A 57,671-nucleotide genomic window follows, 5' to 3' on the forward strand; every position below is an offset into this window, starting at 1 on the left:
GCGACGGGCCCGAGGACGGGGACGTTCGGGACCGTCACACCCGGCACGACAACGGGCGGCGTGCTGATCGACGGGCCGGGGACGACCACGCCGGGCGGACCTCCGGGCTCTCCAGGACCGGGACCGCCGGGCCCACCCGGCGCACCCGGCGCACCCGACTGTCCCGGTTGACCTGGTTGACCTGGCTGCCCGGGGCCACCGGTGCCGGGCGGGCCCGATCCGGGCGGTGTGGATCCCGGTGGTGTCGTCCCTGGTGTCGATCCGGGAGGTGTTGATCCTGGCGGGGGCGTACCCGGCTGGGCCGCCGGCGGCGGGGTCCCCGGCGTGACGGCGGGCGGGGGCGCGCTCGCGCCGCCGAGAACCGCCGGTGGCGTGAAGAACCCGGCCCCCGCGGCGCCCGACGGCAGGCCGGCCGGGCCGATCGCCGCCGATGCAGCCGCGAAGCCCACCGGCTGCAGCACGACGGTGGCCGGGTCGACGAAGGCGAGCCCGAGCTCCCCGTCGTCCTGCCCGGCCCTGCTCAGGTTCCCCTTCGGTGTGCCGCCGCCGACGATGATCCCGTGCGCGCCCGCCTCGGCGTCGGCGTGCGGGAGGCTCGAATCGTGGATCATCGACGGCCCGAAGACCGCGCCGATCGCGAACAGGGCGCAGGCCGCCGTCGAGGCCTTGCGGACGCTGTGTCGGGGCGGCGGCGGGGCCGGTCGCAGCATGGGCATCAGCGGTGGCAGCGCACGATGCTTGCGGGGCTTCAACCGGCCGGCGGCGGCGTGCGGCCCACGACCTTCCCGGCGCAGGATCGCCGCGACCGACACCGCGACCTCGTTCTCCACGAGCTCGGAGACCTCGGGGGGCAGCTCCGCGCTGCGCGCGAGGAGGATCGCGACCGGGACGGGGTTCGAGGAGCCATGACGGCGGGACGGCGGCGGGTACACGGTCGGACCTTTCCGGCGACGAGCGTCGCAAGAGGGGTGCTGCTCTCGGGGGACACCGATTCCTACGCCCGCGGAAACCCGGCCGCCATAGGCCGTTCGGTATGCGCCGATGCCGTTCCTGACGTTCCTGGAATACCACTCGACGTGCCCGCTCGACCGCTCACCGTCACAAGGGTCCTGCGGTGCGCCGTTGGCCGGCGGTCCACCGCCCGATCGGCCTACGCGTTCGAGTGCAGCGCGTGGTGACGCAGGGCTACCGCGCTGCTACCCCGTGCACGCTCAATCGCCGAGCGGCACGTCGGCCGCGCCATCGGTCCCGTAACCGGTGCTGTCAACGCCCGGACCTGCGGTTGAGGGCGCCGCACCGCCCTCGCGCTCGACCTCTTCCCAGAACGCCACCACCGTGCGCTCGAACCGCAGCCCCAGCTCGAGCGTCGAGGCAGGCGGTGATCCCGGTTCGAGCCCGGCTGTGGTGCGCAGCGCCTCGAACGTGGCGAGCCGTTCGCGGTGCGCCGCGACCTGCTCGGCCGCGAGCCTGCGCACGGCATCGGCCTGATCGTCGTCGTGGAAGAACAGGCGCAGCAGCCCGTCGTCGCGGATCTCGGTGGGTCCGGACGACGGGCTGATGAGCCATTGCCGAAATGCCGCCCGTCCAGCCTTCGTGATCGACAGGAGCCGGCGCCGCCGCCCGGCCTCCTCACGCTGCTCGACGACCAGCCCGTTGCGGACGAGCCGCGCCGCCTCCGCGTAGAGCTGCGAGCGGGGAAAGACCCAGAAGTTGCCGATGCTCTGCCGGATGGTGCTGTCGAGCTTGTAGGGCGTGGACGGGCCGTACCGGTCGAGCAGGCCGAGCACGACGTACGAGCTGGCGGAGAGCGTCGGCATCGGCAACCCCTGGTCTGGACGGTCTGAACCTCGCCGTTGCGGGCGAGCAGCGGTTGCGGGCACCGTCAACGGTACAAGTTGCACCGTTCAATCTGACGTTGGGAGCCGTCCGGTGACCGCCACCGCTGCCCGCAACCCGTACTTCCGCGAGAACTTCCTTCCCGTTAACGACGAGGTCAGCGCCGTCGACCTGCCCGTGACCGGTGAACTGCCGCGTGAGCTTTCCGGCCGGTACCTGCGCATCGGCCCGAATCCGGTCGGCAACGTCGACGCCGCGAGCCACCACTGGTTCATGGGCGAGGGCATGGTGCACGGCGTTCGACTGCGTGATGGCCGCGCCGAGTGGTACCGCAACCGGTTCGTGCGCGGCGACTCCGGCGAGTCGCCCAACACCAATGTCCTCGCTCACGCGGGCCGCATCATGGCGCTCGTCGAGGCCGGCGGGCTGCCGGTGACGATCGCCCCGGATCTGAACAAGATGGCGACGTGGGACTGCGACGGCCTGCTGAAGAGCGGCTACGCGGCCCATCCCAAGATCGACCCGATCACCGGTGAGCTGCACGCGATCACCTACAACGTGCTGTCCCCGTCGCTGCGCTACGTCGTGCTCGACGCGACGGGCGCGGCGAAGCACGTCACCGACATCGCGGCGCCGGGCAGGCCGATGGTGCACGACATGGCGTTGACGCAGAGCCGGGTCGTGGTGCTCGACCTCCCGGTCACGGTCTCCATGGACATGATGAGCAGCTGGGCAGCGGCCGGCAGCGTGGGCTACCCGCCGCTGCCGATGCGGTGGGACGACGCCCACACCTCGCGGATCGGCTTGCTGCCGCGCGGCGCGACGGGCGACGCGGTGCGCTGGTTCGAGGCGCCGCGCTGCTACGTCTTCCACGTCCTCAACGGCTTCGACAACCCCGACGGCTCCGTCACCGTCGACGTCGTCCGCTACGACTCGGTCTTCCGCGACGAGCTGCGCGGCCCGAGCGACTCGCTGCCGGTGCTCGCCCGCTGGACGGTCGACCCCGCCCGCGGCACCGTCACCGAGCAGATCGTCTCCGATCGCAGCGTCGAGTTCCCGCGCGTCGGCCCCGCGCTGGTCGGGCAGCCGCACCGGTACGGATGGTTCGCCGGCGTCGGGGCCGACGGGCTCGTGCTCTCCGACGACGTCGACCGGTCGTCCGACAGCGGGTTCGAGACCGGACCGCTGGTGAAGATCGACACTGCGACGGGCGGGACGGAGCTGCACCACTACGGGCCGGGCCGGGTCACGATGGAGCCCGCGTTCGTCGCGCGGCCGGGTGCCACCGGGGAGGACGACGGATGGATCCTCTCGGTCGTGCACGACGCCACCACCGACCGCGGCGAGCTGGTCGTGCTCGACGCGGGCGACATCACCGCGGCCCCCGTCGCGCGGGTGCACCTTCCACGTCGGGTGCCGTTCGGCTTCCACGGGAACTGGATCAGCGACGACGAGCTCACCTGAGCTTTCGACCCAGAACCGTCGACAACGACGATTCGGCTGTTCCGAGGCCCCGGGAACCGCCATAACGTCGTTGTCGACGGGCGCCCGTTGGGTAAGTCTGGTCCGGTGACCTACCACCGCGAGACCAGAGCCGTCCGGATGCCGGCGCCGGACCACGTCGAGGGCCGCCCGGTCGGGGTGCCGATCTACCAGACCGCCAACTACGCATTCGATGATCCGACGGCGGTCGCGTCGGCCATCGCGGGACCGGGCGGACCGTACTTCTACAGCGGCTACTCGAACCCCACCGTCGGGGTGTTCGAGAAGGCGCTGACCGACCTGGAGGGCGGCGCCGCAGCGCTGGCCACCTCGAGCGGCACGGCCGCGATGAGCGCGGTGCTGCACGCCGTGCTTCGCCCCGGCGACCACGTCGTGGCGCAGAAGGCCCTCTACGGCGGCACCACGGCGGTGATCGGCGACCTCACGCGGAACTGGGGTGTCGAGTCCGACTTCATCACCGCCGACGACGCGGCCGAGCTCGCCGCGGTCCTGCGGCCTACCACGAAGGTGCTGGTGCTGGAGCCGATCGCGAACCCGACGAGCTTCGTGCCCGACATCGCGGGCCTGCTGGCCGCGGCCCGCGCGGCGGGCGTCACCACCGTCGTCGACAACACGTTCGCCACGCCGATGCTCTTCCGCCCGATCGAGCACGGCGCCGACGTCGTCGTGCACTCGGCGACCAAGTACCTCGGTGGCCACCACGACGTCGTCGGTGGGATCGCCGTCTTCGCGGACGCCGATCGCCACCGCGAGGCCTGGCAGCAGGCGCTGCGGTTCGGTTCGATCATGGACCCGTTCTCGGCGTGGCTGGTGGTGCGCGGGCTGAAGACGCTGCCGCTGCGGTTCGAACGCCAGTGCGCGAACGCGCAGTACCTCGCCGAGCGGCTCGCCGGCCACAGCGGGGTCGACGCCGTGCACTACCCCGGGTTGCCCGAGCACCCCAGCCACAAGCGGGCCACCACGCTGATCGGCGGCTACGGCGGCACGCTCGCCGTCGAGGTCGCCGGCGGCCGCGAAGGGGCGCTGCGTTTCATCGGCGGCCTGCGGCTGGTGCTCGACGCCGGCTCGCTCGGGGGCACCGAGACCGTCGCGATGCACCCCGCGACGACGTCGCACCGCAGCATGGACGACGCCGCGCTGGAGGCGGCAGGAATCGGTCAGGGAATGGTCAGAATCGCGTGCGGACTCGAGCATCCAGAGGACCTCTGGGCAGACCTCGCCGCTGCGTTGAATTGATCGTCCACGAATCGATTCCGGGCAAGCTTCCATCTTGTTCGGCAGACTCTGGTCACAGAACGTTGACGGCGCTAGGCTCCGAACGTTCACCGGGCGGTCGACATCGGACCGTCGGCGGACCGGTATAGGGGGCGGGGGATCGTGGAACGTTCTATCGGCGTGGTCCGAATCTGACTCCTGGTGAGTATGCAGTGCCGTCACGTGGTGTGACGGCTCCGGCGGCGTGGGGTCGGGTACGCGAACACGCGTGGTCACGCTGCCGGTTCCATGAGGGAGGGAAATAGCTGTGCCGTATCTGGTAGCCGGGGTGATCCTGGTTGGTCTGCTCGTTGTGCTGGACCTGTTGCTGACCTTCGGCGTGATCCGCCGGCTGCGTGAGCACACCGAGCTGTTGTCGCAGCGGCCGTCGATGCCGGACATCATTGCCGCCCCTGGCACGACGATCAGCTCGTTTGCTGCAACCACTGTGGAAGGTGACGTGATCGCCGACGCCGACCTGGTCGGCGGCACGATGGTCGGGTTCTTCTCGCCCGGCTGCGGCGCGTGCACGGAGCAGATGCCGGCGTTCCTGACGGCGGCGAAGTCGCACCCCGGTGGGCAGGAGCGGGTGCTCGCGGTCGTGACCGGTCGCGATGAGGACAGCGTCGAGCAGGTGCAGACGCTGTCGCCGGTGGCGCGAGTGGTGGTCGTCGAGCACGGACACGACGTCGAGAAGGCGTTCGCCGTCTCGGGCTACCCGGCGTTCGCGTTGATGGGCGACGGCGGCGCGGTCGCGGTCTCCGGTTCGCTGACGACGGTGGCCGCGGCCAGCGCAACCGCGTAGGGCACGCGTGTCGAGATCTACTGTGCAGGGCTCTACCTTGCCCGCCGGGCCGGGGATGGCGCGTTCCGCGCTGGCCGGAGCTCGGATGGCGTTCACGGCGGCGCCGGTGAAGCTGGTCGTCCAGATCGTGCTCTCGGTCGGGACGGCCACGCTTCCGGTGTTGGTGGCGTGGTTGACGAAGCTGGTCGTCGACACGCTGACCGACCGCCCACCCACGATCGAGCCGTTGTTGTGGCTGGCCGGCGGCCTGATGGGGGCCGGTCTGCTGCTGGCCCTGCTGCCGCGGATCGGCGGGTTCCTCGACCTGGAGACCGGCCGGGCGATCGCGATGATGACGCAGGAGCGTCTTTACACCGCGGTCGGTCGGATGCAGGGCATGGCCCGGTTCGAGGACCCGGCGTTCCGCGACCGCTTGCGGATGGCGCAGCAGGGCGGCGGGCAGTCGCCGGGGGAGATGCTCTCGTCGAGCATGTCGATCGCGAGCGGGGTCGTCACCGCGGTCGGGTTCCTCGGATCGCTGCTGATCATCAGCCCGATGATGGCGGGGATCGTGACGGCCGCGGCGGTGCCGGCGTTGATCGCGCAGCTGCGGTTGTCGCGGCGGCGGATGGGCATGATGTGGACGATCGGCCCGGCTGAGCGGCGGGAGTTCTTCTTCGGGATCCTGCTGGCCGATCAGCAGGCGGCGAAGGAGATCCGGCTGTTCGGGGCGGCACGATTCCTGCGCGACAAGATGCTCGCCGCGCGCCGCTCCGCCGACGCCGAGCGGCGCAAGATGGACATCCGCGACCTGCTCACCCAAGGCGGGTTGAGCACCTTGTCGGCTGCGGTGTCCGGTGGCGGGCTGGTGTGGGCGGTGATGCTCGCCTACGCCGGCTCGATCACCGCCGGCGACGTGCTGATGCTGGTCGCCGCGGTGACGGGCGTGCAGGGCGCGCTGTCCACGTTGACGATGGCGGTCTCGGGGCTGCACCACCAGCTGCTGCTCTTCGGGCACTACCTCGCGGTGGTGTGGAGCGAGCCGGACCTGCCGGTGGCCGCGAAGCCGCTGCCGGTGGCGGAGCTGCGCAAGGGCATCGAGCTGCGTGACGTCTGGTTCCGCTACTCCGACGACCAGCCGTGGGTGCTCGCCGGGGTCGACCTGTTCATCCCCGCCGGGCAGGCGGTCGCGCTGGTCGGACGCAACGGCGCCGGCAAGAGCACACTCGTGAAGCTGCTGTGCCGGTTCTACGACCCGACCCGCGGCCAGATCCTCTGGGACGGGGTCGATCTCAAGGAGATGGAGCTCACCGCGCTGCGCGATCGGATCGGGGCGGTGTTCCAGGACTTCATGGAGTACGACCTCACGGTCGCGGAGAACATCGCGATCGGCGACATCGATGCGCTCGAGGACCGGCCGCGGATCGTCGCGGCCGCCGAGCGTGGCGGGATCGCGGAGAAGATCGACACGTTCCCGAGCGGGTACGACTCGATGCTGAGCCGGATCTTCACCAGCGAGGCGGAGCGGGACGACCCCGAGAACGGGGTGTTGCTCAGCGGTGGGCAGTGGCAGCGGCTCGCGCTGGCGCGGGCGTTCCTGCGTGACCGCCGCGACCTGCTGATCCTCGACGAGCCGAGCTCCGGGTTGGACGCGGTCGCCGAGCACGAGGTGCACACGAGCCTGCGCGAGCACCGGCACGGCTGGACGAGCGTGTTGATCTCGCACCGGCTCGGTGCGGTGCGGGCGGCCGACCAGCTGATCGTGCTCTCGGACGGGGTGATCGTCGAGCAGGGCACGCACGACGAGCTGATGGCGAGCGGTGGCACGTACGCCGAGCTGTTCCGGCTGCAGGCCGCCGGCTACCAGGACGATTCCGGCGATGATGCCGGCGACGCTTCCGGTGCCCTGGGCGATCTCGGCGAGCCGGCCGACCCCGGTGTGCTGCTGGAGATCGAGGCAAGGGACATGGGTGTGCTTAAGGTGGAGCGATGAGCGTGGTCGGGATCGGGTGCAGCTGGCTGCTGGCCGCGGTGTTCGCCGTGTCGTCGGTCGGGAAGCTGCGCTCGGGCGCGGCGCTGCGTTCGTTCACGCGCTCGGTGAAGGACATGGACGTGCTGCCCGCAGGCGCGGTCGGCGCCGTGGGTGTTGCCGTGCCGGTGCTCGAAGCCGTCGCCGCCGTGGCACTGGTGGTGCCGGCCACGGCGGTGGCGGGAGCGGTGCTGGCGCTGGGCCTGCTGGCGGCGTTCACGGTCGGCGTGGCCGCGGTGCTGCGGCGCGGGACGGCGGCGTCGTGCCTGTGCTTCGGGGTGACCGAGCGTCCCTTCGGGCCACGTCACCTCGTCCGCAACGGGTTCCTCATCGCGGTCGCGTTGCTCGCCGCCGTGGCGTCGGCCGTGGGCGGCGGAGCGGTCGAGGCCGCTGGGGTGCTGCTCGCCGTCGGGGTGGGCCTGATCGTCGCCGTGCTGATCGTCATGTTCGACGAGCTGGTGGACCTGTTCGGCCCGTCGGCGCCGCGTCCCGTCCGCTGACCAGCACCATGTCCGCATGACGGACGAGCTGTTCCACGAGCTGCTGGCGCTGGACCACTCGCGGCGTCCGCCGTGGGGGCCGTTGCACGGCGTCGTGGTGGCCTGCCACCTCCTGCAGACGGCTCCGGGGCAGGTCAGGTCCGACGATCCGCGGCTCGTGCTGCTGCGCGACTTCGTCGACGGTGGGCTGCAGGCGGTCGCGGAACGGGCAGCGGCGTCGCGGCGAGGCAACTCGCACCGGTCGCGGTCGGCGTGGCCACCGGAGCCGTCGGGCCCGGAGCTGGCCGAGCCGGGCGGGTTCGCCGTCACGATCGCCGACGTCGCGGTCGAGGGGACGTTCCCCGCCGACGGCTACGAGGAGCGGGTGGCGCGCTGGGCGGCGGCGACCCTGGGCGCGTGGACGGGGACGCCCTGACCGAGCCCTGACCCCTGCGTACCGCAGCGGGCGTACGGGATCGCCCTGAGGCGTACGCCCGCGCCGGTAGCGAAGGTGTCCGTGCTCGACGGACGACCGGAGGGGGTCCTGGGCCGGAGTCTTGTCCTCGTTCGCAGGAGAGACAGACACCCAGTCCAGGAGGACGCCGTGCAGACCGTGACCCGCCCCCGCCCGTACCTGACCGAGCAGGCCCGCCCCGTCGCGATCGACGACCGCGTGATCGCCGGCCTGCGCGTCTGGGCGCCGACGTTGATGCGCTGGGCGCTGGGGCTCGTGTTCGTGTGGTTCGGAGTACTGAAGATCGTCAACCTGACGCCGGTGGCCGGGTTGGTCGCCGACACGCTCGCGTTCGTCCCGATCCCGTCGGCGGTGATCCTGCCGGCGCTGGGCGCGTTCGAGGTGGTCGTCGGCATCGCGCTGATGGCAGGCCGGGTCCTCCGTCCGGTGCTGGCCGTGATGGTCGGGCACCTGGCAGGGACGTTCCTGGTGCTGGTGACGCAGTTCAACGTGGCCTTCCAGGACGGCAACCCGCTGCTGCTGACCACCGAGGGCGAGTTCGTGATCAAGAACCTGGTGCTGATCGCGGGAGCCCTGTGCGTGGCCGCGGCGCTGCCGATGCGCCGGCGGGGCTGATGGGCGCCCTGCCGGGAGGCGGGGGCGTGCGTACCGAAGTTCCCCACCGTTTTGGGCACATGCGCGCTGAAATGGCGCGCATCCACCCAAAACGGTGGGGAAGTCGGCGGTTGGGGCGCGGATCTTTGCACCCACCTCGCCCGTGATGGGCCCCTACAGCCACCCGCTCCGCCGGAACACGCGGTAGAGCACGACGCACAGCGCGACCATCACCACCATCACGACCGGGAAGCCGAAGGGCGAGTGCAGGCCGGGGATCGCGTCGAAGTTCATGCCGTAGATCCCGGCGACCATGGTCGGGACGGCGATGATCGCGACCCACGCGGAGATCTTGCGCATGTCCGCGTTCTGCCGGGTGGCGATGTGGGTCTGCTCCAGCGCCAGCCGGGCCTGCTGCATCGCGACCTGCGCGCTGTTCGCGTCGAGCATGCTGCTGAGCAGCGAGCTGACGCGCTCGACGTCCTCGGCGACCCTGACCAGCCGGTCCTCGACACCGCCGTAGTAGGTGCGGACGCTCTGCGGCACCATCGGGAACCGGCCGGCGGCGAGGTGCATCATCAGGCTGGTCAGCGGCGCGCTCGCCCGCTGGAATTCCAGCACCTCGCGCTTGAGCCGGTAGATCCGCTCAGCGTGCTCGGCGACCTCGGGGGAGAAGACGGCCTGCTCGACCTCGCGCAGCGAGTCGTCGAGACCTCCGAGGACGGGGATGTAGTCGTCGATGATCCGGTCGACGGCCGCGTAGACCACAGTGCAGGGCCCGTTGCACAGCAGTTCGGGCTTGGCTTCGAGGTCCTTGCGGGTGCTGGCGAGCTCGCTCGACGCGCCGTAGCGCAAGGTGATCACGAACGTGGGGCCGGCGACGACCACGATCCGCCCGAGCTCGACCCGCTCGTCCTCCGGGACGTAGAGAGCGGTCTTGAACACCGCGTAGAGGACCTCGCCGTCGACCGCCACCTCCGGCCGGTTGCGATAGCGGATCGCTTCGGCGAACGCCTCGGGGTCGAGCCCGAACTCCGCTCGCACCGCGGCCACCTCGTCGGCGGAGGGGTCGTGCAGCCCCACCCAGACGAACGTGTCGTCCTCGACGCAGACCGCAGCGGCCCGGTCGAGGTCGAGCGTGCCCTCGACACGCCGACCTGCCCGGTACGCGGCGCAGTCGGTGATCACGCCTTCAGCGTAGCTGCGACCTCAGCACTCGACGACGTTCAGCGCGAGACCCCCGCGCGCGGTCTCCTTGTACTTGTCCTTCATGTCCGCGCCGGTCTCGCGCATCGTCTTGATCGCCTTGTCGAGGGTGACGTGGTGCCGCCCGTCGCCGCGCACGGCCATGCGCGCCGCGGCGATCGCCTTGATCGAGCCGATCGCGTTGCGTTCGATGCACGGGATCTGGACGAGCCCGCCCACCGGGTCGCAGGTGAGGCCGAGGTTGTGCTCGATGCCGATCTCCGCGGCGTTCTCCACCTGCTCGGGCGTGCCGCCCAGCACCTCGGCGAGCCCGCCGGCCGCCATCGAGCACGCCGAGCCGACCTCGCCCTGGCAGCCGACCTCCGCCCCGGAGATGGAGGCGTTCTCCTTGAACAGGAGCCCGATCGCGCCCGCGGTCAGCAGGAACTGCACCACGCCGTCGTCGCTGAACGACCGCACGAACTGCCGGTAGTAGTGCAGGACCGCGGGGATGATCCCGGCTGCGCCGTTGGTGGGCGCGGTGACGACGCGCCCGCCGCCGGCGTTCTCCTCGTTGACGGCCAGCGCGTACATCGTGACCCACTCCATCGCGCGCAGCGGGTCGTCCTCGTCGCCGCCGGATTCGAGCTTCTCGCGCAGCGTCGCTGCCCGCCTGCGCACCTTCAGGCCGCCCGGCAGCACGCCGGGGGTGTGCGCGCCGCGCTCGACGCACTCCTGCATGACCGCCCAGATGTGCAGCAGGCCCTCGCGGACCTCCGCCTCCGTGCGCCACGCCAGCTCGTTGGCCAGCATCAGCTCGCTGATGCTCCGGCCGGTGTCGGTCGTCAGCTTCAGCAGCTCGTCGCCGGTCGAGAACGGGTACGGCACCGGGGTCGGGTCGGCGACGAGCACCGGGTTGCCCGCGGCGTCCTCGTCGACGACGAACCCGCCGCCCACCGAGTAGAACTCCCTGGCGAAGAGCACCTCGCCGGCAGCGTCGAGCGCCCGGAACAGCATCCCGTTGGTGTGGAACGGCAGCCGCTTGCGCCGGTGCAGCACGACGTCGTCGTCGACCGCGAACGGCACCTCGTGGGTGCCGCCCAGCCGCAACCGTCCCGTCGCGCGCACGGTGTCGACCCGCTCCTGCGCGCCGGCGGGGTCGACGAGGTCGGGCTGCTCACCCTCCAGCCCGAGCACCACCGCCTTGACGCTGCCGTGCCCGTGACCCGTCGCCCCGAGCGAGCCGAACAGCTCCACCCGGACGCCCGCGACGCGGTCGAGGAACCGGTCGTCGCGCAGCCGCTCGACGAACAGGTACGCCGCGCGCATAGGGCCGACCGTGTGCGAGCTGGACGGCCCGATCCCGACCTTGAACAGGTCGAACACGCTGATGGTCACGAGTGCTCCTGCGCGGCGTCGAGCAGCCAGCTCGCCAGGTACCGCGCGAACGTCGAGCGGACGAGCAGGCGGTAGTCGCTCGCGGAGTCGTCCAGCGCGAGCAGCACGATCCCTGCCATCCCCACCGTGGTCTGCGCCGCGGAACCGGTCGCGAACACGCTCGGGTGCAGGTCGACGGCGCAGCCCGAGGCGAGCACGTCGGCGGCGTGCGCACCGCGCAGCCGCAGCGTGGTGCGCTGCGCCGAGACGTCGACGACGGCGCCGTCCGCCCCCACCGCCTCCCGCAGGCCGGCCTCCAGCGCCTCCGGGCTGGCGAACGGGCTCGTCACCAGCCACTCGTCCGGTCCCAGCCAGATCACGGTGGCCGTGTCGCCCTGCACCCAGGTGTTCGGCGCCTCGGGCAGGGCGACGCCCAGGTACGCCGCGACGTCGGCACCGGCCGGCCCGGCGGGATCGAGACGCAGGTCGACCTGCGCGACGAACTGCTCCGTGAGCACCTGCACCGAGTCGGGCAGCGTCGCGAACAGCCCGCCCCACTGGTGCAAGGGTCCGATGCGGGCGAGGTCAGCCGTCACGGCGGGCTCCTTCGGGGTCGACGAGCACGGGGCCGGTGACCTCGACGGGCACCAGCTCACCGCCGATCGGCACGTGCAGGGTCGAGCCGATCCGCGCCCGCCCGGCCTTGACCAGCGCGAGCGCGAACGGCCGACCCAGCTCGGCGCTGCGGTAGCTCGACGTGACGTGTCCGAGCATCGGCACCGGCGGCTCGGGCAGCGTGGCGTGCTCGACGATCTGCGAGCCCTCCGGCAGCAGCGTCGTGCCGTCGACGGGCAGCAGCCCGACCAGCTGCTTGCGGTCGGGGTTGTGGTTCTCGGCGCGGTCGAACGAGCGCTTCCCGACGAAGTCGGGCTTCTTCTTCGACACCGCCCACGCCATGCCGAGGTCGTGCGGGGTGACGGTGCCGTCGGTGTCCTGCCCGATGATCGGGTAGCCCTTCTCGGCGCGCAGCACGTGCATCGTCTCGGTGCCGTACGGGGTGATCCCGTGCGGGCGGCCGGCCTCGATCAGCAGGTCCCACACCGCTTGCGCGCGCCACGAGTCGACGTTCACCTCGAACGCGAGCTCGCCGGAGAAGCTGATCCGCGCGACCCTGACCGGCACGTCCGCGATCCGGACGTCGCGCCAGGTCATGAACGGGAACCCGGCCGCGGAGACGTCCAGGTCGGGCAGCACCGCGGCGATCACGTCGCGCGAGCGCGGCCCGACGACCGGGAACGTCGCCCAGTGGTCGGTCACCGACGTGAGGTGCACCCGCAGCTCCGGCCACTCCGTCTGCAGCCACTCCTCCATCCAGTCGAGTATCCGCGCGGCGCCGCCGGTCGTGGTGATCACCAGGAAACGGTCGTCGGCGAGGCGCAGCACCGTGCCGTCGTCGATCACCATGCCGTCGACGCCGCACATCACGCCGTAGCGCACGGAACCGACCTTGAGGCTGCTCATGAGGTTCGTGTAGATCCGGTCGAGCAGCACCGCGGCGTCGGGCCCCTGCACGTCGATCTTGCCGAGGGTCGAGCCGTCGATGATCCCGACACCGGTGCGGGTGGCCGCGCACTCGCGCAGCACGGCGGCTTCCATGTCCTCGCCGGGATGCGGGTAGAAGCGCGGCCGCTTCCACTGCCCGACGTCCTCGAACACCGCGCCTTGCGCGACGTGCCAGTCGTGCAGTGCGGTGAACCGCTCTGGGTCGAACAGCGCGCCCCGGTCGCGCCCGGCCAGCGCGGCGAACGCGACGGGCGTGTACGGCGCGCGGAACGTCGTCGTGCCCAGCTGCGCCACCGGGACGCCCAGCAGCTCCGCCGTGATGCCCGAGGCGATCACCCCGGACGTCTTGCCCTGGTCGTGCGCGGTGCCGATCGTCGTGTACCGCTTGACGTGCTCCACCGAGCGCATGCCGGCGCCGACCGCGCGCGCGATGTCGGCGCCGGTCGCGTCGCGCTGGATGTCGACGAACTGCGCCGACTCGTCGCCCGGCGTGCGCCACAGGACCAGCGGGGCAGTCCGCGGCGGTTCGTCCACGGGCCGGCCGAGGCAGCCCGCCAGGTCGAACGTGCCGCCGGCGGCGCCGACCACCGTGACGCCGGGCAGCGGCGGGCCGGGCAGGAAGGCGCCGAGCGCCTCGTCGTAGCGCAGCTCGCCGCGGACCTGGCTGAACAGGTGGACGGCCGGGTTCCAGCCACCGCTGACCAGCAGCAGGTCGCACGGGAAGCGCTCGCCGGCGTGCACCGCGGTGACGCGGCCGGTGGTGGGGTCGCCGTCGGTGCCGGTGACCAGCGTTCCGGCGTGCACGGGGATGCCGCGGCGCTCGCACTCGCCGAGCCAGTGCGCGGGCGGCGCGGGCCTGGCGTCGAGCACCGCGCGGACGGTCGCGCCCGCGTCGGCGAGGTCGACGGCAGCGGCGTAGGCGGCGTCGTCGGTGGTGAAGACGACGACCTCGCGGCCGGCGAGCACGCCGTAGCGGTGCAGGAACGTTCGCGCGCCGGCGGCGAGCATGATCCCCGGCCGGTCGTTGTCGGCGAAGACCACCGGGCGCTCGTGCGCCCCGGTCGCGATGACGATCTCCCGCGCCCGGATCCGCCAGACGCGCTGCCGGGAGCGGTGCGCTGCGCCTCCGACGACCGCGCTACCAACGACTGGGCGGCGCTCGACGGCGAGCACGAACCCGTCGTCGTAGTGCCCGAACGCGGTGGTGCGCTGCAGGAGCCGCACGTCGGGGTGCGCGGCCAGCTCGGCCGTCACCGCGGCGACCCAGTCGAGCGCAGGCCGGCCGTCGATGAGGTCGGCGGTGCCGAGCAGCGCGCCGCCCGGCTCGGTCTGCTCGTCGACCAGCACCACCCGGCGTCCCGCCCGGGCCGCCGCCAGCGCGGCGGTGAGCCCGGCCGGGCCGGCGCCGACGACGAGGACGTCCGCGTGGGCGTGCATCGCGTCGTAGCGGGCGGTGTCGGCGACCGTGGCGAGCCGGCCGCGGCCGGGGAGGCCGCGCGCGACCAGCCCATCGCTCAGCTCGACCGTGGTGGCCAGCAGCATCGGCTCCGGGAACGGCTCCTCGACCTGCACCAACCCGCCCGGGTCCTCGGCCCACGCGGCGCCGATGCCACGCGGGCGGCCGAGGTTGACGCTCGTCCCGACCCGGTGGATGCCGTGCGCGAGCAGCGCCGAGGCGAGCGTGTCGCCCGGGTGCCCGGTGAGCTGGCGGCCGTCGAACGTGAACCGCAGCACCGCGTCGCCGTCGACGCGACCGCGCCCCGGAACCCGCAACTCGCCCTCACGCCCTCCTGCGTGGGTGGCCGGGAGGGCAGGAAAGCCACTTTCCGGCCCTGTGGGGGCAGGAAAGTGGCTTTCCTGCCCTCCCCGGCGCTGACCCCGAGGGCCTCGGGCCGGCGCCGGATCGAACGCGTACGTGGTGGTATCGCGCACGGCGTCGAACCACCGCCGGCACCCCGTCGAGTGCGTCCAACGCTCGCGGAAGCGGCCCTTCGGGTTGGAGCGGAAGAAGACGTAGTGCGCCCACTCGGTGTCGTCGAGCGCCGATGGTTCCGGCGGGTAGACGACCCCGGCCTCCCCGCCGTAGTGGAACTCGGTCTCCTCGCGCGGCCCGCACCACGGGCAGTCGATGAGTTGCACGGGATTCTCCTCAGTGGGCCACGGCGGCGGCGCCGTGCTCGTCGACCAGCGCGCCCGTGACGAACCGGTCGAGCGTGAACGGGGCGTTGAACGGGTGCGGCTCGTCGTGCGCGACGGTGTGCGCGAGGCACCACCCCACGCCGGGGGTCGCCTTGAAACCACCTGTACCCCATCCGCAGTTCAGGTACAGGTTCGAGTACGGCGTGCGCCCCACGATCGGCGATGCGTCCGGCGTGACGTCCACGATCCCGCCCCACGAGCGCAGCAGGTGCGCCCGCGCGAACACCGGGAACAGCTCGACGGCCGCGGCCATCTGCCGCTCGATGATGTGGAACGCGCCGCGCTGCCCGTACCCGTTGTAGGAGTCGACGCCGGCGCCCATCACCAGCTCGCCCTTGTGCGCCTGCGACACGTAGACGTGCACGGCGTTGGACATGACGACCGTCGGGTGCACGGGCTCCAACAGCTCCGAGACGAGTGCCTGCAGCGGATGGCTCTGCACGGGCACGCGGAAGCCGAGCATGTCGGTCAGCACCGAGGTGTGGCCGGCGGCGCACAACACGACCCGGCCCGCGGCGATGTCGCCGCGCGACGTCCGGACGCCGGTGACCCGGTCGCCGCTGGTCGTGAAGCCGGTGACGGCGCAGTCCTGCAGCAGGTCGACGCCCGCCGCCGCGGCCTTGCGGGCGAACCCCCAGGCCACGTAGTCGTGCTTCGCGATCCCGCCCCGCGGCTGGTAGGTGGCGCCCAGCACCGGGTAGCGGATCTCCTGCGACACGTTGACGATCGGGCAGACCTTCGCCACCTCGTCCGGCGTGAGCCACTGCGCGTCGATCCCGTTGAGCCGGTTCGCCTCGACCCGCCGGACGCTGTCGCGCACGTCCTGCAGCGTGTGCGCGAGGTTGAGCACGCCGCGCTGGCTGAACAGGATCGGGTAGTCGAGGTCCTCCTCCAGGCCCTCCCAGAGCTTCAGCGAGTGCTCGTATATGCCCGCGCTCTCGTCCCAGAGGTAGTTGGAGCGGATCACCGTGGTGTTGCGGGCCATGTTGCCGCCGGCCAGCCACCCCTTCTCGACGACCGCGACGTCGGTGATGCCGTGGTTCTTCGCGAGGTAGTGCGCGGTGGCGAGACCGTGGCCGCCGCCACCGACGATCACGACGTCGTAGGAGCGCTTCGGCTCGGGGTTGTCCCAGAGGAAGTCCGGGTGCTCGGGCACCGCCATCTCTGGTGCGCTCACTTCTGCAGGGCCGGGTAGAGCGGGAACCGCGAGGCGAGCGCGGAGACCTTCCCGCGCAGCACCTGCAGGGCGTCCTCGTCGGTCCCGGGCCGCAGCACCGTCGCGATGGTTTCCGCGACCTCGGTGAACTCAGCCTCGCCGAACCCGCGGGTGGCGAGCGCCGCCGTGCCGATCCGGACGCCGGAGCTGATCATCGGGGGGCGCGGGTCGAACGGGACGGCGTTGCGGTTCACGGTGATCCCGGCGGCGTGCAGGCGGTCCTCGGCCTGCTTCCCGTCCAGCTGCGAGTCGCGCAGGTCGACGAGCACGAGGTGCACGTCTGTGCCACCGCTAACGACGTTGACGCCGGCGGCGCGCGAGTCGTCGGCGAGCAACCGCTCGGCCAGCAACCGGGCGCCGTCGAGCGTGCGTTGCTGCCGGTCGCGGAACGCCTCGCCCGCGGCGAGCTTGAACGCCACCGCCTTCGCCGCGATGACGTGCTCCAGCGGGCCGCCCTGCTGCCCGGGGAAGACCGCCGAGCTGAACTTCTTGCGCAGCTCCTCGGCCGCGTCGCCGGCGGAGAGGATGAACCCGCCGCGCGGGCCGGCGAGCGTCTTGTGGGTGGTGCTCGTGACGACGTGCGCGTGTGGCACGGGGGAGGGGTGCAGCCCCGCGGCGACCAGCCCGGCGAAGTGCGCCATGTCGACCATCAAGTATGCGCCGACCTCGTCGGCGATCCGCCGGAACTCCGCGAAGTCGAGGTGGCGCGGGTAGGCCGACCAGCCCGCGACGATCAGCTTCGGCCGGTGCTCGTGGGCGAGCCGTTCGACCTCCGCCATGTCGACGCGGTGGTCGTCCTCGCGCACGTGGTAGGCGGCGACGTCGTAGAGCTTGCCGGAGAAGTTGAGCCGCATGCCGTGGGTGAGGTGCCCGCCGTGGGCCAGGTCGAGCCCGAGGATCCGGTCGCCCGGCGAGAGCAGCGCGGCCATCGCGGCGGCATTGGCCTGCGCGCCGGAATGCGGCTGGACGTTGGCGTAGTCGGCGCCGAACAGGGTGCTGACCCGCTCGATCGCGAGCCGCTCGACGACGTCGACGTGCTCGCACCCCCCGTAGTAGCGCCGCCCGGGATAGCCCTCGGCGTACTTGTTGGTGAGGACGGAGCCCTGCGCCTGCATCACGGCGAGCGGGGCGACGTTCTCGCTCGCGATCATCTCCAGCGTCGACTCCTGGCGGTCCAGCTCTGCGACGACGGCGGCGTGGATCTCGGGGTCGGTCTCGGCGAGCGGGGTGTTGAGGATGTCGGCGTCGGTCGCGAGTGTCACGAGGCCACCTTCTGCGGGGTCAGTGTCCGGATACTGATATATCAATGCGCGGTGTACGGTAGGCGCGCGTTGTGCGCCTGGTCAAGGAGGGGGTCCTGTGAGCTTGCAGGATGTGTCGCTACCCGGTTCGCTCGCCGATCGCGCGTACGAGGCCATCCGCGACCGGTTGATCATGCTCGACATCCGGCCCGGCGAGCCGCTCAACGACGAGCTGCTGGCGCAGGAGCTGGCGACGGGCCGCACCCCGGTGCGCGAAGCGCTCAAGCGACTCGAAGGCGACCGGCTCGTCGTCGCCTACCCGCGCCGCGGGACGTTCGCGACGGCCGTCGACATCACCGACCTCGCGCACATCTCCGAGATCCGCGCCGAGCTGGAGCCGCTCGCCGCGGCCCGCGCCGCCCGCAACGCCTCGACCGCGACCCGCGCGCAGCTCAGCGCGATCGCGGCCGGCATCGCCGGAGCACACCAGATCGACGAGCGACGGGCGCTGCTGCGCCGCGACGTCGAGGTGCACCGCAGCATCTACCGCGCGGCCGGCAACCCGCACCTCGAGGACATCCTCGTGCGCCAGGACAACCTCGCCACCCGCATCTGGGGCCTGTTCCTCGACCGCCTCCCCGGCCTCGCCGGCCACATCGGCGAGCACGCCGAGCTGCTCGCCGCGATCATCGAGGGCGACGCGGACGCGGCCGCCCGGCTCGCGCTGGAGCACGTCGTCGGGTTCGAGAAGGCGATCCGCGACGTGATGTAGTCCGCCGCTACGGCACGAGCGGCTTGACCATCTGCATCGCCGTGACGTGGTAGCCGAGGCTCGCGTAGAGGGCGATCGCGTACGTGTTGTCGCCGAAGACGTTCAGGCCGAGCTCCTTGTGCCCGCGCGCCGCGACCTCCCGCTCTGCGGCCAGCATGATCGCCCGCCCGTAGCCCTTCCGGCGGTGCTCCGGATCCACCCAGAGGTCGTACACCCAGGGCTGGCGCCGGCCAGGCGCCGGCATCGCCAGCCAGAGCCAGCCGACGTCTGTGCCGTTCTCGTCTGTGCCGTTCTCGTTTGCGCCGTCCTCGACCGCGGTGAAGAAGAGCATGCCCGCCGTCGAGCTGCCGTCGGGGAGCAGCTCCAGCAGCTCGCTGCGGGCCTGTTGCTCCGCGGTCGCCTCGTCGAACACTCCCGCGCGGGCCTTCAGCGTGCCGTAGTCGATGGCCTGGTTCGCGAGGAAGCGGTCGAACTCGTCGTGCGTCATGGCCCGCAGGTGCATGGCCCGATCATGGCGCGTGCGCCATCAGGCAGCATGAGCCGCATGCGGGATTTCTCTGGCAAGGTCGCGGTGATCACCGGTGCGGGCTCGGGGATCGGCCGTGCGCTGGCCGTCGAGCTGGCAGAACGCGGCGCGCGGCTCGCGCTCTCCGACATCGACGAGGGCGCCGTCGCCGACACGGGGGCCCGCTGCGAGAAGCTGGCCGCGCAGGTGCGCACCGACCGGCTCGACGTCGCCGACCGGGCCGCCGTGCACGCGAACGCCGACGCGGTCGCAGAGCACTTCGGGCAGGTCAACCTGGTCGTCAACAACGCGGGTGTGGCGTTGATGGCCAACGTCGCCGACATGACGTGGGAGGACCTCGACTGGATCGTCGGGATCAACTTCTGGGGTGTCGTGCACGGCACCAAGGCCTACCTGCCGCACCTCATCGCGTCCGGCGACGGGCACGTCGTGAACCTCTCCAGCGTCTTCGGCCTCATCGGAGTGCCGACGCAGAGCGCGTACAACGCGACGAAGTTCGCCGTGCGCGGCTTCACCGAGGCGCTGCGCCAGGAGATGCTGATCTCGAAGCACCCCGTCGGCGTCAGCTGCGTGCACCCCGGCGGAATCCGCACCAACATCGCCCGCGCGGCCCGCGCACCCCGGGAACGGACCCCCGACCAGCGCGCGAAGGACTTCGCCCGCATCGCCCGCACCACCCCGACCGCCGCGGCCCGCACCATCCTGCGCGGGGTCGAACGCAACCGCCCGCGCATCCTGATCGGAGCCGACGCGCGCGCCATCGACGCCCTGCCCCGCGTCCTGGGGGCCGGCTACCAGCGCATCGTGGCGCTGGCGGCGTCGCGGGGCCTGTAACGGGGGACCGCACGAAGGGAATGCGTGCGTCACGCACACGTTGCCTGGAAAGTCACTTTCCAGGCGCGTGGGGCCGGGAAAGTGGCTTTCCAGGCACACCCGGAGGGTGCCTTCCGCGGGTGCTATGGCGTGAGGATCTCCTTCGCCGTCACCGGTAGGCCGGTTTCGAACGAGCGGTTCGCGGCCAGGCCCGTGACCAACGACCACGCCCCGTCGAGCGCGCCCGCGCTGCGGCCGAGAGGGTCGGTGGGGTCCGGGGTGAGCAGGTCGGCGAGCATGCGTGCGTCGCCGCCGCCGTGCCCGTGCCCGAGCGGGGAGTCGAGCAGCGTCTGCGGCGGCTCCCAGTGCGGGTGCAGCGTGAGCGTCGCGCGGGCGTCCTGCTCGGCCTTCGTGCCGTGGATGCCGTGTGTCTCGGCGCGGGCCCACCGGTTCTCGTGGACGATCAGCTCCAGCCGCCCCCGGCTGCCGTTGAACGCCACCCGGTAGCCCTCCCACGGCGAGTACGCCGTGAGGTGGTAGCTCATCGTCGCGCCGCGCGCGTACCGCACGAGCACCGCCATGTCGTCCTCGATCGTGATCCCGGGGGCGAAGACGTTCTGGTCGCGGTGGTAGCCGTCGTCGCCCTCGGCGTCGAGGTACAGCTCGCGCAGCTCGTCGTTCTCGGCGAGCCGGATCGCGAACGGGTCGTCGGCCGCCTCCGGGGCGCCGTGCGCCCGCACGTAGTCGCGGGCCAGCCCGCGCCGCTCGCCGTTCTCGCGACCGTAGAAGAAGAGCGAGCCCGAGCCGAAGACCAGCTCGGGGCGGTCGTCGAGCCACCAGTTGACGAGGTCGAAGTGGTGGGTCGACTTGTGCACCATCAGCCCGCCGGAGTTGGCCTTCATCCGGTGCCACCGCCGGAAGTAGTCGGCGCCGTGGCGGGTGTCGAGCAGCCACTCGAAGTGCACCGAGCCGATCTCGCCGATCGAGCCGGCCGCGAGCGCCTTCTTCACCTCCTCGTGCACGGGGTTGTAGCGGTAGTTGAACGTCACCCGCACCGTCCCGCGCGACGCCCGCTCCGCGTCGAGGATCCGGCGGGCGCGTTCGGCGTCGATCGTCATCGGCTTCTCGGTGATCACGTCGCAGCCCGCTTCGAGCGCCGCGACGATGTAGCCGTCGTGCGTGGCGTCCATCGAGGTGACGACCACCGTGTCGGGCCGCTGCGCTTTGAGCACGTCGGCGAACCGGTCGGGCCCGAACGTCGGCACCTCGGGGTGCCCGAGAGCGGTGACCGCGCGGTTGTGCACCGCCATCCGCGTCGCGTTCGGGTCGCAGAACGCCACCAGCTCGGCCTGGTCGCGGTACGGGCCGGCGAGCGCCTCGGTGTAGAGGCCGGCCCGGCCGCCGAGTCCGACAACGGCGAACCTGCGGCGAGAGGTCACGTGAGCACCCTTTCAGTCCGACGACGGAGTGTTGCTGCAAACGTTCCCACAATGTTTCACGCTACTGTGTGTCACGCAACAGGCGGTGACAGGAGGGCGTGGGGTGGCGGCAACCATTCGCGACGTGGCGAGCGCGGCGGGGGTGTCCGCGTCGACGGTCTCGCGTGCGTTCACGGCACCCGACCTGGTCGGCGAGGAGACGAGGGGCCGCGTGCGCGACGCCGCCCAGCGGCTCGGATATCTGCCGAACCGGCAGGCCAGCGGGCTGATCACCGGCCGCACCGGCAACATCGGCCTGGTCGTCCCCGACCTCGCCAACCCGTTCTACACCGAGATCCTCAAGCCGCTGCAGAGCCGCGCCCGCGGCGCCGACTACGAGCTGGTGCTGACCGACTCCGAGGAGGATCCCGAGCTCGAACCGGTGCTGGTGCGGCGGCTCGCGGGCCAGGTCGACGGGCTGATCCTGTGCTCGCCGCGGATGAGCGACGAGCAGCTCGCCGACCTGCCGGCCGGGCTGCCGATCGTCACGATGTACCGCGAGGTGCCGGGCCGTCCGTGCGTGCTCGTCGACTACGCCGACGGCATGGAGCAGGTGGTGCGCCACCTGGTCGCGCTGGGCCACCGCAGGATCGCCTATGTCGCCGGTCCGCGCGGCTCACGGGCCGGTGCGCTGCGGCGGGAGGGCTTGCAGGCCGCGATCGGGAGGTCCGACGCCGAGCTGGTCGAGATCGGGCACCACCCGCCGCACTTCGACGGCGGCGGCGCGGCGGCCGACCCGGTGCTGGCCAGCGGGGCGACGGCGGTGATCGCCTTCAACGACCTCGTCGCGCTCGGGCTGCTCGCGATGTTCACGCAACGCGGGGTGCGGGTGCCCGCCGAGCTGAGTGTCGTGGGCTGCGACGACGTCGCCATCACCGCCATGGCCGGCGTCCCATTGACCACGGTGTCGGTGCCGTTCGCGCGAGCGGTCCGCAACGCCGTCGACCTGCTGCTCGCCACGATCGCCGGGAACGATGCGGCGCCCCGCCCCACCCGGTTGCCGACGCACCTCGTGGCGCGCGGGAGCACGGGCCCGGCGCCGCGCTGACCCGGAGTTGCCCACCGTTTTGCCAACCTGCACAGGCAAAACGGCGTGCAGGTTGGCAAAACGGTGGGGACGTTCGGGTGGCGGCCGGCGGACACGGGCGCGGGCGCACACCCCGGACGTGCCGTAGGTGTTACATGTCGGCACGAAGGAGGTGGTGATGGCCGCTTCACCCGAGCCCAACCGCGCGCGCCGAGGCGGCCGGTGGCGCCGTGTCGCGCGGGCGCGGCTGGGACCCGACGCGATGGCGTCGCTCGCCGTCGGCCGCCGGGTCGCGGCCGAGATGCGCGCCGGGCTGGACGGGCCGGGCGTCACGTCGGCCGCCGGCCGGCTGCAGCACCTCCTCGACGCCGAGGCGGTCGGCCTGACCGGGCTCGACGGCGACATCGTCTGGGCCGGCTGGCCCGCCGACGAGAAGACGGCGGCGGCGCTGGTCGAGCAGGTGCTGCGGACCGACGCGCGCGCGGTCCGCAAGACCATGGTGGCGCTGCCGCTGCACGCGCGCGACGAGCTGGTCGGGGCGCTCGTCGTCGAGGGCGGCGTGACCACGGCCGACGCGCGTGAGGCGGCGATCCTCGTGAGCGACGCGCTGGACCGGGCGAAGTTGGAGGCCTCCGCCGAGGTTGCGGTGCAGGCCGAGCTGCGCGCGCTGCGGGCGGAGATCTCGCCGCACTTCGTCTACAACAGCCTCACGGCGATCGCGTCGTTCGTGCAGTCCGACCCGGAACGCGCGCGGGAGCTGCTGCTCGACTTCGCGGAGTACGCGCGGCACAGCCTGGCCCGCCACGGCGACTACACCACGGTGTCGGGGGAGTTCCAGGCGATCGAGGCCTATCTCGCGCTGGCCAGGGCCGTGCTCGGCGAGCGGCTGCGGGTGCAGGTGCGGATCGCGCCGGAGATCCTGCCGGTGGCGCTGCCGTACCTCGCGCTGCAGCCGCTGGTCGAGAACGCCGTCCAGCACGGCGTCGAGGTGACGGGGGAGCGGGGGTCGGTGCAGGTCACCGGCGAGGCGGAGGGGAGCGAGTGCGTGATCACCGTCGAGGACGACGGGCCGGGCATGGACCCGGTGTACGCCGCGGAGATACTCGCCGGCCGTGGGAAGCCGGGCAGCTTGGGGCTGGTGAACGTCGATCGGCGGCTGCGCACGGTCTTCGGTCCGGGCTACGGTCTGGTCATCGAGACCGCGACGGGGGCGGGCACGAGGGTCGTGCTGCGGGTACCTCGCTTCCAACCGGGGGTGGTCCCGCAGTGATCGCGCCGCATGGGCTGCGGGTGCTCGCCGTCGACGACGTCGCGCCCGCGCTGGACGAGCTGCGCCGGCTCCTGCTGGCATCGCCGGGCGTCAGCACCGTCGCCGCCGCGGGCGACCCGCTCACCGCGCTGCGCCTCATCCAGGCCGAGACGTACGACGCGGTGTTCCTGGACATCTCGATGCCGGCGATGGACGGGATGGAGCTGGCGTCGCTGCTGGCCAAGATGAGCGACCCGCCCGTCGTCGTGTTCGTGACGGCGTTCGAGGAGCACGCGGCGTCCGCCTACGGCATCGGCGCCGTCGACTACCTGCTCAAACCCGTCAGCAAGGAGCGGCTGCGCTCCGCGCTGGAGCGGATCAGGCGGTTCATCGGCGCCGACACCGGCGGCGCGGCGGCGGCCCCCGAGGTGGTCGACGCGCTCGCCGCTGTGCCCGTCGAGCTGGCCGGGCGCACCCGGTACGTGCGCCGCGACGACGTCCGGTTCGCCGAGGCGCAGGGCGACTACGTGCGGCTGCACGCCCCGTCGGGCGCGCACCTCGTCCGGATCCCGATCTCGCGGCTGGAGGAGCACTGGTCGCACGCCGGGTTCATCCGGGTGCACCGCAGCTACCTGCTCTCCGTGCCCGCCGTGCGCGAGTTGCGCAGCGACGTCACCGGTGGGCTGCTCGCCCACACCGACCTCGGTGACGTGCCGGTCAGCCGCCGCCACGCCCGTGAGCTGCGTGAACACCTGCTCGACGCTGCAACTCGTGGCGAGTTCGACCGCGGCGTCCGACACGAGCAGCCGCGCCGGGAGCAGCGGTGACCCGCCTGAAGCGGGTGGCCGTCGCCAGCCCGCAGACCCGCCTCGCGCTCGCGCGGCGGCGCACGGGCATGCGGGCCGAGCTGCCTCACCTCGCACCGGCCGACGCCGAGCGCGCCCGCCGCATCCACCACGCGCAGCTGCGCAAGGCGCTGGTGGCGGTGGGGCTGCTCGGGGCGATGATCATCGGGTTGCCGCTGCTGCTGGCGGCGTTCCCGGCGCTCGACGAGGTCCGCGTCGCGGGCGTTCCGGTGTCGTGGCTCGCGGTGGCGGTGCTGCCGTACCCGCTGCTGGTGGTGCTCTCGCGGTGGCAGCTGCACAGGGCGGAGCGCACGGAGCGCGGCCGGTGATCAGTGCCGCGATCGTGGTCGTCGTGCTGGCGACGCTGCTCATCGGCGCCCGTGGTGTCGTGGCGATCCGCAGCACGTCCGACTTCCTCGTGGCATCCCGCCGGATCTCCCCGACGCTGAACGCGGCGGCAGTTTCGGGCGAGTACCTCTCGGCGGCGTCGTTCCTGGGTGTCGCGGGGCTCGTCGTGAAGGACGGCATCGGCGCGCTCTGGTACCCGGTGGGCTTCACCGCCGGCTACATCGCGATGCTCGCGCTGGTCGCGGCGCCGATGCGGCGCACCGGCGCGCTGACCGTCCCCGACTTCGCCGAGGCCCGCCTGGGCTCCTCCGGCCTGCGCAAGCTCTCGGCCGTCGTGGTGCTGGTGATCGCTACGCTCTACCTGGTTCCGCAGTTCAAGGCGGCCGGGCTGGTGCTGACCGTCGCGGGCGGCACCCCGTACTGGGTCGGCGTGGTCGTCGCCGGCGCCGCCGTGAGCATCACGCTCGCCCTCGGCGGCATGCGCGCGGCCACCTACGTGCAGGCGTTCCAGTTCGGGCTGAAGATGCTGCTGTTCATCGTGCCCGCGATCTGGCTGGTGCTGACCGTCAGCGAGACGACCCGCAGCGAGGCGCTCTCGCCGGTCGAGTTCACCCGCTTCGAGCGCAGGACGCCCGTCGAGTTCCGCCTCGACACCGAGCTCACGATCACCGAGCCGACCGCGGTGACCGTCGCGGGCGGGCAGCCCGCCGTGCTCGCGCCCGGCCACTACACCGCGCTCGCCGGCAGCGAATGGGTGTTCGAGAAGGGCGCGGACGTGCCGTCGGTCGCCGGCGGGTTCGCGCCAGGCGGGGACGGCTGGGGCCGCCCGCTGCTCGACGCCGGGTCCGGCTACCCGGTGCTCACGACGTGGTCGGTGCTGGTGGCGACCGTGCTGGGCACGATGGGCCTCCCGCACATCATCGTGCGGTTCCACACCAGCCCCGACGGCCGCGGCGCCCGGCGCACCGCGTCGATCACGGTGGTGCTGCTCAGCGCCTTCTACCTCTTCCCCGCCGTCTACGGGCTGCTGGGGACGGTGCTGCTGCCGGAGCTGTTCCTGAGCGGCGGCACCGACACCGTCGTCGTCGAGCTGCCGGCGCGGGTCGACAGCGGGTGGGCCGGCACCTTCTTCACCGCGCTGCTCACCGCGGGCGCGTTCGCGGCGTTCCTGGCGACGTCGCTCGGGTTGCTGCTCGCGCTGTCGGGCGCGGTCTCGCACGACCTGCTGCCCGGCACGACCGTGCGCAGGCTGCGCTTCACGACGCTGCTGGCCGCGGCGATCGTCGTCGCACTGGCGCTCCCCGCCGTGCACCTGGACGTCGGGGTGCTCGTGACCTCCGCGTTCGCCGTCGCCGCCTCGACGTTCTGCCCGCTGCTCGTGCTGGGCATCTGGTGGCCGCGGCTCACCGCGCGCGGTGCCGTCGTCGGCATCGTCGTGGGGCTGGGCTCATCGGCCGGCGTGATCGCGATCGACCTGTTCATCGGGGCCCCACCGGGCCTCGCGGCGCTGCTGCTCGGCCAACCCGCGCTCTGGTCGGTGCCGCTGGCCTTCCTGACGATGGTGCTGGTGTCGCTGCGCGGCCGGCCCCCGGCGTGGGCGAACGCCGCGATGCTGCGCCTCCACCTTGACGAGACGGAGCGATCCGCTCACCGCGAGTGACCGCTTGTCGTGGTCCGCGACCGTTCGTCGGCCGTTCGTCGCGTCGCCCGGCGACGTGTCGTGCGCCACTTTTGCCGGGTATCCACATGTTCTTTGCTGTGTCACCTGAGGCGCGAGGAGGCACCCAGTGAGCACAGAGTCGTCGTCGTCCCCACCCCCGTCGACGGGTGAGAAGGACTGGAGAGAGGTCCAGTCCGCTCCCGAGTTCCAGGACCTCAGGCGGAGACTGCGCAACTTCGTCTTCCCGATCACCGGCCTGTTCCTGGCCTGGTACCTGCTGTACGTGCTGCTGGCGAGCTACGCGCCGGCGTTCATGTCGGTGAAGGTCTTCGGCAACGTCAACATCGGGCTGATCTTCGGGCTGCTGCAGTTCGTGTCGACGTTCGCGATCACGGCCTGGTACGTCCGCTTCGCCGACCGCAGGCTCGACCCGCTGGCCGGCAAGATCCGTTCCGACCTCGAGGAGGAGGCCAAGTGACGGCCATGCCTCTTGCCCAGGGTGTCGAGGGCAGCAACCCCATCCTCAACATCGCGATCTTCGGCGTCTTCGTCGTCATCACGCTCGCGATCGTCGTGCGCGTGAGCCGTCGCGCCACCCGCGGCGCGTCGGACTTCTACACCGCCGGCGGCGGCTTCTCCGGCCCGCAGAACGGCGTCGCGATCTCCGGCGACTACCTCTCGGCCGCGTCGTTCCTCGGCATCGCCGGCGCGATCGCGCTGAACGGCTACGACGGCTTCCTCTACTCGATCGGCTTCCTGGTGGCGTGGTTGGTCGCGCTGCTGCTGGTCGCGGAGCTGCTGCGGAACACCGGCAAGTACACGATGGGCGACGTGCTCGCGTTCCGGATGCGCCAGCGCCCCGTCCGGGCCGCCGCGGCCACCTCGACGCTCGCGGTGTCGTTCTTCTACCTGCTCGCCCAGATGGCCGGCGCGGGCGGCCTGATCGCGCTGCTGCTCAACATCAGCGATGGTCTCGGCCAGGCGGTGGTGATCGCCGTCGTCGGCGCGATCATGATCGCCTACGTGCTGATCGGCGGCATGCGGGGCACGACGTGGGTGCAGATCATCAAGGCGGTGCTGCTCATCGTCGGCGCCGGCGTGATGACGCTGTGGGTGCTCGGGCTCAACGGATTCAACCTCTCGCACCTCCTGGGCGAGGCCGTCGCACGCGGCGGCGAGGCCGGCGAGGCGCTGCTCAACCCCGGCAAGCAGTACAAGACCGGTGTGCTGAGGCTCGACTTCGTCTCGCTCGCCCTGGCGCTGGTGCTCGGCACCGCCGGGCTCCCGCACATCCTGATGCGTTTCTACACCGTGCCGACGGCGAAGGAAGCGCGCCGTTCGGTGGTGTGGGCGATCTGGCTGATCGGTCTGTTCTACCTGTTCACGCTGGTCCTCGGGTACGGGGCGGGGGCGCTCGTCGGCCCGGACGCGATCAAGAAGGCGCCCGGCGCCGCGAACTCGGCGGCCCCGCTGCTGGCCTACGAGCTCGGCGGCACGCTGCTGCTCGGCATCATCGCGGCGGTCGCGTTCGCGACGATCCTCGCCGTGGTCGCGGGCCTGACGATCACCGCGTCGGCATCGTTCGCACACGACATCTACGCCAACGTGATCAAGAAGGGGCAGGTCGACGGCAAGGACGAGGAGGTCAAGGTCGCCCGCATCACGGCGGTCGTGATCGGCGTCGTCGCCATCGCCGGCGGCATCCTCGCCAACGGGCAGAACATCGCGTTCCTGGTGGCGCTGGCCTTCGCGGTGGCGGCCTCGGCGAACCTGCCGACGATCCTCTACTCGCTGTTCTGGAAGCGGTTCAACACCAACGGCGCGCTGTGGAGCATCTACGGCGGCCTCGCGGTCACCGTCGTGCTCATCGTGTTCTCGCCGGTGGTGTCGGGCAAGCCGGTCGACCCGGTGACCCAGAAGAGCGCGTCGATGCTGCAGGGCGTCGACTTCCACTGGTTCCCGCTCGACAACCCGGGCATTGTGTCGATCCCGATCTCGTTCCTGCTCGGATACCTCGGCACGGTGCTGAGCAAGGACAAGGCCGACCCGCGCAAGTACGCCGAGATGGAGGTCCGCTCCCTCACCGGGGTCGGGTCCGAGAAGCCCATCGCGCACTAGCGCCCGCAGGGAACGTCGCGGCCGGATCTCCTCCGCTCCGGCCGCGCGGCACAACGGCCCGCCGTCGAGGCGACCCCTCGGCGGCGGGCCGGTCGCACGGTGCCACGGTTCGCTCAGGCCCGGCTCCCCGGCGCCCGGCTCCGCCGGGACGGCGCGCACGCGAGGGCAGGAAAGCCACTTTCCTGCCCTGTGAGGGCCTGAAAGTGGCTTTCCTGCCCTCCCGCCGGGGTCCCGCGCGGACCTTCCTGAGCCTCCGCCGGTGGCGGGGCGGAGCCCACCTCACGCCGGCAGGAAGATCTCGCGTTCGACGAACGCGAGCAGCGCCGCCCGCATCGTCTGGGCCGTGACGCCGGGGGCCTCGGTGAGGACCTGGATGCCCAGCCCGTCGGTCAGCGACGTCAGCTGCAGCGCCACCAGCTTCGCGTCGATGTCGCGGACCTGTCCCTGCCGCCGGCCGCGTTCGATGATCCGCTCCACGGCCTCGCGCCAGCGTCCGTAGAACGCCGTGTGCGCCGAGCGCAGCGCGGGTCGCACCGCCGACTCCGCCCAGAACTGCAGCCACACCGACCACTCGTCGCGGACCTGCCCCACGGGCAGCTGCATCTCGATCAGCCGCAGCATCCGGTCGCGCCCGCTCTCCAGCGCGACGAGCTCGGCGGACTGCCGCGCGAACGCCGCCTCCATGCAGTGGCTGAGCGCCGCCTCCAGCACGTCGGCCTTCGTCGGGAAGTAGTAGTGCACGGCCGCTGAGCTGGTGCTGCACGCGCTGGCGATGTCGGCGATCCGCACCGAGTGGTAGCCGCGCGCGGCGATGAGCCGCCACGCCGCGTTCAGCAGCCGGGTGCGCGGGTCGTCGTCGCCCGCCGGCACCGCCACGACCGTCGCGCGGCGGGGCCCGGCCCCGGTGCCGTGCATCAGCCAGTCGACGGTGACGCCGGCCTGTTCGGCGATCGCGGCCAGCTCGTCGGTGCGGAACCGTCGCAGCCCGTTGAGCGACTTCGACAGCTTCGTCGGCTCCATCCCGATGGCCGCCGCGAGGTCGCGCTGCGTCTCGCCGCGTGAGGCCAGCACATCGCGCACCCGCTCGGGCACCACATCCACCGTCACCCGCACACACTACCGCGGAATTGCGAGAATCGCAATCACATCGGCCATTTCGGTTGGCCGTCGACAATGACGTGCTGGCTGCTCCGAGGGCGAGTTTACGACCGGAACGTCCTTGTCGACGGGTTGACAGGACGCCCAGTGGTGGCCATCCTTGCCGCACCGACTGATACGTCAGTCAGTTGCGATCCACCGGCGGAGGTGTCGACGATGACCCGACCCAGAGGTGGCGGACGGCTGTCGCGGCGCGAGCTGCTGCGGCTCGGGATGCTGGGAGCTGCCGCCGCGGGTGCGGCCGGGCTCACCACCTCCTGCGCGTCCGCCGCGATACCCGGCGCCACCGCGCGCGGCGGCCAGGCGGGCGCGGGCGGGCGGCTGCGCGTCGGCGTGGTCGGCGGCTCGATCAAGGACACGCTCGACGCGCACATCCCGGTCACCCACCCCGACCAGGCCCGCCTGATCAACATGTACGACGGGCTGGCGACGTTCGACGACCAGTACCGCATCCAGCTCGCGCTCGCGGAGTCGATCGAGCCCTCCGCCGACGCGAAGGTGTGGACGGTCCGCCTGCGCGACGGGCTGGAGTTCCACAACGGCAAGCCCGTGACGGCCGAGGACGTCGCCTTCACGCTGCGCCGGATCATCGACCCGGACGACCCCAAGTCCGGCGCGACCGGTTTCGCGTCGGTCGACGCCGGCGGCATGCAGGTGCTCGACCCGCGCACCCTGCGGCTCACCCTCGCCACCCCGGACGCGACGCTGCTCGACTCGTTCGCCCAGTACTCCAACGGGATCGTCCCGGTCGGGTACGACCCCGCCAACCCGATCGGCGCGGGTCCGTTCCGCAACGCGAGCTTCCAGCCCGGCCAGCAGAGCGTCTTCCTGCGCCACGACAACCACTGGCGCCCCAACGAGCCGCAGGTCGCGGAGCTGGTGATCATCGACTTCCCGGACGACACGGCGCGGGTCAACGCGCTGCTGGGCGGCCAGGTCGACGCGATCGACCAGCTCCCGATCGGGCTGATGCGGGTGGTCGAGGCCGACCCGAGCCTGCGGGTGCTGGAGGCGGAGACCGGCGCGTGGCTCCCGTTCACGATGCGGGTCGACCGCCCGCCCTTCGACGACGTGCGGGTGCGCCAGGCGATGCGCCTGGTCGTCGACCGCGAGCAGATGGTGCGCCAGGTGCTCTCCGGCCGCGGCAAGGTCGGCAACGACCTCTACGCCCCGTTCGACCCCGGCTACGCCGCCGACATCCCGCAGCGCACCCGCGACATCGCGCAGGCCCGCCGGCTGCTCCAGGAAGCCGGCAAGGAGAACCTGCAGGTCGAGCTGGTGACCTCGGCGGTCGCGGCGGGTGTCGTCGAGGCCGCGCAGGTGTACGCGGAGCAGGCCAAGGAGGCCGGCATCACCGTCACCATCCGCAAGGTCGACTCCGGCGAGTTCTACGGCGACAACTACCTGCAGTGGGACTTCGCGCAGGACTTCTGGTTCACCCGCAACTTCCTGCCGCAGACGGCCGTCGGCAGCCTTCCCGACGCGCCCTACAACGAGACACACTGGGCCGATCCCGAGTTCATCGACATCGTCAACCGGGCCAAGGCGACCGTCGACGAGACGGCCCGCAACGAGCTGATCCGGCAGGCGCAACGGATCGAGCACGAGCGCGGCGGCTACATCGTCTGGGGCTTCGGCAACCAGGTCGACGCCTACAGCAGGCGGCTCGCGGGGTTCACCCCGGACCGGGGCGGCATCCCGCTCTCCGGGTACAACTTCCGGAAGGTCGGGTTCACGGCATGATGCTGAGACTTGTCGGCCGCCGGCTGCTCCACGGCCTGGTGATCCTGTTCGCCGTCTCGATCGTCGTCTTCCTCGCGACGCAGGCGCTGCCCGGCGACGCCGCGCAGGCCATCCTCGGCCGTGAGGCCACCCCGGAGCGGCTCGCGGCGCTGCGCGGGCAGCTGCACCTCGGCGAGCCGCTGGTCGGGCAGTACCTCGCGTGGCTGCAGGGGATCGTCACGTTCGACCTCGGGCAGTCGCTCGCGAGCGGGCTGCCGGTGTCGGAGCTGCTGATCCCGCGCATCTCCAACTCGCTGGTGCTCATGCTCATCGCGGCCGTGATCGCGACGCCGCTCTCGATCGCGCTCGGCACCTGGAGCGCGTTGCGCCGCGACTCCGCGACCGACCACGTCACGTCCGGCTTCACTCTGGTGCTGGCCGCGCTGCCCGAGTTCGTGATCGGCATCTTCCTCGTGCTCCTGCTCTCGACCGGTGTGTTCCACGTGCTCCCGGCGGTGTTCGTGGCGAACGAGCCGGGCCCGATCTGGATCGACCCGCTGCAGCTCGTGCTGCCGACGCTGACCCTCGTGCTCGCCGTCGCGCCCTACATCGTGCGGATGATGCGCGCGACGATGCTGGAGGTGCTGGAGAGCGAGTACGTCCAGCAGGCCCGGCTGAAGGGCCTCCCGGAGCGGACGGTGCTGCTGCGCCACGCGCTGCCGAACGCGATCGGGCCGGTGGCGCAGGTCGTGGCGCTGCAGATGGCGTGGCTGGCCGGTGGTGTGGTGGTCGTCGAGTACCTGTTCCGGTTCCCCGGGGTCGGGTTCGCGCTGGTCGACGCGGTGAACAACCGCGACCTCCCGGTGGTGCAGGGGCTCTCGCTGCTGATCGCCGCCGTCTACATCGTGGTCAACCTCGCCGCCGACGTCGTCGCGTTGGCCACCAACCCGAAGGTGAGGACGGCCTCATGACCGCCATCGCGATCTCCGCGCCGGCCGCCCGGCGGCACCGCGACGGGCTGCTCGTCCGCGCGGTGCGGGTGCGCCGCACCCGGATCGGGCTGGCGCTGACGCTGCTCGTGCTGGCCACGGCGTTCCTGGGGCCGCTCGTTGCACCCCACGGTGTGGACGACTTCGTCGGCGGCCCGTACCTCGCCGAATCACCCGGCACCGTGTTCGGCACCGACAACCTCGGGCGGGACGTGCTCACGCGCTTCCTGCACGGCGGGCAGCTGCTGCTGGTGCTCTCGCTGCTGGCCACGCTGATCGGCGTCGGGATCGGCGCCGCGGTCGGCGTCACCGCCGGGTACCGGCGGGGCTGGGTGGACGAGACGCTCATGCGGACCGGCGACGTGCTGCTGGCGTTCCCGCAGGTCGTCGTGGCGCTGCTGTTCCTGTCGATCCTCGGGCCGCAGCTGTGGCTGATCGTGTTGATCGTCGGGCTCAGCCACGCACCGCGGGTGGCCAGGGTGATCCGCGGCGCGACGCTCGGTGTCGCCGAGCGCGACTTCGTCAAGGCCGCGGAGGCCGCAGCCGTGCCGCGGTGGCGGATCGCGTTCAGCGAGATCCTGCCGAACGTCACCGGCGCGCTCATGGTCGAGCTGGGGCTGCGGCTCACCTACTCGATCGGCCTGATCGCCGCCCTCTCGTTCCTGGGGCTCGGGCTGCAGCCGCCGACGGCCGACTGGGGCCTGATGATCAACGAGAACCGGGTGGCGCTCACCGTCTCGCCGTGGGCCGTCGTGCTCCCGGTGACGGCCATCGCGGTGCTGACGATCGGCACGAACCTCATCACCGACGGCCTCTCACGGGCCTCGGCGGGCATCGACAGGGGAGTGACGCGATGACCTCGACCACCCCGACGACCCCGACTACTGCCACCCTCGACGTCGACCACCTCCGGATCAGCGGCGTCCCCTCCGACGCCGTGATCGTCGACGAGGTGCGGCTGGAGATCGCACCCGGCGAGATCGTCGGTGTCGTCGGCGAGTCCGGCTCCGGCAAGACGACGCTCGGGCTCGGCCTGCTCGCCTACTGCAAGCGTGGCACCCGGCTCGACGACGGCCGGATCCTGATCGGTGGCCGCGACATCGCCGTGCTCCCGGCCGGTGAGGTCCGGCGGATGCGCGGGGTGAGCGTCGCGTACATCCCGCAGTCGCCCGCGTCGGCGCTGAACCCGGCGCTGCGCATCGGCACCCAGCTGCGCGAGTGCGTCGGCGACGTCGACGAGGCGCGCGTCCGCGAAGTGCTGCGCGAGGTCGCGCTGCCCGACGACGACACGTTCCTCAAGCGGTACCCGCACCAGCTCTCCGGCGGCCAGCAGCAGCGCATCGCCATCGCGATGGCGTTCATCGGGAAGCCCCGGCTGATCGTCCTCGACGAGCCGACGACCGGTCTCGACGTGACGACGCAGAAGCACGTGCTGGAGACGGTCCGGCGGATGTGCTCGATCTACGGCAGCGCCGCGGTCTACATCTCGCACGACATGGCGGTGGTCGCCGACCTCGTCGACCGGATCGCGGTGATGTACTCCGGGCGGGTCGTCGAGGCCGGACCGGCCGCCGAGGTGCTCGCGCGCCCGCGGCACCCGTACACCGCCCGGCTGCTGATGGCGGTTCCCGATCTCGCCGGCGAGCGGCAGATGCTCGGCATCCCCGGCCACGCGCCGTCGCCGCTGCACCGACCGGACGGCTGCGCGTTCGCACCCCGCTGCCTGCTCGCGGAGGACCGCTGCACGCACGAGCGGCCGCCGGAGCGGCAGATCGCCGAGGGGCACACCGCGCGGTGCTTCAAGGCCGGCGAGGTGCGGGTCGAGCCCTCGCCGCGGGTGGAACCCGCCGTCGCGCCCACCCCCGAGCCCGTGCTCGAGATCAGCGGCCTCTCGGCGCGGTACGGGCGCAAGAGGGTGCTGGAAGGCGTCGACCTGACCGTCGCGCGCGGGCACTGCACCGCGCTGCTCGGCGAGTCCGGCAGCGGCAAGACGACGCTGTCGCGCTGCATCGCGGGCCTGCACGCCGACTTCGAGGGCACGATCACCCTCGACGGTGAGCCGCTGCCGGCGTCCAGCTTCCGGCGGACCACCGACCAGCGTCGCCGCGTGCAGTACGTCTTCCAGAACCCGTACGAGTCGCTCAACCCGCGCAAGACCGTGCGCGAGCTGGTGCTGGCGCCGGTGAAGCACCTGTGCGGCGCCGTCGCCGACCCGGAGGCCCTGCTGCAGGACGTGCTCGCGCAGGCGGCGCTGCGCCCGGACCTCGCCGACCGCTTCCCCGACCAGCTCAGCGGCGGCGAGCGGCAGCGGGTTGCGATCGCCCGCGCGCTGGCGGCGAAGCCGGACGTGCTGGTCTGCGACGAGGTCACGTCCGCGCTCGACGTCTCGGTGCAGTCGTCGATCGTCGAGCTGTTGCAGCGGCTGCAGGCGGAGCTGGACCTCACACTGGTGTTCGTCACGCACGACATCGCGCTGGTCCGCAACATCGCGCAGCAGGTCGCGGTGCTGGAGCACGGCCGGATCGTCGAGCACGGACCCGTCCGCGAGGTCATGCAGAACCCGCAGCACGCCTACACCCGCTCGCTGATGAAGGACACGCCCACGTTCGTACTGGAGGGAACGCCCTGAGCACGCATGTCTTGCGGCACGACGCCCTGGAAGGGAAGGTCGCCCTGGTCACCGGCGGTGGCACCGGGATCGGCCGGGCCGCCGCGCTGGCACTCGCCGCCGCCGGCGCCGACGTCGCGGTTTGGGGCCGGCGCCCCGAGCCGCTCACCGAGACCGCGAAGCTGGTCGAGCACGCCGGCGGGCGGTGCGTGGCGTTGCCGTGCGACGTCCGTGAGCCGGACGAGGTGCGGGCCGCGCTCGACACCGTCGTCGACCGGCTCGGCGACGTCGACGTGCTGGTCAACAACGCGGGTGGCCAGTTCATGGCGCCCGCGGAGGAGATCAGCGTCAACGGGTGGCGCGCGGTGCACCGGCTCTCGGTGGAGTCGGCGTGGAGCGTGAGCCGCGAGGTCGCGAACCGCTCGATGATCCCGCGCGGCAGCGGACTGATCGTCTTCATGGCGTTCTCGCCGCGCCGCGGGATCCCGCGCATGGTGCACGCCACCGCGGCCCGCGCGGCGCTGGAGAACCTCGCCGCCGGCCTCGCGATCGACTGGAGCCGCTACGGCATCCGGGCCGTCACGGTCGCGCCCGGCACGATCCTGACCGAGGGTCTCGAGGAGCAATATCCGCCCGACGCGATCGACGGCTGGACGCGCATGGTGCCGCTCGGGCGGCTGGGCACCCCGGACGAGGTGGCGGAGCTGGTCGCGTTCCTCGCCACCCCGGCGGGCTCGTACATCACCGGCACCACGATCGTCGTCGACGGCGGCGTGGACGCCTGGGGGAACGGGCCGATCACATGAGCCGCGACCTGACCACGCTGTTCGACCCGAAGTCGGTCGCGATCATCGGCGCCACGGACGACACGTCCAAGTACGGCAACTGGATCGCGATCAGGGCGTTGCGCGGTGCGCGACCGGTGCACCTGGTGAACCCGCGGCGGTCCACCGTGCTCGGCCGCCCCACCGTGCCCGACCTGCGCACGCTCGGCGAGCCCGTCGATCTCGCGGTGATCGCCGTGAACGCATCGCGCTTCGAGGACGCCGTCGACGACGCGCTCGTCGCGGGCGTGACGGCGCTGGTCGGGATCAGCGCGGGCCTCGGTGAGGCGGGCGCGGAGGGCCGGATCCGCCAGGAGCGCCTCGCCGAGCGGATCCGCGGCGCCGGTGCCAGCCTGCTCGGCCCCAACTGCCTCGGCGTGCTCGACCACACCACCGGGCTGGAGCTGACCTCGAACGACCTGCCCGCCGGGCGGGTCGCGTTGATCTCGCAGAGCGGCAACATCGCGCTGGAGATCGCCGAGCTGGGCGCCGACCACGGCGTCGGCTTCTCCCGGTTCGCCAGTCTCGGCAACCAGGCCGACCTGGAGGTCGCCGACCTCGTCGAGGCCTGCGCGCTGCACGAGGGGACCGACGCGATCGCGGTCTACGCCGAGGACTTCCGCGACGGACGCCGGTTCATCGCCGCCGCGACCGAGGCCGCGCGGCTCGGCAAGCCGGTGGTGCTGCTCGCCGTCGGGCGGGGGAGCGCGTCGGCGCGCGGTGCCGCCTCGCACACCGGGGCGATGGTCAGCTCCGGTGTGGTGGTCGAGGCGGCCTGCCGGGCGGCCGGCGTCGAGCTGGTCAGCACCCCGACGCAGCTGGTGCACCTGCTGCAGGGCCTCGCGCTGCCGCGGACGGTCCGCGGCCGGGCGGTCGCGGTGTTCGCCGACGGCGGTGGGCAGGCCTCGGTCGCGAGCGACTGCGTCGAGGACGCGGGGATGGCCGTCGAGGAGTTCTCCTCGACGCTGCGGGTTGCGGTCGCGGCCGACCTCCCGCCGGCTGCCGGGCTGTCCAACCCCGTCGACGTCGCCGGTGGCGGCGAGCAGGACATCGGGTGCTTCCCACGCGTGCTGGCGACGCTCACCGGCAGTGCCGAGGTCGACACCGTCGTCATGACCGGGTACTTCGGCGGGTACGGCGGCTACAGCCCCGAGCTCGGCGCGGGTGAGCTGGAGGCGGCGCACCGGATCGCCGAGGTCGTGGGCGCGGGCGACAAGCCGGTCGTCGTGCAGACGATGAACCACCGCTCCGCCGCGGCCGACATCCTGCGTGCGGCGCGGGTGCCGGTCTACCGGAGCATCGAGGATGCCGTCTGGACGTTGCGGCGGATCGTCGCGCGGAGCGTCCCGGCCGGGGCGGCGCCGCTGCCGCCTGCCGCCGCGCCGCTGATCGACACCGGGTACATGCAGGCCAGGCGGGTGCTCGCAGAGGCGGGGCTGCCGTTCGTCGAGGCCGTCGAGGTGACCTCGCGCGAGCAGCTGCTCGCCACGTCGCCGGCGCTGCGGTACCCGCTGGTGCTCAAGGCGCTCGGCGACGAGCACAAGTCCGACCGCGGCGGCGTTGTGCTCGGGCTGCCCGATGCCGGTGCGGTGCTCGCCGCGTACGACGGTCTGCAGGTGCGGCTGGCCCCGCCGGCGGTGTCGGTGGAGGAGATGGCCGACCTCACCGGCGCCGTCGAACTGATCGTCGGCGGACGGTGGGACCCGCGGTTCGGGCCGGTCGTCCTCGTGGGACTCGGTGGTGTGTACACCGAGGTGCTGCGGGACGTGCGCTGCGCGCTCGGACCCCTCGACGCCGTGGCGGCCCGCCGGCTGCTGCTCGACCTGCGCGGGGCGCCGCTGCTGACCGGCGCCCGCGGTCGGCCCCCGATCGACCTCGACGCGGCGGCGGACGTCGTCGCCTGCCTCTCGACGTTCGCGGCCGCGCACCCCGAGATCGCCGAGATCGAGTGCAACCCGGTCGCGGCGGGCCCGTCAGGGGCCGTGTGCCTCGACGCCCGGATCGTCCTTGCCGACCAGCAGGACCCTTCCGCTGAGCTGAAACCCGAGCAGAAAGAGCAGGACTGATGGACTTCACCTACACCCCGCGGCAGCGTGAGCTGAAGGAGCGCGCCGCCTCGCTGACCAAGGTGATCATGGAGCACGAGCTCGACAACGAGCTGAACAACGGGCTCTCCGACGAGGTGCACGCGCAGCTGCGGCAGGCGATCCTCGACCACGGCCTGCAGGCGATCAACATGCCGGCCGAGTGGGGCGGCGCCGGGCTCACCGTGCTGGAGCAGGCGATCGTCCAGGAGGAGCTCGGGCGGCTCACCGGCGCGCTGTGGGACGTCCTGTGGCGTCCTGCGAACGCGCTGCGCGCCTGCACACCCGAGCAGCGGGAGCGCTACCTGCTGCCGGAGATCCGCGGGGTGCGCCGCGACGCCGTCGCCGTCACCGAGGAGCACGCCGGCTCCGACCCGCAGGGGCTGGCGACGAAGGCGCGCAAGGTCGGCGACAAATGGATCCTCGACGGCGAGAAGTGGTTCGTGACGGTCGGCGACGCGGCCGACTTCTTCGTGCTCCTCGCCGATGTCGACGGCCGGCCGACGACGTTCCTCGTCGACAAGGACCTGCCGGGGGTCGAGGTGAAGCGCATCCCCCGCTACACGCACACGTTCGTCTACGAGCACCCCGAGTTCACGTTCACCGGTGTCGAGCTGGGCGACGACTGCCGGCTCGGCGAGGTCGGGCAGGGCTACGACCTGATCCGCGACTGGTTCGTCGAGGAGCGGCTCATGATCGGCGCGCGCACCGTCGGTGCGGCGGCCCGCGCGACCGAGCTGGCCGCTGAGCACGCCAACAACCGCGAGCAGTTCGGCCAGCCGATCTCGCACTTCCAGCTGGTGCAGGCGATGCTCGCGGACAACGTCGTCGACGTCGTGACCAACCGCAACTTCGTCTACCAGGTGGCGTGGGAGGCCGACCAGGGCATCGACCGCAAGGCGCTGCACGCCAAGGCGGCCGTGGCGAAGCTGGCGGCGTCGGAAGCGGCGAACCGCGCCGTCGACCGCGCGCTGCAGATCTTCGGCGGGCGCGGCTACATGCGGGAGAACCCGGTGGAGCGGCTCTGGCGCGAGCTGCGGGTCGACCGCATTTGGGAGGGCACGTCGGAGATCCAGCGGCTGATCATCGGCAACGAGATCGCCAAGCGCGGGGTGCACGCGGTGCTCTCGTACCCGGGCGAGCTGGGGACCGCGTGACGAACGTCCGGATCGAGCGCCGCGCCGACATCGCGGTGCTCACGCTGGACCGCCCGGAGAAGCTGAACGCGCTCTCCACGGCGCTGGAGCAGGCGCTGCTCGACGCGATCGACTCCGACGACGTGCGGACCAGCGCGGCCGTCGTGATCGCGGGGGAGGGCCGGGCGTTCTCCGCCGGCGCCGACCTCACGGAGGTCCGCGAGCTCGGTCCGGCCCAGATCGCGCAGTACTACCGCGGTTCGGGTCGGGTGTACGAGGCGGTGGCCGCGTTGCCGCAGGTCACGGTCGCGGCCGTGCATGGCTACTGCCTCGGTGGCGGGTTCGAGCTGGCGCTCGCGGCCGATCTCCGGGTGGCCGACGGGACGGCCGTCTTCGGGCTGCCCGAGGTCGGCATCGGGATCGTCCCGAGCTCGGGCGGGCTGGCCCGGCTCGTCCGGATGGTCGGCCCGGCGAAGGCGCGTGAGCTGGTGCTGCTCGGGCGCCGCTACGACGCGGCGGCGGTCGACCGGCTGGGGCTGCTCACCGACGTCGTCCCGGCCGGGGGAGCGCTCGATGCGGCGCTCGCCGTCGCGGCCGAGGCCGCCGCGCAGCCCGCGCTGGCCGCGGCGGTCGCGAAGCAGGTGATCGACGTGGCCACGGAGTCGTCCCACGCTGCGGCGCTGGCGCTGGAGCGGCTCGCGTACGGGATGCTCAACCAGGTGGACAAGGGGTGACGCACCCCCGCCATCCACGCTGTGATCCACCCAGAGGCGCAGGCGTTGCTCGACGAGCCCGCCGCGGTCGGCGGAGCACGTCGAGCTGGTCGAGGACGTCACGGTCGGCGGTGTGCCGTGCCGGCGGTACCGCCCCTTCGAGGCCGCCGGGGTGGTGCTGCACCTGCACGGGTTCTGGCGCCGACCGGCGACGGTCGGCGCGGCGCGGGCGGCGACGGTCGGCGCGGCGCGGGCGGCGATCGACGAGGTCGCCGCAGCCGTCAAGGCCTGCTCTGCGGGGCAGAACCTAGTGCCCTGAGCTGGGCCTGGGCGGGGGTGGTTGCGGGGCGGGACGCCCGTTTCCGGTGCACATTGCAGGTCTCCTCCACGCGTCTGCGCGACGATCAGCCTCGCACGGTGCCAGTTGTACCGTCCGATGTGGTCGGGCGGCTAATCGAGCATAGGCGGAGACGCCCAGAATGGGGTTTCCCCCTTCAGGTGAAAGCAGTACTCCGCTGTGGACAGGGCGTGACCAGTGACGACACCGTTACGCCTGTGGGTGACGGTGAGCCGGCGGATTCGTCTCGCGCATGGCGATGACGGCGACCAGGCTGATCACGCCCATCAGCACCATGTATCCCGAGATCGAGAGCGAGGTCCCGGTGCTCGATTGCAGCCACGTCGCCACCGTCGGCGCGAAACCACCGCCGAGCACCGCGCCGATCGCGTAGCTGAACGAGGCGCCGCTGTAGCGGTACTGCGGCTCGAACATCTCGGCGAACAGCGCCGACTGCGGCCCGTAGGAGAGGCCGAGCCCGATCGTCAGCAGCACCACCGCGACGATCATCCAGACCATCGAGGCGGTGTCGACCAGCAGGAAGAACGGGAACGACCACAGCACGAGCAGCACCGACCCGATGAGGTACACGGGCTTGCGGCCGGCCCGGTCGGACCAGATGGCGGCGGCGACGATGCTGATCAGCCACGACACGCTGCCGATGATGATCACGATGAGCATGATGTTCCCGCTCACGCCCAGCGTCCGCGTGCCGTACGGGAGCAGGTAGGCGAGGAAGACGTAGCCGATCGCGGTGTTGGCGACGAACGTGAGCGACGCGATCACCAGCTCGCGCGGGCGCTCCCGGAACACGTCGGCGAGCGGGCGGCGCAGCCGCGCCTGCTCGTCGCGCAGCGAGCGGAACACCGGGCTCTCCTCGACCTGCAGCCGCACGAAGAGGCCGACGCCCACCAGCACGATGCTGACCAGGAACGGGATCCGCCAACCCCACGACAGGAACTGCTCCTCGGTCATGGTGTTGCGGACCAGGAAGAACATCAGCTGGGCGAGGATCAGCCCCGCCGGCACGCCGATCTGCGAGAACGAGCCGTAGCGGCCGCGCTGGCCCGGCGGCGCGTGCTCGACGGCCATGAGCGCCGCGCCGCCCCACTCCCCGCCGGCCGAGAGCCCCTGCAGCAGGCGCATGACGACCAGCAGGATCGGCGCGAGCACCCCGACCTGTCCGTACGTGGGCAGCAGGCCGACGCCGACCGTCGCGAACCCCATCAGGAGCAGGGAGGAGACGAGCATCCGCTTGCGGCCGATGCGGTCGCCGAAGTGCCCCCAGAGCGCGCCGCCGATCGGACGCGCGACGAACCCGACGCCGAGCGTCGTGAACGAGAGCAGGAGCGCGGAGGCGGGGTCGAAGTTCGGGAAGAACTGCGTGGCGAAGATCAGCCCGGCCGCGGTGCTGTAGATGAAGTAGTCGTACCACTCGATCGTCGTGCCGATCGCGCTCGCGACCACGACCCTGCGCAGCTGCTTCGGGTCCCGCTTCGTCGTGTCCACCATGCGACCCCTTCGTCTCCGGATTGTCGATCACGATGGCACGGCGGGACGCGTAGTGACAGTTCGGATCGATAACGGTGGTGTCGGGAGGCGGGTGCTGGCAAACGCCGGTCGGGATGGGGCAGGAAAGCCACTTTCCTGCCCTGTGGGGCCGGAAAGTGGCTTTGCTGCCCTCGTGTGCGCATCGCACGCAACGGCGCGTGTAATGCCCATGAGTCGGTCGTGCAATCCGCGCTCGCGAGGGTGGCTCCTGGAAGCTGGTCCAGCAGGCAGGAGCACAAGTATGGGAACGACGGTGGAGCCGGTGTCGGGCCGGTTGAACGCAGCCGCGGAGAACTCGCTGCGATCGCTCGTCCACGGGGCTGTCTTCACGCCGCGCGAAGCCGGGTACGAGGACGTGCGGGCGGTTTACAACGGTTCGATCGACCGCCGTCCCGAAGCCGTGGTGCAGGTCAGCGGCGTCGCGGACGTCGCGAGGACCGTTCGGTTCGCGCGCGAGCACGGCTTCACGGTCAGCGTCCGCGGCGGCGGGCACGGCGTCGCCGGCATGGCGGTCGCGGGCGAGATCGTCATCGACCTCTCCGCGCTGCGCGGGGTGACGGTCGACCCGGTGGCGGGCACGGCCGTCGTCCAGGGCGGTGCGACCTGGGCCGAGGTGGACGCCGCGACCCAGGCGCACGGGCTGGCGGTCCCGGGCGGGCGGGTGAGCCACACCGGCGTCGCCGGCCTGACCCTCGGCGGCGGGGAGGGCTGGCTGACCTGCCGGCACGGCCTCACCTCCGACAACCTGGTCGCCGTCGACGTCGTCACGGCCGACGCGCAGCTGGTGGTGGCGAGCGCGACGGAATCGCCCGAGCTGTTCTGGGCATTGCGCGGCGGTGGCGGCAACTTCGGTGTGGTCACGTCGTTCACCTTCCGGCTGCACCCGGTCGGGCCGCTGGTGCTCGGTGGGATGCTCGCGTTCGAGATCGCCGCGGCGCCGGAGGTGCTGCGGGTGCTGCAGGAGCTGCACGCCGAGGGCCACGCCGACCTCGGTGCGGCGGCGGCGTTCCTGACCGCGCCGCCGGCGCCGTTCGTGCCCGGTGACGTGGTCGGCCGTCCCGTGATCGGCGTCATCCCGGCGTGGTTCGGCGACGTCGACAAGGGCATGGCGCTGCTGAGCCGGTTCCACGAGGTCGCGACGCCCGTGATCGACGCCGTCGCCCCGATGCCCTACATCGCGCTGCAGTCGATGCTCGACGCCGGCTCGCAGCCCGGTATGCGCAACCGCTGGTCGGGCGGGTTCGTGCACGAGGTGGCGCCGGAGCTGGTCGCGGCCCTGCAGGACGCCGCCGTGCGGATGCCGAGCCCGCTCTCGCAGATCATCATCTCGCCGCTGCCCGACTCGGTGCGCGTGCTTCCCGACGACGCCACGGCGTTCCCGTCGCGTTCGGGGCGCTGGCTCGTGCACCCGGTCGGCGTGTGGCCGGCGCCCGACGCGGACGAGGCCGGCATCGCGTGGACCCGCGACCTCGCCGCGATCATCAGGGCCAGCGGGGAGACCGGCACGTACCTGAACCTCGACGAGTCGGACGACGCCCGCGTGCGCTGGGCGATGGGCGAGGCCCGCTTCGAGCGGCTCCAGCAGGTCAAGAAGGCGTGGGACCCGGAGGACATGTTCCGCTTCTGCGCACACATCTCGCTGCCGTAACCAACCCGCGTGGGGCCGACGTGTGCGGGGAAGCGCGCGTCGCCCCGCTGACGCGAGGGCAGCAAAGCCACTTTCCGGCCCTGTGAGGGCAGGAAAGTGGCTTTGCTGCCCTCCAGGGGCCCGGCGGGCCTGCCCGGTGGAGAGTTGCACAGAAGTTTGTGCACAGCTTTGCTTGCACAGAGCTTTGTGCATTCCGTAGGCTGGCGGCATGCCCGACGAGACCGAGCCGCGCCTGGCCGACCTGGCCGCCGTCACCACGCTGGCCCACCCGCGCCGGCGGCAGATCCTGGAGCGGCTCAAGCTCGGCGGGCCGGCGACGTCGGCGATGCTGGCCCGTGACCTCGACCTCAACACCGGAGCCACCAGCTACCACCTGCGGGAGCTGGCGGCGAGCGGGCTCGTCGAGGACGTGCCGGAGCGGGCGAGCGGCCGCGAGCGCTGGTGGCAGGCCGCCCGGCACGACCTGCGGTTCCCGCGCCGCAGCGAGCAGAGCCCCGAGATGCGCCAGGCGTTCGAGGAGATGAGCAGGATCGGCTTCGCGGCCGACCTGGAGGACTTCGCGCGCGCGTACGAAGCAACGGCAGAAGCGTCGGACCCGTGGTCCGACGCTTTTCTGCATTCCCGGGGCTCCATCGATGTGACGGGCGAGGAGCTCGTGCAGTTCTTCGAGGAGTACATCGCGCTGCTCAAGCGCTACCAGCGACGCCCTGACCAGCGGCCGGAGGGTGCGCGGACGGTCTACGCGCGCTTCTTCGCCCACCCCGCACCGCCGCTCGACTGACCTTTCGGATTCGGATCTGAATTAGGAGGCAATCCCATGGTTTCTTTGGCGCGCCCGGAAAACGCGACCCTCGATGCCGTCCCGCCGGTGCCTCGGCGCCGGCTGACCGCAGCGTTGGCCCTGCTGGTGATCGTCCTCTACACGGCGCTGGGCTGGTGGCACGACGAGCCACCGCCACCCGCTCCCACAACGGCGCCGGCCACCGAGTTCAGCGCGGAACGCGCCTGGCCCGTGCTGGAGCGGATCGCGGGCCCCGCGCCGTCGCCGGTGGGCAGCGCCGAAGGCGACGCCATCCGCGACTTCCTGGTCGCGGAGCTGAGCTCGCTCGGCCTGCGCACCGAGGTGCAACGCGGCACCGGCATCAGCGAGCGGGGCGGGTCGAGCATGTCCGTGGCGCCCGTGGAGAACGTCGTCGCGACGCTGCCCGGCACCGCGCCGACCGGTCGGCTGATCGTTGCCGCGCACTACGACTCGACCTTCAGCGGGCCGGGGACCAGCGACGACAAGTCGTCGGTCGCCGCCGCCGTCGAGACGGCCCGCGCGCTGGCGGCCGGGCCGCGCCCGCGCAACGACATCGTGCTGCTGCTCACCGACGCCGAGGAGCCCGAGATGCTCGGCGCCTCCGCCTACGTCCGGCAACACCCCGACGGCTCGCGGCCGACCGTCGTGCTGAACTGGGACGGACCCGGCAACGCGGGGGCGTCGGCGATGTACCAGACCACGACGGGGGCCGCGGGGGTCGTCGGCGCGGTGCTGGCCGACATCCGCCACCCGCTCGGCGACTCGCTGGTCCCGCCGCTCTTCCAGCTCATGCCCAACCACACCGACCTCGACGTGTTCAACACGAGGGGCTACGAGGGCGTCACGTTCGGGTTCACCGACGGGCGCGCCTACTACCACTCGTCGCTGGACACGACGTCGCGGTTCGACAAGGCGTCGCTGCAGCAGTACGGCGACAACATGCTCTCGGGTGCGCGCGGGCTCGGCGAGCGCGATCTTCCGACGCTGTTCTCCGATGTCGACTCGACGTTCGTGACGCACTTCGGGCTGGTCGTGAGCTACCCGACCGCGTTGGCGGTGCCGATCGCGGTGCTGGCCGTGGTCGCCGTGATCGGGCTGGCCGTGCTCACCAGGAGGCGCGGCGACGCGAGTGTGCCGCGGATGCTGGCCGGGTTCGGGGTCGCTCTCGGCGCGGTCGTGCTCGCCGCGCTAGCCGCCATGGCGATGTGGTGGCTGCTCGTGCAGCTGCGGCCCGGGTACGGCGCGATGATGGTCGGGGAGCCGTACCGCCCGGTGCTCTACCGCTTCGCGGTCGGCGGGATCGCGATCACGGTCGTCGTGGCCGCGGTCGTCGCGCTGCGCAGGAGGGTCGGCGCGGCGGCGCTGACCGTCGGCGGGCCGGCTGTCATCGCGTTGCTCGGCATGCTCGTGGCGCTGGCTGCGCCGGCGCTCGCGTTCATGTTCTCCCTGCCGGCGCTGCTCGCGGCGATCGGCGCGATGGCGGCCGGTCGCTGGCGGGCGGCCGTGCTGGCGGTGACGCTCGCGCCCGCGGTGTTCCAGCTCATGAGCGACGGGCGAGGGCTGCTGCAAGGCGTCGGCATGGGGATGGCCGAGGTCGGTGCGTTCTGCTTCGCGATGGCGACGCTGCTGGTGATCCCGCTGATGGCGGAGCTGCTGCCGGCGCGGCGGTCGTGGGCGGTCCCCGCCACGGCGGGGGCGCTGACGGTGCTGCTCGTTGCGGCCGGGTTCGGGGTCGATCGGTTCGACGAGCAGCACCCGCAGCAGTCGTTCCTGATGTACGTGCTCGACGCGGACACCGGCGCGGCCCGCTGGGTGAGCGACGACCCGACCCCGTCGCCATGGGCGAGCGACTACGTCCTGCAGGCAGGCCCCGACACGTCGTCGTCGCTGCCTTACCGGCCGCGCGAGCGCTGGACCGGACCGGCCCAGGCCGCCGTGTTGCCGGCGCCCGAGCTGCGGGTGGTCGGCAGCCACCCGGACGGCGGATCGACGCTCGTCGAGGTGCAGGTGAGCACGCCGCGCGACGCCGACGTGCTCTCCCTGACCGTCGACCGGCCCGTCGAGCAGGTGCTGGTGGCCCCGGCCGGTGGGCCGGCGGTCGACGCGGTGCCGACGTACGACAGGCAGCGGGAGTGGCCGTTCCAGCTGCGCATCTACGCGCCGCCCACCGACGGCGTGACCGTGACGCTGCGGGTGGCCGACCCGGTCGGGATGCGGTTCTCTGTGTCGGACTACACGGCCTCGCTCGCCGGCCTGCCCGGCTATGCCGAGCGTCCGGCCACCGAGGTCCGCAGCCACCACCACGACTCCGACATCACCGTCGTCACCCGAACGTACGGCTGAGCGGGGCGCGCGGACGGGCGAGACTGGACGAATGCGGCGAAGCGCAGCGGTCCTTCTCGCCCTCCTCGCGGTGTTGCTCGGGGCCTGCGCGCCGGCGCCGGTCTCGAGCGCACCGGTCCCGGCCCAGAACGCGGTGGTGTTCGAGCCGCTGCGCCAGTCGCCCGCCGAGATCGACGCAACCGTCGCGAGCCTGCGGCAGCTCGACGACCACCCGCTCTACGAGATGACCTACCACGGCGACTACGTGCCGACGGTCCCGCTCGTGCCCCCGGACCTCGGGGCGGAGGCGCCCGAATGGGCGTGCTCGCTCATCGCGTTGCCCAGCGGGTTCGCCCGCAACTTCGACTGGGACCCAGGGCCGGCCATGATCGTCCGGTCGGACCCGCCGAGCGGCTACGCGTCGGTCTCGGTCGTCGACCTGACCACGTCGCTCGGCCTGCGCGGCCGGCCTGACCTCGCCGACCCGGCGACGCGGCGCGCGCTGGCCCACGCCGTTCTCGTGCCGTTCGACGGGATGAACGAGAAGGGCCTCGTCGTCGGCATGGCCGCGACGCCCGAGGCGCAGCTCCCGCTGCCGACCGCCGACAAGCCGGTCGTCGGCAGCCTGCGGGTCGTCCGCATGATGCTCGACCGGGCCGTCACCGTCGACGAGGCGGTGGCGGTCATGCGCGAATACACCGTCGACTTCAGCGGTGGCCCGCAGATCCACTACCTCATCTCCGATGCCGCCGGGCGGACCGTCGTGGTCGAGTACTCCGGCGGCACGCTCAACGTCGTCGACGACCGCATCCTCACCAACATCGCCATGACCGGCACCGAGCCCGCCCAACGTCTCGCCGACCGCCGCTATCGCCTTCTCGCCGAGGGATCGGCGGCCGGCACGGACCCGATGGAGCTGCTGCGCACCGTCGCGCAGCCGCACACGCGCTGGTCGATCGTGTACGAGCCGGCGCAGGGCACCGCACGCCTGGTGACGGGACAGCGGTGGGAGCGGGTGCACACCGTGGCGTTGCGGGACGCCCGCTGATCGGCAGAGCCAGGAACACAGGGCACGGGGAAGGGCAGGAAAGCCACTTTCCTGCCCTGTGAGGGCCGGAAAGTGGCTTTCCTGCCCTTGCGTGCGGAACGCACGCATCCAGGTCGACACCCGGGCCGGCCTACCCACGCTGATCAACACGCCGCGCGGCTACCGTGTGCGCGTCGAGAAGATCGGAGTGACGTCGCGATGACCGAGAACGGCAGGGACGGCAGGGAGCTCGTACGGGTGCCGGCCGGGGAGCTGGAGCGAACGGCAGCCGGCATCTTCGCTGCGGCGGGTTGCGAGGCCGACGAGGCCGAGCGGATCGCGGTCGAGCTGGTGGGTGCGAACCTCGCCGGCCACGACAGCCACGGTGTGGTGCGGGTGCCGTTCTACGTCTCGCTCCTGCGCGCCGGGCACGTCCGCGCCGGCCGTTCCGTCGAGATCGTCACGGACGGCGGCGCGTTCGCGCTGCTCGACGGGCAGTTCGGGTTCGGGCAGACGATCGCGCCGCAGGCCGTCGCGCTGGGCATCGAGCGGGCGTCGCGCGACGGGATCTGCGTCGTGGCGCTGCGCAACTCCGGGCACGTCGGGCGGGTCGGCGCGTACGCCGAGACCGCGCTCGCCGCGGGGCTGATCTCGATCCACCTGGTCAACGTCGCCGGTTCGCCGCTGGTGGCGCCGTTCGGCGGGGTCGAGCGGCGCTTCTCGACGGCGCCGTTCTCGGTCGGGGTGCCGCTGCCGGACCGGCCGCTGGTGCTGGACTTCGCCACGTCGCTCGTCGCGGAGGGCAAGGTGCAGGTGGCGTCGTTCGGCGGGCCCGCGCTCCCGTCCGACGCGCTCGTCGAGCCGGACGGCAGCGCGTCGAGCGACCCGCACACCCTCTACGGCGAGTACGGGCCGACCGACATGCGCACCCCCGGCAACGGGGCCGGCGCGATCAGGGCGTTCGGTGGGCACAAGGGCTCCGGCCTCGCGCTGATGTGCGAGCTGCTAGCCGGCGCGTTCACCGGCGGCGGCTGCGCGGGCCCGGTCGACGGGCCGCGCGGGCGGATCTCCAACGGGATGCTCTCGATCTACCTCTCGCCGCGGCACTTCGGCACGCAGGCCGAGTTCGAGCAGGTCGGGCGCGAGTACGTCGAGTGGGTGCTCTCGACCCGGCCGACCGAACCCGGCGGCGAGGTGCTGCTGCCGGGGGAGCAGGAAGCCCGTACGAAGGCGGCCCGGCTGGCCGACGGGGTGCCGCTCCCGCCCGCCGAGTGGGCCGCGATTCAGGAGGTGGCGGCGGAGGTCGGCGCTGCTTGAGCAAAGGCGGCCGCATGGTCGGTGGCCCACTGCGCGAACGTGCGCGCGGGCCGGCCGGTCACCTCCTCGACCGTGCTGGTCACCGGCGGTCGCGGCTGCTTCGCCATCGCTGCGTAGGCGTCGAGGAGGGTGTCGGCGAACGACTCGGGCACACCGTCCGCGACGAGCCGACGGCGCGCGGCGGGCCGCGGCAGCTCGACCCAGCGCAGCGGGCGTCCGAGCGCCTCGCCGATCACGTGGACCTGTTCCGACTGGCTCAGCACGGCCGGACCGGTCAGGGCCAGCTCGCCCACGTGCCGGCCGGACGTCAACGCGCGGACGGCGACCGCGGCGATGTCGGCTTCGTGCAGCATCGCCATGGCGAGTTCGCCGTGTGCGCCGCCGACCGTGTCGCCCGCGCGGATCTGCCGCGCCCACCACAGCGCGTTTGCGGCGAACGTACTCGGCCGGATGAACGTCCACTCCGGGATCGTCGCGGCGAGCAGGTCGCGCTGCTGTTCCATGGGGAGTTCGGCAACGGCACCGGAGCCGAGCAGTACAACACGCCGGGTGTGGCGGGCGAGGGTCGCCAGCACACCGGGCAGCGCGGCACCGGTGTGCAGCGGCCAGATGAGGAACGCGGCGTCGATGCCGTCGACGACCGGCTCGAGGTCGGCTTTGTCTGTGATGTCGGCGCGGACGACCTGGGCGCCGGGCAGGTCGGCGCGCCCAGGATCCCGGCTGACGGCGCGGACTTGGGCTCCGGGGATATTGAGGAGTTGCCGGACGACGTTCCGCCCGACGTTGCCCGTGGCGCCGGTGACGAGGTAGGTGGTCATGACGGCGACGATGGCCGGGCAGCCGGCCGGCCGCGGAGTCGCGTGGCCGAGCCGGGCGGAGTCCGGCATCCGCCCGCCACCCGTTGGCGGAATCCGGCAGAGCACCCAGGCGTCCCCAGGGAGGGCAGGAAAGCCACTTTCCTGCCCTGTGAGGGCCGGAAAGTGGCTTTCCTGCCCTTGCAGACGGGACCTCCGCGGCGGCCCGAAGGGCCAGGCGCACTCGGGCCGTGCGCGTCTGTTGGTGGTTTCCGGCAGGATGGCGCGTGTGGTGCTGGAATCCGTCGACCGGGCGATCGTGCAGGCATTGGAGCTGGACGGCCGCGCACCGTTCCGGCTCATCGGTGACGTGCTGGGGGTCTCGGAGAGCACGGTCGCGCGTCGTTACCGCCGGATGCGGGCGGCGGGCGTGCTGCGGGTGGTCGGTTCGGCGAACGGGATGCTGCTCGGCTACACGTCGTGGACGCTGCGCATCCGCTGCATGCCCGACGCCGCGAACGCCATCGCGGCGGCACTGGCCCGCCGCCCCGACACCTACTGGGTGCACGTCCTCTCCGGCGGCACCGAGATCTCCTGCAACCTGCAGGCGCGCAACGACGCTGAACGGGACGTCCTGCTCATGGACACGCTGCCGCGCACGTCCCGCGTGCTGGACGTCAGCGCCCACGCCCTGCTCGGCGGTGCCGGTACGGGCTGGGGCGGGCTCGACGAGCTCACCGACGACCAGGTGGATCAGCTGCGCCGGCCGGCACCGGAGCCCGCACCCGTGCAGCTCACCGAGCACGACCGTGCCCTGCTCGCGGTGCTCGCCCGCGACGGCCGCACGACCGTCGCCGACCTGGCCGCGATCACCGCGTGGTCGGAGTCGTCGCTCCGCCGGCGCATCGAGCTGCTGCGCCACCACGGGGTGCTGGTGCTCGACGTCGACCTACCGGCTGCGGCGATCGGACACCGCGGCGAGGCCCGGTTGTGGATCACCGTCGCGCCGGCACAGCTGATGGCGGTCGCGCAGGCGCTCGGCAGGCACCCCGAGACGTCGTTCGTGGGCATCACAACGGGCCCGACCAACGTCGTGGCCGCAGTCGTCTGCCGCGACAACGCCGACCTGCTGCGCTACCTGACCGAACGCGTCAGCCCGCTGCCCGGCATCCACTCGGTGGAGACGGCCCCGGTGATCCGCACGGTCAAACGCGCCGGCGCACCGCTCCCACGCTGACGTCGACAACGACGTTTTGGCTGTTGTTAGCGCTCACAAACAGCCAGAACGTCGTTGTCGACGGTTACGCGCCGCGCGGTTGCAGGATCGCCGGGTCCACGTCGAGGTGCAGGACCGCCGCCGTGCCTGACGCCAGCGCGCGGTCCAGCGCCGCCGGCAGGTCGGCCGTCCTGCTCACCCGCTCCCCGAACGCGCCGAAGGCCCGCGCGTAGGCCCCGAAGTCGGGGTTGACCAGCGCGGTGCCGCTGACCCGCCCGGGGTGCTCGCGCTCCTGGTGCTGCCGGATCGTGCCGTACTGCGCGTTGTCGACCACGAGGATCAGCGGCCGCCCGCCGCGCGCGACAGCGGTGGCCAGCTCCTGCCCGTTCATCAGGAAGCACCCGTCCCCGGCGATCGAGACGACCTGCCGCCCGGGATGCACCAGCGACGCCGCGACGGCGGCCGGCACGCCGATGCCCATCGCCCCGTTCCGCGGCGCGACGAGCGAGCCGACGCCGTGGTGCGGCAGGAACCGCTGCGCCCACACCGCGTGGTTGCCCGCGCCGTAGGTGATCACGGCGTCGCGGTCGAGCCGAGCAGCGAGCTGGGCCATCGCCACGTCCATGTCGACATAGTTCGTGTCGACGTACGGCCCGACCTCGCCGCCCGGGGTCGCGAACTCCAGCTGTGCCGCGCGCAGCTGCTTCGCCCAGTCCGGTTCCTTCGCGACGTCGGGCAGCTCGGCGACGAACGCGGACGGGTCGGCGAGCAGGTGCAGGTCGACCCTGCGCTGGTGGATCCGCAGCTCCGGGTCGGGGTCGACGACCACCGTCACGGCGTCGGCCGCGCCACCCCGGTACCCGCCGGAGATCACGTCGCCGTACCCGGTGCCGACGAAGAGCAGCAGGTCGGCGTCGTCGAACGCGCCGGCCAGTCGCGGGTTGCGCCCGTAGCCGAGCCATCCGACGTACGCCGGGCTGTCGTGGTCGACCACGTCGTGCGTGCGCCAATCGGCGACGAGCGGCAGCTCGGCCCGCTCGGCCCACGCCGTGACCGCAGCCGTGCTCGCGGCGTCCCACCGGTCGCCGCCGAGCACCACGAGCGGGCGCTGCGCGGTCTCGAGCATCCGGCCGAGCGCCTGCCGCTGCGCGCTCGACACCGCCCCACCCGCGATCGGACGGGGTGCCGCGAGCGGCGCGCTCGTCGGCTCGACCAGCACGTCCTCCGGCAAGCCGACGACCACCGGCCCGGGTCGCCCGGCCGCGGCGACGGCAAACGCCTCGGCCACCTGCGCCGCTGCCCGGTCCGGCCGTTCGACGGTGATCACCCGCTTCGCGGTGGAGCCGAACCAGCCCGTGAGCGAGAACTCCTGGAACGACTCGCGGTCGCGGTCGTCCACCGGCACGAGCCCGACGAACAGCACCATCGGCGTGGCGTCCTGCCACGCCGTGTGCACGGCGATGGCGGCGTTCGCGGCCCCCGGCCCGCGGGTCACCATCGCGACGCCGGGCAGCCCGGTCAACCGCCCCTCGGCAACCGCCATGAACCCGGCGCCGCCCTCCTGCCGGCAGACGACCATCTCGATCGGGCTGTCGTGCAGCGCGTCGAGCACCTCCAGGTAGCTCTCGCCCGGCACGCCGTACGCCCGGCGCACCCCGAGCGCTTCCAACTGCGCGACGATCGCGGCTCCCGCAGTGCGGGTTTCGGCTGTCACTTGCTCACCACCTCGTCCGTGCTGAGCGAGAGCCGCGGGGCCAGCACCCCGGCGCTCGCGGTGATCAACGCGATGACGATCAGCAGCAGCGCGGGCGTCCACGACTTCCCGCCGCTGAGCGTGAGCGACGCCGTGGCCAGCAGCGGCATGAACCCGCTGACGATCGCAGCGATGTTCGCCGAGAGCGCGATGCCGCTGTAGCGCAGCTTGGCCGGGAAGAGGTCGGCGAGCAGCGGCCCGGACACCGCGTACGGGATGGAGAGGCACGCGACGGCGGCCGTCACCCCGAGGATCACCAGCAGCGAGTCGGTCGTGTCGATCAGCCAGAACGCCGGGAACGCGACGACCGCCGCGGCGAGCCCGCCGATCAGCGTGATCCGGCCCGGCCCGTACCGCTCGGCCAGCCGCCCGCCGATCACCAGCACGACGATCTCGACGGCCGCGGCCACCAGCGTCGCGTTCAGCAGCGTCGACTTCGCCATGCCGAGGTGCTCGGTGCCGTAGCTGATCACGAACGTGGTGATCAGGTAGAAGCCGCCGACACCGAGGAACGTCGAGGCGGCCCCGACCAGCAGCTGCCGCCAGGCGCCGACGAGGACGTCGCGCACCGGCGAGCCGGCCAGCTCGTCCTCGGCCAGCAGCTGTTCGAAGAGCGGCGACTCCTCGACCCGCCTGCGGATCCAGACCGCGATGGCGAGCAGCGGGAACGCGGCGAGGAACGGCAGCCGCCAACCCCACGCGTCGAAGCTCTCGTCGGGCAGCAGCGCGACGGCGGCGAAGGCGCCGGAGGAGAGCAGCGTGCCGATCGGCGACCCGATCTGCGGCATCACGGCGTACCGGCCGCGGCGTTCCTTCGGCGCATGCTCGACAGCGAGCGTGACGGCGCCACCCCACTCCCCGCCCACCGCTACACCCTGCAGCAATCGCAGCAGCGTGAGCAGGATCGGCGCAGCGACGCCGATCGAGAAGAAGTCGGGGAGCAGCCCGATCGCGCCGGTGACGAAGCCGATCATCGCGACCGTGATGATGAGGCACTTGCGGCGCCCGATGCGGTCGCCGAGGTGGCCGAAGAGCACCGCGCCCACCGGCCTGGCCAGGAACCCGACCGCGAACGACGCGAACGCGCCGGAGGTCGCGACCACCGGGTCGTTGCTGGCGAAGTAGAGCCGGTTGAACACCAGCGACGCCGCGGTGCCGAAGAGGAAGAAGTCGTACCACTCGAGTGCGGTACCGACGAACGCGCCGAAGGCCACCTTGCGGGCCTCGGCGTCGCTGACGGTCACCGGCCGTGCTGCGTGCTCCATCGTCGTGTCCCTTCGCTTCGGGGAGGATGCGCGGCCTGTGCGCGGCCTAGATACCGAGTGCCGGCCCGCCGTGCGTGCAGGTGCCGCCGACGAACGTCGCGACGACCTCGGTCGATCCGATCCGGTCGGCCGGCACAGCCATCTCGTCGGTGATGTCGTCGCCGAGCAGGACGAAGTCGGCGAGCTTGCCGGGGGTGAGGCTGCCGCGCTCGCGCTCCTCCCCGGCGATCCACGCGGCGTCGAGCGTGTAGGCGCGCAGCGCGGTGAGCACGTCCACCCGCTCGTCCGGCCCGATCACCGCGCCGGACGACGTGCGCCGCTGCACCATCGACTGCATGCCCAGCAGCGGCGCACCGGTGGCGACGGGACGGTCGGAGCTGCCCGGCACCCGCAGGCCCGCGCGCAGGAACGCGGCGTGCCGGTAGAGCCCGCCGGCCCGCTCCTCGCCGACCGCAGCGGCCATCGTGTCGCCGATCTCGTAGAGGAACCGCAGCTGCGGCACCGGCGTCACACCCAGCTGCGCCATCCGCTCGACCTGCGCCGGCGTCGTGACGGCGGCGTGCTCGATCCGCGGTCGCGCGTCCGGCCGCGGGTGCCGCGCCTGCGCCTCGGCGAACGAGTCCAGCGCGAGGTCGACGGCGCGGTCGCCGATCGCGTGCGCCGCGATCCGCCAGCCAGCGGCGTGCGCGTCGAGCAGCCGGCCGCGCAGCGTGTCGGGGTCGTCCTGGAAGTAGCCGTGCGAGTGCCGGTCGCAAAACGGCTCGACCATCGCGGCGGTCCGCGCCACGAGCGACCCGTCGAGGAAGATCTTCATCGGCCCGATCCGCAGCCGGTCGTCGCCGAAGCCGGTCCGCACCCCGAGGTCGAGGCCGAACTGCTCGTCGTCGCCGGCGTGCCCGCGCAATCCGTGCAGCGCGTCGGCGGCGGGCATGAGCTGCACCCGCACCGTCAGCGAGCCGTCGTCTCGGGCCCGCTGGTACGCGGCGAGCTCGACGGGGGAGCGGCCGATCCAACCGCCGCCGATGCCGCACTCGGTGACGTGCGTGAGGCCTTCGGCGGCGTAGACCGCCGACGCCCGCCCGATCGCCGTCGCCAGCTCCGCCGCCGGGTACGGCACCACGAGGCCGACGACGAGGCTCTGCGCCTGCTCCTCCAGCACACCGGTCGGCTCGCCGGCGTCGTCGGTGACGACCACCCCGCCGGCCGGGACGACCGCGGTGCCGTCGAGCACACCGATCTGCTTCAGCAGCGGACTGTTGACCGTGCACACGTGCCCCGAGCGGTGCTGCAACCAGACCGGCCGCCCACCGGCGGCGCGGTCGAGCGCGGCGCGCTGCGGGTGCCCGCCGATCGCCGTGTCGTCGTACCCAGTGCCGACGACGAGCGCATCGGCCGGGAGCGTCACCGCGCGCAGCGCCACCCGCTCGTAGAGCGACGTGAGGTCGGTGAGGCCGGTGAGGTCGATGGCGGCCAGCCCCTGCCCGAACCACGCCATGTGGTTGTGCGCGTCGCCGAAGCCGGGCACGAGCGCGGCGCCCTGCGCGTCGATCTCGACACGCCCGCGCAGCCCGTCCGCGTCGAGCGCGAGCACGCGGCCGTGGTGCACGGCGAGCGTCCGGGCCCGTGGGCGCTCGCCGTCCATCGTCACGACGGCGGCGTTGCGCACGACCATGTCGACGTCGAAGGTCATCCTCACCCCAGGTGGTGCAGTCGGGTCAGCGGCAGCTCGGGCGAGCGGTGCAGCGGGATCTCGTGGCCGTCGGCGCGCACCGGGACGGGCCCGGCCTCGACCTCGACGCGCGGCGTGGCCGTGTTGTGCAGCATGTCGCGCGAGCCGAGACCGCGGCTGCCGGAGATCGGCGAGTACTGCCGCCCGGCGGGCAGCGCGGCGCGCGCGTCGGCGTCGTCGAGGCAGCGCTGCGAGACGAACACGTGCGCCAAGCGTGCCGGCGCCGCACCCAGCCCGCCGTAGAACGGCTGCATCCGGCGCGGCTGCGTGAGCCGCGTCGAGCCCGAACCGGAGCCGGCGGCGCCCCACGCCACGAACCCCGACTTGATCACCAACTCCGGCTGCGCGCCGAACCACGCCGGGTTCCAGAGCACGATGTCGGCGAGCCGGCCCGGCCGGATCGAGCCGACGTGCGCGGACAGGCCGTGCGCGACCGCCGGGTTGTGCGTGAGCTTGGCGAGGTAACGCAGCACCCTCGCGTTGTTGGCGACATCGGGGCCGGTCTCCCCGGCGAGCGTCGCCTGGACGTGCGCGAGCTGCCACGTGCGCCGCGCGGTCTCCGCGACCCGGCCCATCCCGAGCGCGTCGGAGTTGACGATGCTGATCGCGCCCTGGTCGTGCAGCCAGTTCTCCGCCGAGATCGCGTGCTCGCGGATGCGGCTCGCGGCGATCGCGGCGTCGCTGGGCACGTGCGCGTGGCCGCGATGCACGGTGAGGGTCATCGGGCCGAGCTCGGCCACCGTCGAGGGAGTCAGCGGCAGCGTCGGGGTGGTGGACGAGGTCAGCACGTTCTCCTGCCCGACGATCGAGAGCAGGTCGGGGTGCCCGCCGCCACCTTCGACGTGGTACGCGTGCACGGTGCGGCCGCCGACCGCGGCGAGGGTGTCGCCCAGGTAGCCCGACTCGTTGAGCGTGTCGGTGTGCAGCGCGACGGGCAGGTCGGCCGCCTCCGCGACCCCGAGGCAGTTGTCGATCACCGGTGGGGTCGCGCCCCAGTCCTCGTGGACCTTGAACCCGCCGCACCCGGAGAGTACGGCCTCCTCCAGCAGCGCGCTCGACGTCGACGAGCCGCGGGCCAGGAAGGCCGCGTTGACCGGCACCGACGCCCAGCCCGAGATCAACGCGTGCAGGTTGTAGCGCGGGTTCGCACCGACGTCCCACACGCCGCCGATGCCCATCCCGACGATCGTGGTGACCCCGGCCGAGAGCGCGGCGGGCACGAGGTCGGCGTTGGAGAGGTGGACGTGCGAGTCGACGATGCCCGGGGTCGCCACGAGGCCCTCGCCGGTGATCATGGCAGTGTGCGCGTCGACCTCCAGCGTCACGCCGTCCTGCACGTCGGGGTTGCCTGCGCGGCCCACCCCGACCACGCGCCCCTCCTTGATCCCGATGTTGGTCTTTCGCACGCCGAGCACCGGGTCGATCAGCACCACGCCCAGCACGACCATGTCCAGTGCCGACGCCCGGTCGGCCGAGCTGGAGACCAGCGCGCCGTGCCGCGCGGTCTTGCCGCAGCCGCCCAGCATCTCCTCGCCCGGCTCGGTGTCGTCGGCCTCGATCTCGACCCACAGGTCGGTGTCGGCGAGCCGGATCCGGTCGCCGGTGGTGGCGCCGTAGAGGCGGGCGTAGTCGGCGCGCTGCATCGTGTTCTGCTGTGTTGCGTTCACCGGGCACCTCCCATCCGGACCACCTGCACGTCGCGCTCGGCGCCCGCGTCGATCCGCAGCGCGGTGCCGGTGGCGATGTCGAGTCGGAAGTACCCCTCGACCGGCAGGCGAACCTCCAGCGCGGGGTTGAGGCGGTGCAGCGGGACGTGCGACGACACCCAGATCGCGAGGGGGCCGGTGTTGCGCAGGGTCGCGGTGGCGCGCTCGCGACCGGGCGCCAGCTCGATCTCGCCCTCGGCCGCGCGCAGCGCGCCGGGCCCGTCCGGTGCCGGTGCCCCGAACGGCGCGTCGACGTGCACGAGCACGCTCCCGTGCGGGAACAGCGCCTCGACCTGCAACGACGGCACGGCCGACGCGACGCCCGGCACGAGCTGCTCCGGTCCGACGACCTGGCGCGCCTTCGCGACGACCTCCTCGTAAGGCAGGTCGTCCCAGGCC

49 protein-coding genes (2 of these 49 cut by a window edge) are annotated in these 57,671 nt (G+C 72.3%); 31 read left to right on the forward strand and 18 right to left on the reverse strand.

Annotation, left to right across the window (positions count from 1 at the left end; genetic code table 11):
* Both LL648_RS25595 and LL648_RS25600 read right to left on the reverse strand, forming a co-directional pair.
* Window positions 1-932 carry the 5' portion of a hypothetical protein gene (locus tag LL648_RS25595; protein ID WP_232665267.1) on the reverse strand. It extends 673 nt beyond the left edge of the window, so only the first 932 of its 1,605 coding nucleotides appear in the window; its start codon is at window positions 930-932; the stop codon falls past the left edge of the window.
* A 279-nt stretch (window positions 933-1,211) separates the two neighbouring features.
* Entirely contained in the window at window positions 1,212-1,817 is a 606-nt protein-coding gene (locus tag LL648_RS25600) for a PadR family transcriptional regulator (RefSeq protein WP_232665268.1), read from the reverse strand.
* A gap of 112 nt (window positions 1,818-1,929) precedes the next feature.
* On the opposite strand from LL648_RS25600, the gene LL648_RS25605 reads away from it, so the two are divergent.
* The 7 genes from LL648_RS25605 to LL648_RS25635 all read left to right on the forward strand — a co-directional run bounded on the left by LL648_RS25605 (window position 1,930) and on the right by LL648_RS25635 (window position 8,975).
* The gene (locus LL648_RS25605; protein ID WP_232665269.1) at window positions 1,930-3,300 is read left to right on the forward strand and encodes a carotenoid oxygenase family protein; all 1,371 of its coding nucleotides are present in this window, start codon (window positions 1,930-1,932) and stop codon (window positions 3,298-3,300) included.
* A 105-nt stretch (window positions 3,301-3,405) separates the two neighbouring features.
* A complete protein-coding gene (locus LL648_RS25610) occupies window positions 3,406-4,575 on the forward strand; it encodes a trans-sulfuration enzyme family protein (protein WP_232665270.1) in 1,170 nt (389 codons plus the stop codon).
* Window positions 4,576-4,882: 307 nt separating this feature from the next.
* Window positions 4,883-5,398: a TlpA family protein disulfide reductase gene (locus LL648_RS25615; RefSeq protein ID WP_232665271.1), complete on the forward strand. Its 516-nt coding sequence runs from the start codon at window positions 4,883-4,885 to the stop codon at window positions 5,396-5,398.
* Window positions 5,399-5,483: 85 nt separating this feature from the next.
* Window positions 5,484-7,370 (forward strand): ABC transporter ATP-binding protein, encoded by a 1,887-nt coding sequence (locus LL648_RS25620; protein ID WP_232665272.1) that lies wholly within the window; start codon window positions 5,484-5,486, stop codon window positions 7,368-7,370.
* Window positions 7,367-7,906: a MauE/DoxX family redox-associated membrane protein gene (locus LL648_RS25625; protein WP_232665273.1), complete on the forward strand. Its 540-nt coding sequence runs from the start codon at window positions 7,367-7,369 to the stop codon at window positions 7,904-7,906. Before LL648_RS25620 ends, LL648_RS25625 begins: the two co-directional genes overlap by 4 nt.
* 16 nt (window positions 7,907-7,922) lie before the next feature.
* Complete coding sequence (locus tag LL648_RS25630) at window positions 7,923-8,321, forward strand: DUF5946 family protein (protein ID WP_232665274.1); 399 nt, start codon at window positions 7,923-7,925, stop codon at window positions 8,319-8,321.
* Window positions 8,322-8,489: 168 nt separating this feature from the next.
* Window positions 8,490-8,975 carry a YkgB family protein gene (locus tag LL648_RS25635; protein ID WP_232665275.1) on the forward strand — a complete coding sequence of 162 codons (486 nt, stop codon included), beginning with the start codon at window positions 8,490-8,492 and terminating at the stop codon, window positions 8,973-8,975.
* A gap of 153 nt (window positions 8,976-9,128) precedes the next feature.
* Here the strand turns inward: LL648_RS25635 and LL648_RS25640 are convergent, their stop codons facing one another.
* Genes LL648_RS25640 through glyA form a run of 6 tightly spaced genes read right to left on the reverse strand, consistent with a single transcriptional unit; the run spans window position 9,129 to window position 17,756 of the window.
* The gene (locus LL648_RS25640; protein WP_232665276.1) at window positions 9,129-10,142 is read right to left on the reverse strand and encodes a magnesium and cobalt transport protein CorA; all 1,014 of its coding nucleotides are present in this window, start codon (window positions 10,140-10,142) and stop codon (window positions 9,129-9,131) included.
* 21 nt (window positions 10,143-10,163) lie between these two features.
* On the reverse strand, window positions 10,164-11,537 hold the full coding sequence (locus tag LL648_RS25645; RefSeq protein WP_232665277.1) for an L-serine ammonia-lyase: 1,374 nt from the start codon (window positions 11,535-11,537) through the stop codon (window positions 10,164-10,166).
* On the reverse strand, window positions 11,534-12,112 hold the full coding sequence (locus tag LL648_RS25650; protein WP_232665278.1) for a sarcosine oxidase subunit gamma: 579 nt from the start codon (window positions 12,110-12,112) through the stop codon (window positions 11,534-11,536). The genes LL648_RS25645 and LL648_RS25650 overlap by 4 nt, the downstream gene beginning before the upstream one ends.
* The gene (locus LL648_RS25655) at window positions 12,102-15,218 is read right to left on the reverse strand and encodes an FAD-dependent oxidoreductase (RefSeq protein ID WP_232665279.1); all 3,117 of its coding nucleotides are present in this window, start codon (window positions 15,216-15,218) and stop codon (window positions 12,102-12,104) included. The genes LL648_RS25650 and LL648_RS25655 overlap by 11 nt, the downstream gene beginning before the upstream one ends.
* Window positions 15,219-15,228: 10 nt before the next feature.
* On the reverse strand, window positions 15,229-16,440 hold the full coding sequence (locus tag LL648_RS25660) for a sarcosine oxidase subunit beta family protein (protein ID WP_232665316.1): 1,212 nt from the start codon (window positions 16,438-16,440) through the stop codon (window positions 15,229-15,231).
* Window positions 16,441-16,451: 11 nt separating this feature from the next.
* Entirely contained in the window at window positions 16,452-17,756 is a 1,305-nt protein-coding gene (gene glyA, locus LL648_RS25665) for a serine hydroxymethyltransferase (RefSeq protein WP_232665280.1), read from the reverse strand.
* A gap of 172 nt (window positions 17,757-17,928) precedes the next feature.
* Between glyA and LL648_RS25670 the strand changes: the two genes are divergently transcribed.
* Window positions 17,929-18,507, forward strand: a complete 579-nt coding sequence (locus tag LL648_RS25670) for a GntR family transcriptional regulator (protein WP_232665317.1) — start codon at window positions 17,929-17,931, stop codon at window positions 18,505-18,507.
* 7 nt (window positions 18,508-18,514) lie between these two features.
* Here the strand turns inward: LL648_RS25670 and LL648_RS25675 are convergent, their stop codons facing one another.
* Window positions 18,515-19,009 carry a GNAT family N-acetyltransferase gene (locus LL648_RS25675; RefSeq protein WP_232665281.1) on the reverse strand — a complete coding sequence of 165 codons (495 nt, stop codon included), beginning with the start codon at window positions 19,007-19,009 and terminating at the stop codon, window positions 18,515-18,517.
* A 42-nt stretch (window positions 19,010-19,051) separates the two neighbouring features.
* On the opposite strand from LL648_RS25675, the gene LL648_RS25680 reads away from it, so the two are divergent.
* Window positions 19,052-19,867 (forward strand): SDR family NAD(P)-dependent oxidoreductase, encoded by an 816-nt coding sequence (locus LL648_RS25680; RefSeq protein ID WP_232665282.1) that lies wholly within the window; start codon window positions 19,052-19,054, stop codon window positions 19,865-19,867.
* 122 nt (window positions 19,868-19,989) lie between these two features.
* On the opposite strand, the gene LL648_RS25685 is transcribed toward LL648_RS25680, so the two are convergent.
* On the reverse strand, window positions 19,990-21,285 hold the full coding sequence (locus LL648_RS25685; RefSeq protein ID WP_232665283.1) for a Gfo/Idh/MocA family protein: 1,296 nt from the start codon (window positions 21,283-21,285) through the stop codon (window positions 19,990-19,992).
* Window positions 21,286-21,388: 103 nt separating this feature from the next.
* Here LL648_RS25685 and LL648_RS25690 point away from each other — a divergent pair, with 103 nt between their 5' ends.
* The 7 genes from LL648_RS25690 to LL648_RS25720 all read left to right on the forward strand — a co-directional run bounded on the left by LL648_RS25690 (window position 21,389) and on the right by LL648_RS25720 (window position 28,571).
* Window positions 21,389-22,372 (forward strand): LacI family DNA-binding transcriptional regulator, encoded by a 984-nt coding sequence (locus tag LL648_RS25690; protein ID WP_232665284.1) that lies wholly within the window; start codon window positions 21,389-21,391, stop codon window positions 22,370-22,372.
* Between the two features lie 157 nt (window positions 22,373-22,529).
* Entirely contained in the window at window positions 22,530-23,621 is a 1,092-nt protein-coding gene (locus tag LL648_RS25695; protein ID WP_374112104.1) for a sensor histidine kinase, read from the forward strand.
* Window positions 23,618-24,427 carry a LytR/AlgR family response regulator transcription factor gene (locus LL648_RS25700; protein ID WP_232665285.1) on the forward strand — a complete coding sequence of 270 codons (810 nt, stop codon included), beginning with the start codon at window positions 23,618-23,620 and terminating at the stop codon, window positions 24,425-24,427. Before LL648_RS25695 ends, LL648_RS25700 begins: the two co-directional genes overlap by 4 nt.
* Window positions 24,424-24,774 (forward strand): hypothetical protein, encoded by a 351-nt coding sequence (locus LL648_RS25705; protein WP_232665286.1) that lies wholly within the window; start codon window positions 24,424-24,426, stop codon window positions 24,772-24,774. Before LL648_RS25700 ends, LL648_RS25705 begins: the two co-directional genes overlap by 4 nt.
* Window positions 24,771-26,453 carry a sodium/solute symporter gene (locus LL648_RS25710; RefSeq protein WP_374112105.1) on the forward strand — a complete coding sequence of 561 codons (1,683 nt, stop codon included), beginning with the start codon at window positions 24,771-24,773 and terminating at the stop codon, window positions 26,451-26,453. The genes LL648_RS25705 and LL648_RS25710 overlap by 4 nt, the downstream gene beginning before the upstream one ends.
* 127 nt (window positions 26,454-26,580) lie before the next feature.
* On the forward strand, window positions 26,581-26,931 hold the full coding sequence (locus LL648_RS25715; RefSeq protein ID WP_232665287.1) for a DUF485 domain-containing protein: 351 nt from the start codon (window positions 26,581-26,583) through the stop codon (window positions 26,929-26,931).
* A gap of 5 nt (window positions 26,932-26,936) precedes the next feature.
* Window positions 26,937-28,571: a solute symporter family protein gene (locus LL648_RS25720; protein WP_232665320.1), complete on the forward strand. Its 1,635-nt coding sequence runs from the start codon at window positions 26,937-26,939 to the stop codon at window positions 28,569-28,571.
* A 279-nt stretch (window positions 28,572-28,850) separates the two neighbouring features.
* Here the strand turns inward: LL648_RS25720 and LL648_RS25725 are convergent, their stop codons facing one another.
* Complete coding sequence (locus LL648_RS25725) at window positions 28,851-29,678, reverse strand: TetR/AcrR family transcriptional regulator (protein ID WP_232665288.1); 828 nt, start codon at window positions 29,676-29,678, stop codon at window positions 28,851-28,853.
* Between the two features lie 207 nt (window positions 29,679-29,885).
* Between LL648_RS25725 and LL648_RS25730 the strand changes: the two genes are divergently transcribed.
* The 9 genes from LL648_RS25730 (at window position 29,886) to LL648_RS25770 (ending at window position 40,124) form a co-directional block, all read left to right on the forward strand.
* Entirely contained in the window at window positions 29,886-31,472 is a 1,587-nt protein-coding gene (locus LL648_RS25730; RefSeq protein ID WP_232665289.1) for an ABC transporter substrate-binding protein, read from the forward strand.
* A complete protein-coding gene (locus LL648_RS25735) occupies window positions 31,472-32,422 on the forward strand; it encodes an ABC transporter permease (RefSeq protein WP_232665321.1) in 951 nt (316 codons plus the stop codon). The genes LL648_RS25730 and LL648_RS25735 overlap by 1 nt, the downstream gene beginning before the upstream one ends.
* Window positions 32,419-33,297, forward strand: a complete 879-nt coding sequence (locus LL648_RS25740) for an ABC transporter permease (RefSeq protein WP_232665290.1) — start codon at window positions 32,419-32,421, stop codon at window positions 33,295-33,297. Before LL648_RS25735 ends, LL648_RS25740 begins: the two co-directional genes overlap by 4 nt.
* Window positions 33,294-35,069, forward strand: a complete 1,776-nt coding sequence (locus LL648_RS25745) for an ABC transporter ATP-binding protein (protein ID WP_232665291.1) — start codon at window positions 33,294-33,296, stop codon at window positions 35,067-35,069. The genes LL648_RS25740 and LL648_RS25745 overlap by 4 nt, the downstream gene beginning before the upstream one ends.
* 11 nt (window positions 35,070-35,080) lie before the next feature.
* On the forward strand, window positions 35,081-35,854 hold the full coding sequence (locus LL648_RS25750) for an SDR family oxidoreductase (protein ID WP_232665292.1): 774 nt from the start codon (window positions 35,081-35,083) through the stop codon (window positions 35,852-35,854).
* Window positions 35,851-37,938, forward strand: a complete 2,088-nt coding sequence (locus LL648_RS25755) for an acetate--CoA ligase family protein (RefSeq protein ID WP_232665293.1) — start codon at window positions 35,851-35,853, stop codon at window positions 37,936-37,938. The genes LL648_RS25750 and LL648_RS25755 overlap by 4 nt, the downstream gene beginning before the upstream one ends.
* Window positions 37,938-39,113 (forward strand): acyl-CoA dehydrogenase family protein, encoded by a 1,176-nt coding sequence (locus LL648_RS25760; RefSeq protein WP_232665294.1) that lies wholly within the window; start codon window positions 37,938-37,940, stop codon window positions 39,111-39,113. Before LL648_RS25755 ends, LL648_RS25760 begins: the two co-directional genes overlap by 1 nt.
* Window positions 39,110-39,826, forward strand: a complete 717-nt coding sequence (locus tag LL648_RS25765; protein WP_232665295.1) for an enoyl-CoA hydratase/isomerase family protein — start codon at window positions 39,110-39,112, stop codon at window positions 39,824-39,826. The genes LL648_RS25760 and LL648_RS25765 overlap by 4 nt, the downstream gene beginning before the upstream one ends.
* 112 nt (window positions 39,827-39,938) lie before the next feature.
* The gene (locus LL648_RS25770) at window positions 39,939-40,124 is read left to right on the forward strand and encodes a hypothetical protein (RefSeq protein WP_232665296.1); all 186 of its coding nucleotides are present in this window, start codon (window positions 39,939-39,941) and stop codon (window positions 40,122-40,124) included.
* Window positions 40,125-40,352: 228 nt separating this feature from the next.
* Here LL648_RS25770 and LL648_RS25775 read toward each other — a convergent pair whose 3' ends face one another.
* Window positions 40,353-41,654 carry an MFS transporter gene (locus tag LL648_RS25775; RefSeq protein ID WP_232665297.1) on the reverse strand — a complete coding sequence of 434 codons (1,302 nt, stop codon included), beginning with the start codon at window positions 41,652-41,654 and terminating at the stop codon, window positions 40,353-40,355.
* A gap of 280 nt (window positions 41,655-41,934) precedes the next feature.
* On the opposite strand from LL648_RS25775, the gene LL648_RS25780 reads away from it, so the two are divergent.
* The 5 genes from LL648_RS25780 to LL648_RS25800 all read left to right on the forward strand — a co-directional run bounded on the left by LL648_RS25780 (window position 41,935) and on the right by LL648_RS25800 (window position 48,809).
* Window positions 41,935-43,341, forward strand: a complete 1,407-nt coding sequence (locus LL648_RS25780; protein WP_232665298.1) for an FAD-binding oxidoreductase — start codon at window positions 41,935-41,937, stop codon at window positions 43,339-43,341.
* Window positions 43,342-43,549: 208 nt separating this feature from the next.
* On the forward strand, window positions 43,550-44,122 hold the full coding sequence (locus tag LL648_RS25785) for an ArsR/SmtB family transcription factor (protein ID WP_232665299.1): 573 nt from the start codon (window positions 43,550-43,552) through the stop codon (window positions 44,120-44,122).
* Between the two features lie 45 nt (window positions 44,123-44,167).
* Window positions 44,168-46,486 carry a M20/M25/M40 family metallo-hydrolase gene (locus tag LL648_RS25790; protein WP_232665300.1) on the forward strand — a complete coding sequence of 773 codons (2,319 nt, stop codon included), beginning with the start codon at window positions 44,168-44,170 and terminating at the stop codon, window positions 46,484-46,486.
* A gap of 31 nt (window positions 46,487-46,517) precedes the next feature.
* Window positions 46,518-47,513, forward strand: a complete 996-nt coding sequence (locus tag LL648_RS25795; protein WP_232665301.1) for a linear amide C-N hydrolase — start codon at window positions 46,518-46,520, stop codon at window positions 47,511-47,513.
* Window positions 47,514-47,711: 198 nt separating this feature from the next.
* Window positions 47,712-48,809: a malate/lactate/ureidoglycolate dehydrogenase gene (locus LL648_RS25800; protein ID WP_232665302.1), complete on the forward strand. Its 1,098-nt coding sequence runs from the start codon at window positions 47,712-47,714 to the stop codon at window positions 48,807-48,809.
* Here LL648_RS25800 and LL648_RS25805 read toward each other — a convergent pair.
* The gene (locus tag LL648_RS25805) at window positions 48,776-49,696 is read right to left on the reverse strand and encodes an NAD(P)H-binding protein (RefSeq protein ID WP_232665303.1); all 921 of its coding nucleotides are present in this window, start codon (window positions 49,694-49,696) and stop codon (window positions 48,776-48,778) included. The genes LL648_RS25800 and LL648_RS25805 overlap by 34 nt on opposite strands.
* 196 nt (window positions 49,697-49,892) lie before the next feature.
* Here LL648_RS25805 and LL648_RS25810 point away from each other — a divergent pair, with 196 nt between their 5' ends.
* A complete protein-coding gene (locus LL648_RS25810) occupies window positions 49,893-50,840 on the forward strand; it encodes an AsnC family transcriptional regulator (protein WP_232665304.1) in 948 nt (315 codons plus the stop codon).
* A gap of 64 nt (window positions 50,841-50,904) precedes the next feature.
* Here LL648_RS25810 and LL648_RS25815 read toward each other — a convergent pair whose 3' ends face one another.
* The 5 genes in view from LL648_RS25815 to LL648_RS25835 are tightly spaced (at most 46 nt apart) and all read right to left on the reverse strand, a layout consistent with a single transcriptional unit that may run on beyond the window.
* The gene (locus LL648_RS25815; RefSeq protein ID WP_232665305.1) at window positions 50,905-52,533 is read right to left on the reverse strand and encodes a thiamine pyrophosphate-dependent enzyme; all 1,629 of its coding nucleotides are present in this window, start codon (window positions 52,531-52,533) and stop codon (window positions 50,905-50,907) included.
* The gene (locus LL648_RS25820) at window positions 52,530-53,837 is read right to left on the reverse strand and encodes an MFS transporter (RefSeq protein WP_232665306.1); all 1,308 of its coding nucleotides are present in this window, start codon (window positions 53,835-53,837) and stop codon (window positions 52,530-52,532) included. The genes LL648_RS25815 and LL648_RS25820 overlap by 4 nt, the downstream gene beginning before the upstream one ends.
* A gap of 46 nt (window positions 53,838-53,883) precedes the next feature.
* Complete coding sequence (locus tag LL648_RS25825; protein ID WP_232665307.1) at window positions 53,884-55,527, reverse strand: amidohydrolase; 1,644 nt, start codon at window positions 55,525-55,527, stop codon at window positions 53,884-53,886.
* A 2-nt stretch (window positions 55,528-55,529) separates the two neighbouring features.
* Window positions 55,530-57,233, reverse strand: coding sequence for an urease subunit alpha (locus LL648_RS25830; RefSeq protein ID WP_232665308.1), 1,704 nt, complete (start codon window positions 57,231-57,233; stop codon window positions 55,530-55,532).
* Window positions 57,230-57,671, reverse strand: the 3' portion of a protein-coding gene (locus LL648_RS25835; protein ID WP_232665309.1) for an urease subunit gamma. 137 nt of this gene lie beyond the right edge of the window; the window shows 442 of its 579 coding nt (coding positions 138-579); the start codon falls outside the window, past its right edge — the gene reads right to left on this strand; its stop codon occupies window positions 57,230-57,232. Before LL648_RS25835 ends, LL648_RS25830 begins: the two co-directional genes overlap by 4 nt.

It is taken from the genome of Pseudonocardia sp. TRM90224, assembly GCF_021245725.1.
Taxonomy (GTDB): domain Bacteria; phylum Actinomycetota; class Actinomycetes; order Mycobacteriales; family Pseudonocardiaceae; genus Pseudonocardia.

What these genes read in the sequence shown, in the direction of transcription:
- LL648_RS25600 (WP_232665268.1), bottom strand. Translation starts at nt 1,817, where the DNA reads ATGCCGACGCTCTCCGCCAGCTCGTACGTCGTGCTCGGCCTGCTCGAC.
- LL648_RS25620 (WP_232665272.1), top strand. Translation starts at nt 5,484, where the DNA reads ATGGCGTTCACGGCGGCGCCGGTGAAGCTGGTCGTCCAGATCGTGCTC.
- LL648_RS25625 (WP_232665273.1), top strand. Translation starts at nt 7,367, where the DNA reads ATGAGCGTGGTCGGGATCGGGTGCAGCTGGCTGCTGGCCGCGGTGTTC.
- LL648_RS25630 (WP_232665274.1), top strand. Translation starts at nt 7,923, where the DNA reads ATGACGGACGAGCTGTTCCACGAGCTGCTGGCGCTGGACCACTCGCGG.
- LL648_RS25660 (WP_232665316.1), bottom strand. Translation starts at nt 16,440, where the DNA reads ATGGCGGTGCCCGAGCACCCGGACTTCCTCTGGGACAACCCCGAGCCG.
- LL648_RS25670 (WP_232665317.1), top strand. Translation starts at nt 17,929, where the DNA reads ATGCTCGACATCCGGCCCGGCGAGCCGCTCAACGACGAGCTGCTGGCG.
- LL648_RS25675 (WP_232665281.1), bottom strand. Translation starts at nt 19,009, where the DNA reads ATGCACCTGCGGGCCATGACGCACGACGAGTTCGACCGCTTCCTCGCG.
- LL648_RS25680 (WP_232665282.1), top strand. Translation starts at nt 19,052, where the DNA reads ATGCGGGATTTCTCTGGCAAGGTCGCGGTGATCACCGGTGCGGGCTCG.
- LL648_RS25695 (WP_374112104.1), top strand. Translation starts at nt 22,530, where the DNA reads ATGGCCGCTTCACCCGAGCCCAACCGCGCGCGCCGAGGCGGCCGGTGG.
- LL648_RS25720 (WP_232665320.1), top strand. Translation starts at nt 26,937, where the DNA reads ATGCCTCTTGCCCAGGGTGTCGAGGGCAGCAACCCCATCCTCAACATC.
- LL648_RS25730 (WP_232665289.1), top strand. Translation starts at nt 29,886, where the DNA reads ATGACCCGACCCAGAGGTGGCGGACGGCTGTCGCGGCGCGAGCTGCTG.
- LL648_RS25735 (WP_232665321.1), top strand. Translation starts at nt 31,472, where the DNA reads ATGCTGAGACTTGTCGGCCGCCGGCTGCTCCACGGCCTGGTGATCCTG.
- LL648_RS25740 (WP_232665290.1), top strand. Translation starts at nt 32,419, where the DNA reads ATGACCGCCATCGCGATCTCCGCGCCGGCCGCCCGGCGGCACCGCGAC.
- LL648_RS25745 (WP_232665291.1), top strand. Translation starts at nt 33,294, where the DNA reads ATGACCTCGACCACCCCGACGACCCCGACTACTGCCACCCTCGACGTC.
- LL648_RS25755 (WP_232665293.1), top strand. Translation starts at nt 35,851, where the DNA reads ATGAGCCGCGACCTGACCACGCTGTTCGACCCGAAGTCGGTCGCGATC.
- LL648_RS25760 (WP_232665294.1), top strand. Translation starts at nt 37,938, where the DNA reads ATGGACTTCACCTACACCCCGCGGCAGCGTGAGCTGAAGGAGCGCGCC.
- LL648_RS25775 (WP_232665297.1), bottom strand. Translation starts at nt 41,654, where the DNA reads ATGGTGGACACGACGAAGCGGGACCCGAAGCAGCTGCGCAGGGTCGTG.
- LL648_RS25780 (WP_232665298.1), top strand. Translation starts at nt 41,935, where the DNA reads ATGGGAACGACGGTGGAGCCGGTGTCGGGCCGGTTGAACGCAGCCGCG.
- LL648_RS25785 (WP_232665299.1), top strand. Translation starts at nt 43,550, where the DNA reads ATGCCCGACGAGACCGAGCCGCGCCTGGCCGACCTGGCCGCCGTCACC.
- LL648_RS25795 (WP_232665301.1), top strand. Translation starts at nt 46,518, where the DNA reads ATGCGGCGAAGCGCAGCGGTCCTTCTCGCCCTCCTCGCGGTGTTGCTC.
- LL648_RS25800 (WP_232665302.1), top strand. Translation starts at nt 47,712, where the DNA reads ATGACCGAGAACGGCAGGGACGGCAGGGAGCTCGTACGGGTGCCGGCC.
- LL648_RS25805 (WP_232665303.1), bottom strand. Translation starts at nt 49,696, where the DNA reads ATGCCGGACTCCGCCCGGCTCGGCCACGCGACTCCGCGGCCGGCCGGC.
- LL648_RS25820 (WP_232665306.1), bottom strand. Translation starts at nt 53,837, where the DNA reads ATGGAGCACGCAGCACGGCCGGTGACCGTCAGCGACGCCGAGGCCCGC.
- LL648_RS25825 (WP_232665307.1), bottom strand. Translation starts at nt 55,527, where the DNA reads ATGACCTTCGACGTCGACATGGTCGTGCGCAACGCCGCCGTCGTGACG.